We start from the raw sequence: 57,325 nt of genomic DNA, 5'->3' as shown, positions 1-57,325 counted from the left end.
CCGCCGACGCGCGACGCCGGCGGCGAACGTCAGAACAACTCTATGCCGTCATCCGCGGTCTCGACCGCTTCGACGCGGCGCGTGGCGACGATCGACGCAAGGCCAAGCGTTTGCAGGAATTCGCGGTGAACGTCCCGCTCGCGCTCCATCGTGTAGCGCGCGAAGAGATCATCGAGCATCGCCTGATCCTGCGCCTCCGGCTGCGGCCGCTGCGCGCCGGCGCTCGCGGTCTCGAGCCGCGCGGCAACCGCAGGCAAGGCCGCGGAGCTCTCGCCTAGCGAGCTCATCAGACCTTGCGCCGAATTCATCAGGCCCTCGAATTCCGCGCCTTCATCGACGAGCCGGCTCATCAGCTTGCCGAGCCGTTCGTTGCCGACCTCGACCTCGCGCAGCGCCTGGAGGATCTGCGGCTCGAACTTGGCGAGCTGCGCGGGATCGCCCCGGACGCGGAGCTCCTTCAGCTCGTTCGCAGAGCGCTCGATGCCGTCGAGCACGGGCCGCAGGCGCCCCGCGCCCGCCGAAACCTGGTCCGCGGTCGCCTTGAGCTCGTTGGCGATCACGACAAACGCGCTGCCGCGACTGCCCAGATGGCTTGCTTTCAGGCCAGCATTCATTCCGATCAGGGTGATGTCGACGGTCGCCTCGGTAAGTCCGGCGATGGCCTGGCGAAACTTTGCCAGCGTGTCCTCGACGATGGCGAGCGCCTCGTCGACCGAGCGGCCGGCGCTCTCGCAGGTGGCGATCAGGGTCGAGGCATGTGCCAGTGCCTGCTTGATGCGCGCTAGGAACGATGACGAGCCGCCATCCTCGCCGCCGAACAGCGTGCGGCCATGGCCGACGACATTGCCCGCATCGTGCAGGATGGCCGTGAGCGCGCGAACGATCTGGCCGATGTCGCCGCCAAATTCACGCTGGGCGTCCCTGAGCAGGGCCGCCTGCAACTGGCAGATCGCGCGCGCGCCGTCCTCGCTCGCACCCCGTTCGGGAACGAGGCCCGGCGCAGCTTCCGACACCTGGCCGAGGCCATGACAGACATGTTCGAGGCGCTGGCGCGTGCTGTCGCCGGCCTGCAAGGAAATGATCGCGCCGCCGACCGCCTCGGCGATCTTCCTGGTGCTGGTGCTCGCGAGGTCGGCGAGCTGGCTGCTGTCGCGGCGCTGGCCGCGCAATCCGGAATAGGCTGCGCCGAGCTCGGCGCTCTCCGACACCAATTGATTCCGGTAACGGCTCTCGAATTCCCTCTGCCGGCCGGACGCGGTCGCAACGGCTTCCGACAGGCGCTGCTGGTCCCGCGCGCAGCCCTCGATCGAACCTTGTACCGCCTTGCCGAGATCGTAGGCTTCCTGCGTGAAGGCGAGAAAGCCCTCGCGGTCGCCATCCAGCGAAGCCGCCTCGATCCGCGCGCTGCGCGCGATGATGGTGATCATCTGGATGTGCTTGAACAGCGGCTTGAGCAGCGCGGACGCCTCAGCCGTGCGCGTGCCGATGGTCGCAAGCAGCGCGCTCTCGGCCGGCAGCGCCTCTGCCAGCTCGCTGAGCCGTGCGGCGATCTCCTGTAGCGCGGTGGCGGCGCCCTCGATCTCGGCGCCGGAGAGTTCCTCCGAGAGCGTCGCAAGGCCCTGGTTCAGCTCCTTGAAGATGAGGTGGCCGCGACCGAGCTCGTGACCGACCCGCGCGAAAACGTCCTCGATCCGCGACGAGACATCCTCGATCGCGACGATCGCCTCGGGGAGCGTATTGGCCGGAATGGCGGACATCGCAATCAACCTGCCACCGCAACGTGTCCGGCCTGATACCAGAGCATGATCTCGCGCGGGATATGATGCAGCGAGACGACCTTCTCGACACCGCCATGCGCGATGGCTTCCTTGGGCATGCCGAACACCACGCAGCTCTCCTCGTCCTGCGCGCGCGTCGAGGCGCCGAGCTTGCGCATCTCCAGCATGCCGCGCGCGCCGTCGTCGCCCATGCCCGTCATGATCACGCCGAGCGCATTGGCGCCGGCATGCTGGGCCGCGGAGCGAAACAGCACATCGACCGAGGGGCGATGCCGCGACACCGGCGGGCCGTCCTTGATCGCGATCTGGTAGCGCAGGCCGATGCGCTGGAGCAGCATGTGACGGGCGCCCGGCGCGATATAGGCGCAGCCCGGCAACACCGGCTCGCCGTCCTCGGCTTCCTTGACGCGGACCTGGCAGACGCTGTCGAGACGCCTGGCAAAGGCCGCAGTGAACCCTGCCGGCATGTGCTGGACGATGACGATGGGAGGACAGTGCGGCGGCAGCATCTCGAGGACGTCGTTGAGCGCTTCGGTCCCGCCGGTCGATGCACCGATGCACACGATGCGCTCAGTCGTCGGCCGGACCTTGCCCTGCACCGGCGGCGGGATGATGGCGTCGGCGGTCAGCTTCCTCTCGATCATACGGCGCTCCGCCCGCGGACGCACCCGCGCGCGCGCTGCCGATTTCACGGCCTCGCGCAGCCGCGTCGAGCATTCGAGCAGCGCCTGCCGGGTGTCGATCTTCGGCTTCGGCACGATGTCGACCGCGCCCGCCTCGAACGCCTCGAACATCACGTTGGAACCTTCCTCGGTGAGCGAGGAGCAGATGATCACCGGGATCGGGCGCTGCGCCATGATCTTGCGCAGGAAGGTCATGCCGTCCATGCGCGGCATTTCCAGGTCGAGGATCATGACATCGGGGATTTCGTTCTGGAGGCGGCGCGCCGCCGCGAACGGATCGGAGGCCGCCCCCATCACCTCGATGTCAGGATCATCGTTGAGGATCGTTTGCAGGATTTGGCGCACCGACGCCGAATCGTCCACGATCAGTACGCGAACTTTCTCCCTCGGCATTCTGGTTGCGCTCCGGCTAGACCTTGAAAATGGTTGGCTGAACTTGCTTCAGACCCGGCACTGCACTGTGAATCATCGATTCCGAATGACCGACCAGAAGATAGCCGCCGGGCCGCAAATGGCTGCACAATTGCTCGATCACCTTGCGCTGGGTCTCGCGCTCGAAATAGATCAGGACGTTGCGGCAGAAGATGATGTCGACGTCCCGGTCGACGGGGTAGGACTTATCCATGAGGTTCATCCTCATGAAATGCGTCATGCGCCGCAATTCCGGCACCACCCGCACTTCGCCGCGCAACTTGTCCCGCGACGACAGGAAATAACGCTTCACGAAGGGCTCCGGCACCGGGGCGAGCACGTCGCGGGTGTAGATCGCGGACTTGGCAAGTCGCAGCACCGCGGTCGAGATGTCGGTCCCGAGGATGCGGTACTGAAACCGCGAGCCGTTCCGCGTCATGTCGTCCAGCACCATGGCGGTGGTGTAGGCTTCCATGCCGGTGGAGCTCGCCGAGCTCCAAATCTTCAGGTTCGCGTTCTTCCGCCCGTGCGACTTGAGCAGGGCCGGGATCGCGACGTCCCTCATGAAGGTGAAGTGCTGTGGCTCCCGGAAGAAGTCGGTCTTGTTGGTCGTCACCACATCGATGAGATGGGTCAGCTCGGTGTCGAAATGATCGGCCTCGAACAGGTTGTCGACATACTCGTTGAGGTCGGAGAAGTTCAGCGCGCGCACGCGCTTGTGCAGCCGCCCCTCCAGCATCAGCCGCTTGCCCTGCGGCAGCTTGATGCCGACCTGGCCCTCGATCAGTTCGGCGATGGTCCGGAAGTGGCGGTCGGACAGATGGACGACCGTATCCTGCACGGCGGGCATCATGGCTGAATGCCCCGATCCGCGATGGCCGCCTGCACTGAATGTCGGGCCGAACGGGCCATCTTGAATCCCACGCGTTTACACGATCACTGACGGCGGATCGGCCCACCGGTGAAGGATGGGCCGACCTCTTGACGGCTCTCAGCGCTGGAAGTCGGCGTCCCGATCGTCCTCGCCGTCGTTCATGTCGAAGGCGAAGCCGCCGCCACCGGCCGCCTTCATCGCGCGCGCCGGCCTCGCCTGCGGCTTCTTGGCCGGACGCTCGACGGCCGCCATTGTCGCCGCCTTGGCGCGGAGCTGGGTAACCGCCCGGTCGATCGGCGCCGCGGCCTGGCTGCGTCCCTGCTCGATGCGGAAATAGGCGATCGTCGACTGAAGCTGCTCGGCCTGCGAGGCGAGCTCCTCCGAGGTCGAGGAGACCTGTTCGGACGCGCTGGCGTTCTGCTGGCCGACCTTGTCGAGCTGCTGGATCGCCTGGTTGATCTGGGCCGAGCCGACGTCCTGCTCGCGGCAGGCGGCGGTGATTTCCTCGACGAGCTCTGCCGTCCTCTTGATATCAGGGACGAGCTTGGAGAGCATATTGCCGGCTTCCTGCGCGACCTTGACGGTTTCAGTCGAGAGTGTGCCGATCTCGGCGGCGGCCGCCTGGCTGCGTTCGGCGAGCTTGCGCACTTCGGACGCAACCACGGCAAAGCCCTTGCCGTGCTCGCCGGCGCGCGCAGCCTCGACCGCGGCGTTGAGCGCGAGCAGGTCGGTCTGGCGCGCGATCTCCTGCACGATCGTGATCTTCTCTGCGATGGTCTGCATCGCGTTGACGGCGCGGCCGACCGCGGCGCCGCTGGCCTCGGCATCCTTGGCGGACTGCGCGGCGATCTTCTCGGTCTGGTTCGCGTTGTCGGCGTTCTGCTTCACGTTCGAGGCCATCTCTTCCATCGAAGAAGAAGCTTCCTCGGCGGACGAGGCCTGCTCGGTCGCGCCCTGCGAGAGCTGCTCAGCGCTGGCGGAGAGCTCCTGGCTGCCGGCGGAGACGTTCTGCGCCGCGGTCAGGGCTTCCGACACGATCTGACGGAGCTTCTCCACCATGCGCTCGAGCGCGAGGCCGAGCGTATCCTTGTCCGACAGCGGTTTGGCCTCGACCATGAGATCGCCCTGCGCGATCTGGTTGGCGAGCGCCGCCGTCGCGTTGAGGTTGACCGTCATCGCGTTCAGCGACTTGATGAGATCTCCGATCTCGTCATTGCTGGAGGACTCGATCTTGTGGCTGAGATCGCCGATCGCCACCGCATCAGCGAGGCCCACCGCCTGCGCCAGCGCACGGCTGATGTTCAGCGCAATCCAGGTCGCCGCGACCGCGGCGATCAGCAGCGAGGCGATGACCAGGCTCATCAGCAGCATCTCGGCACGGGCGCCATCCTGCCTGGCCTGATCGGCCTGCTCGGCCATGTTCTTCTTGGTGTTCTTGATGTAGCCGTCGACCGCTTCCAACGCGTCCGCGACAACCTTTCGGCCGTCATGCATGGAGCGATCCAGCGCCTTCGGCTTGTCGTTCTTCGCAAGCTGGACTGTCTCGTCCTGATAGGCATTCAGCTTGGCGAAGGCGACGTTGAAAACCTCCATCAGCTTCTTGCCGCCTTCGCTGGCCGCTGCGTAGATCTCATCCTTGGACTTGGTGATCGCTTCGCGATTCTTGATCAGGTCGGCCCGGAACTGCTCATGGTCTGCGTCGGATGCCGCCAGGATCGAGTTCTTCTCCGCGCGCACTAGGAACAGAATGCCTTCCTTCAGCTCGGCGGCCTTCTCCATGCGGTTCGAACGCGCGACAAGGAGCTCGGTGCTGCTGACCATATCGGCCAGCTTCATGTAACCGACCGCACCGGCGATCATGGACAGCAGGATGACGACGCCGAAGGCGCTGGCAAGCTTGGCTTTGACGGTGAATCTCATATCAGTCTCGTTGGTTCGAATTGGGGTGCTTACGCTCGAGCACGCTTCACGCTTGCAAACTCAGGCGGCGCGAGAGGTATCGCGCCCTTCCGGGATCTCGTCGTTCGCCATCAGCTTGGCGAGATCGAAGATGACGACGAATTTCTCGCCCTTGCGACCGATGCCGGCGGCATAGTCGGACTGCCATTTGCCGCCAACCTCGGGGATGGGCTCGATTGCCTGCTCGTCGATGTCGGTGACCTCGAACACGCAATCGGCGACGAAGCCGACGCCGACCAGACGGTCCTTCATCGGCACGTCGAGGATGATGATGCGGGTCGCCTCAGTCGCCGCCACGGCCGGCAGGCCGAGCTTGGTCCGGAGGTCGACGATGGGATAGCCGGCCCCGCGCACGTCGATCATGCCGAGCAGGAAGTTCGGCGCATGCGGAAGCCGCGAGATCGGCCGCATGTCCAGGATTTCGCGGACATTGCGGATGCTGATGCCGAACGTCTCGCCGGCGAGCCCGAGCGTCAGATATTGCGAGGTTGCGGCCATGGTACGGTCCAGAGTCAGATGGTTTTCAAATTGCGGTCAGCGCTGGAATTCGGCGTCGCGGTCGTCTTCACCGTCATGCATGTCGAAGGCAAAGCCGCCGCCGCCGGCGACCTTCATCGCGCGCGCGGGCTTGCGCGCCGGTGCGGGCTTCTTGGCGCCGCGATCCGCTGCCGCCATGTGCGCGGCCTTGGCACGGAGCTGGGTGACGGCGCGATCGATCGGCGCGGGCGCAGCGCTCTCGCCGCGGCCGGCATGCTCGATGCGGAAGAACGAGATGGTGGACTGAAGCTGCTCGGCCTGCGAGGCGAGTTCTTCCGAGGTCGAGGACACCTGCTCGGAAGCACTGGCGTTCTGCTGCCCGACCTTGTCGAGCTGCTGGATCGCCTGGTTGATCTGGGCCGAGCCAACGTCCTGCTCGCGGCAGGCCGCCGTGATCTCCTGGACCAGCTCGGCGGTCTTCTTGATGTCGGGCACGAGCTTGGACAGCATGTCGCCGGCTTCCCGCGCGACCTTCACGGTTTCCGTCGACAGCGTACCGATGTCGGCCGCGGCCGCCTGGCTGCGTTCGGCGAGCTTGCGGACTTCGGACGCGACCACGGCAAAGCCCTTGCCGTGCTCACCGGCGCGCGCGGCCTCGACCGCGGCGTTGAGGGCAAGCAGGTCGGTCTGGCGCGCGATCTCCTGCACGATCGTGATCTTCTCGGCGATGGTTTGCATCGCGTTGACGGCACGCCCCACGGCGACGCCGCTGGCTTCCGCGTCCTTGGCCGACTGCGCCGCGATCTTCTCGGTCTGGTTGGCGTTGTCGGCATTCTGCTTTACGTTCGAGGCCATCTCTTCCATCGAGGACGAGGCTTCCTCGGCCGACGAGGCCTGTTCGGTCGCGCCCTGCGACAGCTGCTCGGCACTGGCCGAAAGCTCCTGGCTGCCGGCCGAGACGTTCTGCGCCGCGGTGAGTGCTTCGGCGACGATCTGCTTGAGCTTCTCGACCATGGAGTTCAGCGAGGTAACGAGATCGCCGATCTCGTCGTTGCTTGTGACCTTGATCGACTGGCTGAGATCGCCATCGGCAACCGCGCCGGCGAGCCCGACGGCGCGGCCGAGACCGCGGGAGATGCTCAAGGAAATCCAGATCGCGGCGATCAGGCCGATGACAAGCGAAGCCAGCACGGCCGAGATCAGCAGGAGCTGGGCCCGGTTGCCGTCCTCGTGAGCCTGGGCCGCCTGAGCGGCCATGTTCTTCTTGACGTTGGTGACGTAGACGTTGGCGGCTTCCATGGCCTCGGCGACCGCCTTGCGGACCTCGGTCATGGAGCGCTCGGCGGCTTTCGCCTTGTCGGTCCGGGCGGTCTTGAGGGCGTCGTCCTGAACGGCGTTCATCCGCGCATACGCGACGCCGAAATTCTCCATGAGTTTCTTGCCTTCGGGGGAAGCCGCGGCCTGGATCTCTTCCTTCAACTTCGAGAGCGTCTCGCGCTGCTTGGCGATTTCGGCGATAAAACGATCCGCCTCGCCTTCAGGCGCGAGAATGAGGTTCTTCTCGGCGCGAACCTGAAGCAGGATACCCTTCTCGATCTCCGCCGCACGGTCCATCCGGTTGGCACGCGACACCAGACTGTCGGCGGTGTCGATCATCTCGCTCAGTTTCACATAAGCGAGGCCGCCCGCAGCCATCGAGAGCAGCAGGACCACACCGAATGCGATGGCAAGCTTTGCCTTGACGGTAAATCTCATTTCCAGCCCCTACCCCAGTCTCGCCCGAGACCTCATTTCAATTCAGGATGCGTTCCATGTTGGGAACGATGACAAACTCTTCTCGCCACTTGGCGATGAAACGGATGAACTCCGGCTTCCAGTGCATGCCGACGCGCGGCGTCTGTTGTACGTCGGTCTGCGATATCTCGGTGACCTCGTAGACCTTGTCGGCAGTGACGCCGACCAGGACCGGCTCGCCGTCGAGCGTGAGCTCGATGACGACGATGCGCGTGTCGGCCGAATTGTCGAGCTGCGGCATGCCGAAGCGGATGCGCAGGTCCGCAAGCGGAATGACGTTGCCGCGCACGTTGATGACGCTCGGAACGAAGGCCCGCGCGCCCGCCACCTTGGTCACCGGCACGGGATCGATGATCTCGCGCACGAGGCCTGCGTCGAGCGCGAACTTCTCCTCGCCGAGGCCGATCATTACGACCTGCATCGCGTCGGCGTGATGCTCGCCCGTCAAACCATCGTTCATCAGGCCGCCTCGCTGATATGCTGTTTCTCGACCTTCGACTGCGCCAGCGTGACGAGCTGCGCTACATCGAGGATCAGCGCCGCCGTGCCGTCACCCAAAATCGTCGCGCCGGAGAAGATCGTGACGTCGGAGTGCAGCTTGGAGAGCGACTTGATCACGGTCTGGTGGTTGCCGATGATCTGGTCCGCGACAAGACCGACGTGCGTCTCACCGGTCGAGATGATGATCGTCTTCTGGTGCCGGTCGGGCGTACCCGACGCAGTCATGATTTCGCGCAGCCTGAGGAAGGGCACGAGATTGCCTCGCACGTTGAGGAAGTTGCGGCCGCGGGAGCGCTCGTCCTCGGCGGTCAGCTCGATGCATTCCTCCACGGCCGACAACGGAATGATGTAGCGGCCCTCGCCGACACGGATCAAAAGACCCTCGATGATCGCAAGCGTCAGCGGCAGGCGCAGCGTCACCGTGGTGCCCTGGCCCGGCCGGGTCGACAGATCGATCGTGCCGCGCATGTTCTCGATGGTGCGCTTGACGACGTCCATGCCGACGCCGCGGCCCGACAGCGCCGAGATGGTCTGCGCGGTCGAGAAGCCCGGGTGGAACAGGAACTGGTGGATCTCGTGATCGGTCAGCACGGCGCCGGAGGCGATCAGCCCCTGCTCTTCCGCTTTCGCGCGAATGCGCGCGGTGTTGAGGCCGCCGCCATTGTCCTTCACGGTGACGAGCACCTGCGCACCGGAATGAACGGCGGCGAGTTCGATCCGGCCCTGCTCCGTCTTGCCGTTGGCGGAGCGGGTCGCGGTGTCTTCGATGCCATGGTCGATGGCGTTGCGGATTAGGTGCACCAGCGGATCGGCCAGGCACTCGATCATGGTCTTGTCGAGTTCGGTATCCTCGCCCGTGGTGACGAATTCGACCGGCTTCGACAGGTCGCGCGACAAATCGTGCACCAGGCGGCGGAAGCGACCGAACAGCGAGCCGATCGGTACCATGCGCGCGCCCATCGTGGTGTCGCGCAGGGAGGAGGCGAGGCGCTCGATTTCCTCGGCGATCATCTTGATCGAGAGATCCGAGCCGGACGAGGCGAGCTGGGTCAGCCGCGCCTGGGCGATGACGAGCTCACCCACCCGGTCCATCAACTCGTCGAGACGCTCGGCCTGGACGCGGACGGTGGCGATGCCGCGATCGTCACGCTTGGCCTCGGGTTTCGGTTCAGACTTGGATTCAGGCTTGGCTTCCGGCTTCGGCTCCGCCTTTGCGACGGGCTGCGCGGCGACAGGCGCAACAACAGCCTCGACCGCCGGCACGGCCATTTCGGCCACAGGAGCCGGAGCCGGCTCCTCGTCGAGAAGCTGGAACAACGGCAGCGGCGCGGGCGCTTCGACCTGCTCAAGCGGCGAGAGCGTCAGCTTCATCTCGTCCTGGACGAACATGAAGACGTCGTCGATCGCGTCCCTGTCGCAGGCGGCGTGCAGCTTGACGTCCCACTTCAGATAGCAGTCTTCCGGCTCCATCTCGTCGAGGAACGGGATGCCATCGGTCACGGGCACGACGAAGCACGGGCCGAGCTTGCAGAGGTCTTCCAGCAGATCGAGCGGGTTCGAGCCGTTGCGCAGGATGTGGGATTCAAATTCCAGATACAGGTGCCAGCCGGTCTGCTTGCTTTCACTGGGAGCCAGCGGCGGTGCTTCTGCGATTTCGGCAACGGGAGCAGCAGGCCGGTCGGGAAACACGAAGCGCTTGAGGTCGTCGAGGATGGCCTCGCCGATGATGTCGTCGGTCGACTGCGGATCCTCGATCAGCGCGCGGATATAGTCCTTGGCCGCAAGCGCGACCGAGATCAGCTCCTGCGTCGGCTTGATCTCGCCCTTGCGGACGCGGTCGAACGCGGTCTCGAATTCGTGCGTAAAGGAGGCGACCTTGTCGAAGCCGAACATGGCGCCCGAGCCCTTGATCGTATGCAGGGCGCGGAAGGCGGAATCGACCAGCTCGCGGTCGTCGGGACGCTGGCCGAGATCGAGCAAGGCCCCTTCCAGGACCTCGAACAGCTCGCTGGCTTCCTGGCGAAAGACCTCTGTCGGGTCTATCGCGTTCATGCACGCACCAGCTTGCCGACCACGGCGAGCAGCTGCTCCGGCTTGAACGGCTTGGTAATCCAGCCGGTGGCGCCGGCGCTCTTGGCTTCCTGCTTCACCGTATCGTTGGATTCGGTGGTCAGGAACACGATGGGCATGCCGACCGCGCTCGGCAGCTTGCGCAGCGCCCGGATCAGCTCCAGCCCGTTCATGACGGGCATATTGAGGTCGGTGATGACGAGGTCGAGCTTGCCGGCCTGCGCCTTGGCGAGCCCTTGCGCGCCGTCGCCGGCCTCGATCACGTTGTGACCGGCCGGCTCGAGCACGACCTTGATCATCTGACGGATGCTGGGGGAATCGTCGACCGTGAGAATCGTGGCCATCAGGTGCCATCTTTCTTTTGCGGGAAGTGCTGATCGATCATCGCATCGCTGGCGAAGCCGGCGCGGCGAAGGGTGTTGCGCAGAGACTGGGAGAATGATGTGAGCACCACCGGGCGGCCCTGGGCCTCGCCCGTCCTGGCGGTCGACAGCAGAAGCTGGATCGAGGTTACGTCGGCCTTGTCGACGCTTGAGCAATCGATCTCGAGCCGGTCCTGCCGGCCGAAAGCTTCGCGGATCAGGTCATAGACGCTGCGGATCGCAGCGATGCTGCAATCTGCAGGCAGCCGTAGGGACCACTTCGGCTCAGTGACATCAGACGGCATTCGTCCCCCAGATTTCCTCGGGATTCGCTGCACGCATGACGCGAATCTCGCGCGACGACTATTCGCTTGGGAGAGTGTGCAAACCCCTAATGGGCATCACCGTACAACTACGGGTCACAAACCGAAGAACTTCGCGTATGCATGCAGGCGTGCATGGTTCGCTCAATTCGCATGCGCTGTGCGCAGTCTTCAGTCAGTTCGCCGCAGCCCGGGCGTTTGCTCCGCGTTAAATCGCAAAGACTATTCGTGGAGGTCACGCCTCGCATCCGAACGAGACCGGCCGCCGATGCTGACCCAAGCGCTTCTCGTTGATGACAGCCGCTCTGTCCTCAATTTCCTGAAACGTCATATCGAAGCCGAAGGCCTGGTCGAGGCCACGACTTTCCTCGATCCCGTCGAGGCGCTGGCTTGCGCACGCGAGCGCGTCTTCGACCTCGTGCTGGTCGACTACGAGATGCCGCATATGGACGGCATCGGCTTCATCCGCGCCTTCCGCGCCCTGCCCGGCTGCGCCGACATCCCGATCGCGATGATCACGTCGCGACAGACCGATGACGTCAAGATGGAAGCGCTGCAGGTTGGTGCAACCGATTTCTTACCGAAACAGCCACAGAGCGTCGAGATGACGGTGCGCCTGCGCAATTTGGTGCGCCTTGGTGCAGCCGTGCGCAAGCAGAACGACCGTGCCGCCGATCTGGCGAGCGCGGTCGCGGCCGCGACCCAGAAGCTCGGCGAGCGCGAGGAGGAGATCATCCTGCGGCTCGCGCTCGCGGTCGAATACCGCGACAACGATACCGGCGAGCACACGCTGCGGGTCGCCCGCTACAGCCGCATCATCGCCGAGCAGCTCGGCCTGCCGCCCCGGCTCTGCCGCGACATCTATCTGGCCGCGCCCCTGCACGACGTCGGCAAGGTCGCCATCCCCGACCATATCCTCCTCAAGCCCGGCAGGCTCACCGACGATGAGATGGCGGTGATCCGCACCCATGCGACGATCGGCGAAAAGATCCTGGCGGACTCCAGCTGCGAGCTGATCCAGCTCGGTGCGCAAATTGCCGCAGGCCATCACGAGCGCTGGGACGGCGCGGGCTATCCGAACGGCCTTCAGGCAAACGAGATCCCGGTCGCCGCACGCGTCGTCGCGGTCGCCGACGTCTTCGACGCCCTGACGACGCGCCGGCCATATAAAGAGCCGATGCCGCTCGACGTGGCGCGCGACTATCTGGTCGAGAACCAGGGCCGGCAGTTCGACCCGGCCTGCGTCGAGGCCTTCCTGTCGCGCTGGGACGAGGTCGTGGAAATCGCCGCCGGTCAACAGGCGACGCCGTATCAGAAGACCGAAGCGCATCTCGCGCCCATTATAGAGAGTGCGGCCGAGGACCAGTTGGCTGAGCCCGTCCCGGCCGCCTGACATGATCCATGCGGCCAACCGCTTGCCGCGGCTTCGCTTTTCTCCGGTCGCCGGTTTGAACCAGTTCCTGCTAGAGTGCACCAATAACCAAGAGTGATTCCGGTCACACTTACCTGGACGCGCCGGTGCTAAGCATCGAACCAGGACGGGGACCGGCGATTTATCGGTCGAATTGGATGAGAATTCCCATGAGAAGCCTGATCGGCGCTGGTGTCGGCGCGTTCTGTCTTGCGGCCCCCGCTTTGGCGGAGACCCCGGCCGCGATCGTCGAGGATGTCCAGGGCAAGGTCGACGGCATCGCGTTCATGGACTATGTCGCGCCCGGCAAGATCATCAAGCTCGGGCCCAAGGCCAGCATCACGCTCAGCTACCTCAAATCCTGCCAGCGCGAGACCATCAGCGAAGGCGTCGTCCTGGTCGGCGCCGAGCAGAGCACCGTGCAACTCGGCGAGGTCAAGCGCGAGAAGGTGCCCTGCGACACCAATGCGGCAAAACTGTCCGAGCGGGAGGCGAACCAGAGCGCCGCAACGACCTTCCGCACCATGCGATCGGACGCGAAGGGAGCGCCGCCGGCCAAGCTGCCGACGCTCTATGGCGTCGCCCCGCTGATACAGGCCAAGAGCGGCAGCACGCTGGTGATCGAACGCACCGACGGCAAGGAACCCACGATCAGCGTGCCGCTCAAGAGTGAGATCATGGTCGGCGGCAGGTTCTATGACTTTGCCAAGGCCGGGAAGACACTGACCCCGGGTGGCAGCTATCTCGCCATTCTCGGCGCCAAGCGTTACGCCTTCCAGGTCGATGCCAGCGCCACGTCATCGCCGACGCCGATCGTCGGCCGGCTGCTGCGGCTCGAATAGGCGGTCTGCGACGGGGCGATGCGGCGGATCGGGGGACGGGACATCGTTGCGGCGATCCTGATTGCGCTGGTTGCGGGCGCGGTCTTCACGTCTCCGCCGCTTCAGACGCTGCAAGGCCTGTCGCTCGACATCCTCACCGCGATGCGCTGGAAGCTCGTCGGCGATCGCCGCGATCCCGCCGATTCGCCGGTCGTCGTCGTGGCCATCGACGGCGAGACCTACGACACCCCACCCTTCAAGGGATCGCCGACGCAGACCTGGACACGCGAGATCGGCCGTGTGCTCACCGGCATCACCGACGGTGGCGCCAAGGTGATCGGCTTCGACGTCATCTTTCCAAGCTCGATCGAGCAGTCGGAAATCCCCTTCGGCGAGGTGCCGCTCGGCGCGCGCATGAGAGGGTTTGACCGGGATTACCTGATAGCGTTGCGGCAACTCTCCGACGGCGACAAGCTCGTGCTCGGCGAGATCCTCAGCAACGACCACCCGGAGAGGCCGTATCGTGCGCAACAATTGGCGGTGCGCACCAACATCCGCGCGCTCAATGTGCATACCGACGCGGACGATGTCATCCGGCGCATGCCACTCAGCTTCTCCATCGACGGCAAGCCGGCCCCCGCGATGGCAGTCGAGCTCGCCGCGCGCGCGCTCGGCGGAAAGCCCGCGATGGCGCCGTCCGGTGCGACCGAGCTGTCCGGCTATTCGGTCCCGAGCGCGGTGCCGAACACGCTGACGCTCAACTTCCGCGGAATGGGCCGCGACGTTCCGACCTATTCCTTCGCCGATCTGCGCGCCTGCGTCGAAAAAGGCGACCGCGATTTCTTCCGCCACGCCTTCGACGGTAAGGTCGTGCTACTCGGCACCGCCCTGAACTTCGAGGACCGCAAGCTCACCTCGATGCGCCTTGCGGGCGGATATGACGGGGCGCCGGCCGCGCGCTGTGCCCTGCCCGCCCCGGCAAGCACCGCACAGAAGAAGGCCCGGAGCGATATCGCAGGCGTGTTCGTGCATGCCACCGTCGTGCGAAACCTGATCGAGCGCGACGCGGTGACCGAGCTCGGCTTTCCCATGCGGACCGTTCTTACGATCGTGTTCGCGGCGATCATCGCCTGCGCGGCCGCCATGCTCGCACCGGGCGGCGCGATGATCGCCTGGCTCGGCCTCACTGCCGCTTACACAGCCGTTTCAGTCACCGCGTTCGTGCACGCGCTGGCACTGCCGCTGACCGAGCCTGCGCTCGCAAGTCTCGCCGCGCTCGCGATGATGATCGGCTACCGCTTCGTGCTGGCCGATCGCGACGAGCGCTTCCTGCGCCAGAGCTTTGCCTTCTATCTCGCGCCCGAAGTGATCAACACCATGGTTGCCTCCGGCAAGATGCCGGCGCTCGGCGGCGAGATGCGCAACGTCACCATGTTCTTCTCCGACCTCAGCGGCTTCTCCTCGATCGCAGAGACGATGACGCCGGGCGAGCTGGTGACCCTGATGAACGAATATCTCTCGGCCATGACCGACATCATCGAGAGCCATGGCGGCTATGTCGACAAATATATCGGCGATTCCATCGTCGCGATGTTCGGCGCGCCGGCCGACGATCCCGCCCACGCGCGCAACGCGGTTCACGCCGCGCTGAAGTGCCACGAGAAGCTCGCGGAATTGAACGCCAGCAATCCCGCCTTCGCAGGCCACGGCCTGTCGCACCGCATCGGGCTCAACAGCGGCGAAGCCGTGGTCGGCAATATCGGCTCGCGCCGCCGTTTCAACTACACCGTGATGAGCGACACCGTGAACGTCGCCTCGCGCCTCGAGGGCGCCAACAAATATTACGGCACCGCCATCATGGCCTCGGAAACGACGATGGCGCAGACCGGCGACACTTTCGCCTGGCGTGAGCTCGATGCGATCAGGGTGCTCGGCCGCGGCGAGGCCATCAAGGTGTTCGAGCCGCTGGCGGACAAGGGCGCAGAGAGCGCGGCGCAAACAAAGATGGCCGCGGCGTATGCGGAGGGGCTCGCCTCCTGGCGGGCGAGGGAGTTTGCGAAGGCGGCCGAGGCGTTCGACGGCGTCGCGAAGATCGACCCAGCGTCGGCGCTGTTCGCCAAGCGCGCGAAAGCCCTCGCCGCAAATCCACCATCGCCAGAGTGGACGCCGGTCAATACGCTGGAAGGAAAGTAGCGGTTGTTTACTCTTCGTCAGAAGGCTCAAGGAATGACGTTCGCGGCACGCAACCTGCTGAAGAGATCGAAAAAACTGTCGTCCGTCGCCTGATATTCAAGGAAACCGAGCTTACGGCTCTTGCTCATATCGGTGACGACTTCGATAGGTCGGCCCAAGTCGGCATCGGTGTGCCATGCCGACGAAAGGACGGAGAGGTCCCTTTCGACGAGATCATACTTGAGCGCGATATCAGCCCATATACGACCTGAATCGGCAAGCTGACGCTCAAGCGGCGAAATTTCCTCTGGAAAGGGCGCAGGCTGCAACCCGAACCAGCCGGCCAGTCGCGCCCACATCCAGCTCCATCGGAAGACATCGCCATTTACGACGTTGAATGCCTGGTCTCGCGCGACCGTCGTCGTCGCGGCCCATTCCAGGTGCCGCGCCAGCAATCTGGCATCCGTCATATCCGTCAGGCCGGTCCATTGCATCGCCGAGCCTGGAAAGAGAAATGGCCGCCCCGTTTCTCGACAGATCGTCGCGTAGACGGCAAGCGTCGTTCCCATGTTCATGGCGTTGCCTATCGCATAGCCGATGATCGTGTGCGGGCGGTGAATGCTCCAGCTGAAACCGCCGCGCCTGGCTGCATCGAATAGTTCGTCCTCCTGAGCGTAGTAGAAGTTCTCGACATCGAGCCGCGGTTGCTCCTCGCGGAATGGCGTTGCGGGCAGCCTGCCTTTACCGTAGGACTCGAACGGTCCCAGGTAATGCTTTAGCCCGGTGACCAACGCGACATGAGAAAGCGTATCTGCGCCGGAAAGTGCCCCCAGCACGTTGCGCACCATCGCAGCGTTAACGCGGATATTTTCCGCCTCGGTTGGCTGACGTAGCCATGTGGCGAGAAACACGTGAGTGGGACGAAGGCTCGCCAGGATGTCGCGAAGCGAGGCCGGATCCTGCAGATCGGCCGCGATGGGACGAACACCATCGAGGCCGCTTGGTGGGCGCCTTGCGAGCCCAAGCACCTGCCAGCCGCGATCGCTGAGATGGCGGGCGAGATTGCTGCCGACAATACCGCTGGCGCCGACCACAAGCGCTGTGTTCGTCATCGCTACGCCCTCCTGTTCGGTTGAGGAGGTAGGAACGATCGCACGAGGCAACAGAGCATTTCGGCGTCCGTCACCACTTATTGAAAGGGAACCGGCCTGACGGGCGAACTCGCCTCGTGCCGCGAGGAGAGCTCCCCTTTGGAGCGGCAACGTCAGCTGAGCGGTCACAAACCGTCGCTAAAACGGCAATCCCACGTAATTCTCCGCGAGCAGCCGCTGCGCCGTCTCGGACGAGAGCAGGTACTCGAGCTCCGTCTGCTGAAGCCGGTCCTCGTATTCGGAACGGTCGGGAAAACGATGCAGCAGCATCGTCATCCACCACGAAAAACGCTGCGCTTTCCATATCCGCGCAAGCGCCTTGGCGGAATAGCCCGCAAGGCCGGAATCGTCGCCGTGCTGATAATGCGCAAGCATGGCGTGGTAGAGATAGTAGATGTCGGACGCCGCGCTGTTGAGCCCGCGCGCGCCGGTCGGCGGCACGATGTGGGCGGCATCGCCGGCGAGGAACAGGCGGCCGTAGCTCATCGGCTCGGCGACAAAGCTGCGCAGGGGCGCGATGCTCTTCTCGATCGAGGGCCCGGTGATCAGGCGGCCGGCGACCTCGTCCGGCAGACGGCGCTTCAGCTCCGTCCAGAATGCATCGTCGCTCCAGTCCTCCACCTTGTCGGTCAACGGCACCTGGACGTAGTAGCGGCTCAGCACTTGTGAGCGCAGCGAGCAGAGCGCAAAGCCGCGTTCATGCTTCACATAGATCAGCTCTGGCGACACCGGTTTCGTGCGCGACAGCACGCCGAGCCAGCCGAACGGATAGACCTTCTCGTATTCGCGCAGCACGTGCTTCGGGATGGACTTGCGGCTGACGCCGTGAAAGCCGTCGGCGCCAACGACGTAATCGCAATCGATGCGGACGATCTCGTCGTTTGATCGATAGGTCACGTAGGGCCGGTCCGACGTCAGATCGTGTGGCGTCACGTCCTCGGCGTTGTGCACGACCTTGCCGCCGAGGCGATCGCGCGCCTCGTAGAGGTCGCGCGTCAGCTCGGTCTGGCCGTAGACCAGCACCGAATTGCCGCCGGAATGCTTGTGCAGGTCGATATGGGAGAGCACGCCGTCATGCGCGATCTCGAAACCGTTGTGGATCTCGCCCTCGCGATCCATCCGCTCGCCGCACTGCGCCTCGCGCATCAACCTGGCGAAGCCGTGCTCGAGCACGCCGGCACGGATGCGGGCGAGCACGTGGTCGCGGCTGTATTTCTCCAGCACGACCGTATCGATGCCCTTCAGATGCAGAAGCTGGGACAACAGCAGCCCGGACGGCCCGCCGCCGATGATGCAGACCTGAACTTTCATTTTTACGTCCTCCCGTCGCTGCGTTTTTTACAGATGCGGCGCCGCAAACCGATGGAGGGTTTTGTCTTTGTCTTGTACTATTCGAACATGAGAACCGCAGCCTCAGCCCCGGCAATCCGGGTCTACAACCTCTTCGGCGAGTCCGGCGATCTGCCCGACGTCGTGCATTGCGAGACGATCGCGTCGCGCTCGGTGCTGCACGACTGGACGCTGGCCGTGCACCGCCATGCCCGGCTGCACCAGGTGCTGCTGATCGAGCGCGGCGGCGGCGAGGCGACGCTCGACGGGCGCGTGGTGCCGCTCCGGCCGATGCAGGTCGTCAACGTGCCGGTCGGCCATGTCCACGGCTTCCGCTTCGAGCCCGATACCCAGGGCTGGGTGCTGACGATCGCGGCGGAAATTCTGGACGAGGCACTGCTTGCCTCGGAGGGACTGCGCGGCGCCCTGTCCCGATCGGCCGTGGTGCGCGGTACGCCGCAGATCCGCACCACCATGAAGCAGATCTTCGCCGAGCACGCCGCGCGCGATTTCGGCCGCGCGCACGTGCTGCGTGCACTGTCGGCGGCCATGATCGGGCTGGTGGCCCGCGCGCTCACCAGCGAGAGCGGCGGCAACGGTACGGCGGAAAGCGGGCTGTTCCGCCGCTTCGAGGCGCTGCTGGAACAGCATCATCTGGAACGCTGGAGCGTTGCGGACTATGCAGGCGCGCTGTCGATCACGCCGACCCATCTCAACCGGCTGACGCGGGCAGCGACCGGCGACACCGCCTCGCACCTGATCCTCAACCGGCTGATCCGCGAGGCGCGTCGCAACCTCGTCTACACCAATTTGCCGGTCTCGACGATCGCCTACGCGCTCGGCTTCGAGGATCCCGCCTATTTCAGCCGCGTCTATGCCGCAGCCACGGGCCTGTCGCCGCGCGCCTTTCGCGCCCAGCTCCATGGCGGCGAACCTTGAGGCCATCCCACGTCGATGATCCGGTCCTCGGGTGCGCGCAACAATCGAGACATCGACGTGCGGCGCGCATTTGCGGCCGGTCGTATCCGCGATCGCGCCGGGCTGTCGAGATCCGAACCGGCGCGCCACTTACCTTCGTATAGAGCATCCAACCCTTTGGATACGCGCCGTTTACCTCAGTACAATTGAGCGTGGCATGTGCGCGCCTTAACGTGACTGCATTCGGAATCCTGGCGCTGATAGCAGCAACCTCCCTTAACTGGCGCGGGACGGCCCCCCCTCCGGCCGTCTGCGCCGCCTTTTTCCGCGGGCCATCGGCGACTTCGGCGTTTTCCGGCCGGCACACAGCCCTGGCGGCTGAACCTGCCGGCTTCAATGCGGAACTGGGGATTAGTGCATAATGTCTTCGCTTGAGAAGATTGCGGTCTTCATCGATGGCCCCAATCTCTATGCCGCCACCAAGGCGCTCGGTTTCGATATCGACTACAGGCGCCTGCTCGGCGAATTTCACGGCCGAGGTACGCTGCTGCGAGCCTTCTACTACACGACCGTGAGCGAGGATCAGGAATACTCGTCAATCCGCCCATTGATCGATTGGCTCGACTATAACGGGTACACCGTCGTCACCAAGCTCGCCAAGGAGTTCGTTGACGCCACGACCGGCCGCCGCAAGATGAGGGGCAGCATGGATGTGGAACTCGCCGTGAATGCCATGGAACTCGCCGAGCACGTCAATCAGATCGTGCTGTTCTCGGGCGATGGGGATTTTCGTTCACTGGTGGAAGCCGTGCAACGCCGCGGCGTCCGCGTGACGGTCGTCTCCACGCTTGCGAGCCAGCCTCCCATGGTGGCCGACGAACTGCGCCGGCAGGCCGACGTCTTCATCGATCTGACGGAGCTGAAGCCAAGAGTGGGGCGCGCCCCGGCCGAGCGGCCGGGATCGCGCGAGATGCGCCCGCAACCACCGCAAGCCACCACGCGCGGATCGATCAATCGAGGCGACCAGGTGGAATGATCCTGCGGGACGACCGCCGGATCGTCAGACGTCGAAGAACACCGTCTCCTCCGCCCCCTGCAGATTGATCGTGAAGGAGTACACGACCTTGCCGGCGCGCTCACCGCGCGTGGCGATCAGCGTCGCGCGCCGCACCGGCGGCTCGACCAGGTTGAGCACGGGGTCGGCGGCGTTCGCGGCTTCTTCGTCGGAGAAATAGAGTCGCGTATTGAGACCGATGTTGATGCCGCGCGCGACGATCCAGATATTGACGTACGGCGCGCATCTGCGGCCTGCCTTGTCCGTGATCGCGCCCGGCTTGATGGTCTCGAACGTCACCAACCCGCTCTCGAAATCGGAGCCGGCGCGGCCCCAGCCGCGAAACTCCTCGTCCACCGCGCCGGCCGGGCGATCGGCTGGATGGTTATAGCGGCCGGTTGCGTTGGCCTGCCAGATTTCGAGCAGCACATCGCGCAGCGGCGTGCCGCTGCCGTCGAGCACCTTGCCCTCCAGCGTGATGCGCTCGCCTGGCGTGTTCGGCGTCACCAGCACGTTAGAAAAGTTCTTCTCAAAAATGTCGAAGCCGGCCATGGCCGGGATCAGGCCGATATGAACGTAGGGCCCGGCGGTCTGCGAGGCGGTTTCCTTGAGATAGTCGAGCGGCTGCGGCATTGGCTCAATTCCCCGCGGTGCGATTTTCGAAATAGGTGGAACGCTGGCCGCGCAGCACGATGTCGAAACGGTAGGCGAGCGAGTCGAACGGCGTCGAGGCGTTGAGGTCGAGCGGCGCCACGAGGCGGTCGAGCGCGTCCTTGTCCGGGATCGTCGTCAGGATCGGACAGACCGGGATCAGGGGATCGCCCTCGAAATACATCTGGGTGATCAGCCGCTGCGCAAAGCCCGAGCCGAACACCGAGAAGTGGATGTGGGCGGGACGCCAGCTGTTGACGAAGTTGCGCCAGGGATAGGGGCCCGGCTTCACGGTGCGGAAATAATAGTAGCCGGTGTCGTCGCTCAGCGCGCGGCCGCAGCCGCCGAAATTCGGATCGATCGGGGCGAGATAGGTGTCCTTCTTGTGCCGGTAGCGGCCGCCGGCATTGGCCTGCCAGAACTCGACCAGCGTGCTCGGCACGCCGCGGCCGGTCTCGTCCAGCACGCGGCCATGGACGATGATGCGCTCGCCGACGGGATCGCCGTCCTTGGCGTAGTTGCGGATCAGATCGTTGTCGAGCGGGCCGAGATCGTTGTGGCCGAACACCGGACCCGTGATCTCCGAGACCGAGTTCTCGATCGACAGCAGCGGCTGGCGCGGCGAGCGCAGCACCGAGGATTTGTAGCCGGGCGCATGCGCCGGCGGATGGATCGAATGGTCGCGCTGGAAGAAGCCGCCGTCGCGCGGCGTGAACGGCTCGGGTCGGTTGAGGCGGGGATCCTGCAAGGCTGGCGCCTGGACGTTCATCGGCGTTGTCTCTCCCTGTGGCGCCCGGGTCCGGGGGGGCGCGGCTTATCGGGAGATCATGGGACGATCTATTCTCAAGATAAATAGATCGATTATAATGAATTACATGAAGGAAATCGATCATTTGGCGCTCGACGGCCACGCCCTCGAACTGTTCCTTGCCGTGCTGGAGGAAGGTTCGGTCACGGCGGCAGCGACGCGGCTTGGTCTGACGCAATCGGCGGTCAGTCACGGGCTGAACAAGTTGCGGCGGATCGCGGGCGATCCGCTGTTTGCCAAATCCGGCCGCGGCATCGTCGCCACCGCCCATGCCCAGGCATTGGCTACGAAAGCGCGGGCGTTGATCGACGAGATGCGCAGCTTTGCCGGCGGCGTCACCTTCGAGCCGGCGCGCGCGCAGCTTTCGCTGACGATCGCCGCCAACGACTTCCAGCGCGATCTGCTGTTGCCGCGGTTCTTCGATCATGTCGCGGGACAGGTCAGGAGCCTGAACCTGCGCGTGATCCCCTCGCAGTCGCCGTCGCCCGCGATGCTGCGCGAAAACCGCTGCGATCTCCTGGTCACGCCGCTGCCGCCATCCGGCGTGGACATCGTGCAGAAGCGGCTGCTCAGCGACCATTACGTCTGCTACTTCGATCCCAAGGCGCGCACCGCGCCGGCCGGCCGCAGCGCCTATCTCGCGGCACGCCACATCACGGTGGTCTATACCGACAATGAGCGGCTCGACTTCGACCGCCGGCTGGCGGCGAACGGCTTTCTTCGTGACATCGCCATCTCCGTGCCGAGCTTTTCCGGCGTGCCGTCCTTCCTGCGCGGCTCGCAGATGCTGGCGAGCATGCCGAGCCTGCTCGCCTCCGGTGTGATGCGCGGTTTCGCGCATGTACCGATTCCGCTAGCGTCGCGGACAAAGACGCTGGCCGAGCTGCCGATGTTCATGGTCTGGCATCAGCGTTACCACAAAGATCCGGCCCATCGCTGGATCCGCGGCCAGCTCGAAACCGTGGCGGCAACGGCGGCCGGAGACTGAGCCTCGGTTACGGTTTCAGGGAAGTCTGCCCTTCGCCAAACCCACTGGTTGCGCGAGGGCCGCCACGCTAGAATTGTCCCATGACAGTGACCGATATTGCGAGCCGGACCTACAATCATAGCTGGCGGCTGGACCCCATCATCCGCAGCCTGCTGGATACCGACTTCTACAAGCTATTGATGTTGCAGATGATTCGGGAGGACTATCCGAATCAGCAGGTGACCTTCTCGGTCATCAATCGCTCGCGCCATGTGCGGCTGGCCGAGATCATCGACGAGGGCGAGCTGCGCGCCCAGCTCGACCACGCCCGCACCATCCGCTTCGCCAAGAAAGAGCTGATCTGGCTTGCCGGTAACACCTTCTACGGCAAGACCCACATGTTCTCGGCGGACTTCATCCGCTGGCTGGCCGAATTCCGGCTGCCCGAATACGAGCTGCGCAAGGTCGAGGGCCAGTACGAGCTGCATTTCCACGGCCCCTGGACCCACACCACGATGTGGGAAATTCCGGCGCTCGCCATCCTCAACGAGTTGCGGTCGCGTGCCGCGATGAAGGGCCGCGGCCGCTTCGAGCTCGACGTGCTCTATGCCCGCGCCAAGGCCAAGCTGTGGACCAAGGTCGAGCGGCTGCGCCAGCTCGAGAATTTGCGGCTCTCCGACTTCGGCACCCGCCGCCGCCACGGCTTCCTCTGGCAGCGCTGGTGCGTCGAGGCGGTGAAGGAAGGCCTGGGCCCGTCCTTCATCGGCACCTCCAACGTGCTGCTGGCGATGGACAATGATCTCGAAGCCATCGGCACCAATGCGCATGAGCTGCCGATGGTCGCGGCTGCGCTTGCCAAGGACGACGAGGAGTTGCGCTGGGCGCCCTATCGCATTCTCGACCAGTGGCGCCAGACCTATGGCGGCAATCTCCTGATCGCGCTGCCCGACGCCTTCGGCACCAAATCCTTCCTGCGCGATGCGCCGGAATGGGTCGCCGACTGGACCGGCTTCCGCCCCGACAGCGCGCCACCGATCCAGGCCGGCGAGGAGATCATCGCCTGGTGGGAAAAGAAGGGCCGCAACCCCAAGGACAAGCTGCTCGTCTTCTCCGATGCGATGGATGTCGGCTCGATCGAGGAGACCTATCACCACTTCTCCGGTCGCTCGCGGCTCTCTTTCGGCTGGGGCACCAACCTCACCAATGATTTCGTCGGCTGTCCGCCGGACGGCTCGTTCAATCTCGATCCCATCTCGCTGGTCTGCAAGGTGTCGTCGGTTGACGGCCACCCGGCCGTCAAGCTCTCGGACAATCCGGAGAAGGCGACCGGCATGCCCTCCGAGATCGAACGCTATTTGCGCGTGTTCGGCGACGCTGGCCGCGTGCGCAAGCCGGTGCTGGTCTAGCGCCGGACCAAACTCTCTCGATCAGGTAAACCGCGCAGGACGAATGCGAGGCATTGGTTCGCCACGACCGCATCGGTTCCGGTTCGTCGGCATTTGCAACGATCTGCGGGCATCCGCTTCACGACGCTTTCACCCTGCAGTGCAGTCGCCTGCGTCTTTGGGGTCGAGTTAAGCAACTTTCCCCTCTACTTGGCGTTGCAGGCGCGACGCTCCGGTGGGGTCGTTGATCGATTTGGGGAATGCAGGGTGTTTCGCAGAACAGCGACGTCGACGAAGGGGCGTAGTTTCCTTCACGTCATCAAACTTGTCTCGCCATTCGTGATGGTCGTCGTGCTCCAGGCAACGATCGCGGGATTCAGCCTCGAGGTGATGTCATCGGTCCGCGCCTATGTCGCGGGCGAAGCGATGTGGTCGCGGTCACAGAAGAACGCTGTCTATTTCCTCAATCTCTATCTGCATTCAGGCGAACCGGGCCAGTTCACCCACTACCAGGCGTCCCTTGCCGTTCCCATCGGCGATGAGTTCGCGCGCTGGGCCCTCGAGCGCGATCCGGTCGACGTCGAGGCCGCCCGCGTCGGGTTTCTGCAAGGCGGCAACCATCCCGATGACGTTCCGGGATTGATCTGGCTGTTCCGCTATTTCAACCGCGTCAGCTTCCTCCAGGAAGCGATTCACGAGTGGGCGGCCACCGATCCCATGCTGCTGGAGCTCAGCGTGTTCGGCGAGGTGATCCGGTCCGAGCTGGTGCACGGACCCATTGAGGACCGCGACCGCCTGCGGCTGCTGTCGTCGCGGCTCTCGGAGCTCAACACGCAGTTCACGGTGCATGCAAAGCGGTTCTCGACCGTCCTCGGCGAAGGCTCGCGCGCCATCAAGGTAACGCTGACGTGCATCAACATCGTGGCGGCCGCGACACTGATCCTGCTCCTGATCTGGCACACGCGGCGCTTGATGCTGCAACGACAGGCGTTCGAGGATGCGTTGCATGCCGAGAAGGAGCGCCTGGCATGGCAGGCATCGCACGACTGGTTGACCGGCCTGTCCAACCGCCGCGCCTTCGAGGCGCGCCTGCAAAGCATGCTGGACACCACCGCGGCGGGCTCGCTTGGCCTGATCCTGCTCGACCTCGACCAGTTCAAGAGCGTCAACGACACCTGCGGCCACCTCGCCGGCGACCGCCTGCTCTGCCAGGTCTCGCGCCTGCTGCAACAGGACCGGGGGCCGCATGATCTGGTGGCCCGGCTCGGCGGCGACGAATTCGGCTTGATCCTGCCGCAATGCTCGCCCTCGACCACCGTCGATATCGCCGAACGCCTGCGCAGATCGCTCGAGCTGTTCACCTTCGCCTGGGATGATCGTTGCTTTGCGGTGACCGCCAGCATCGGCGTCGCCTGTATCGCGGACGGCAACACCACGCTTGAGGACGCCATGCGGCGCGCGGATGCCGCCTGCTACCGCGCCAAGGAAAAGGGGCGCAACCGGGTACAGGTCGACAACGGCAGACCGGACGTCGTCGTCGTTGCAACCCGTCCGCGCGAGGCCGTCGCAGCGCGAGGTTGAGAGGCGCCGGCGCCCTCTCAACCCCGGCATCCGATTGCAGACATCGTCCAACGGCATCGCAGCGGCGCGGCTATGTGACGCCGCGGCCACATTGCTCCCGAAAAAACTGCGTCTTTCGCTTTCGGCCACACCGCCTTGCGCGCTGATCCACGATGGCCGGAACCTCCCCCGCTAAGCATGGCACCAGCCAACGTTGCGGCCCGAATCCCGCCCGGACCGTGCCGAAAGAGGAGTTTGCAGGTGCCCTGGAATGGTTTGTTGCCCCCGCCCCAGATCCGTCGCGCGAAGACGTGTCGGCGACATGCGTTTCTCTTGAGCACCGCGATCGGCGCCGTTGCCGCAGGTAGCACGCTGCCGTGGCTCGCGACGCCGGCAGAGGCGGCCTGTGTGGTGACTGGAAGCGGCGCGCAGGCAGCGCTTCAGTCGGGCGATTCAATCACCTGCACCGGAGCGGGCAACACCCAGGTCAAGACGGCGCCCGTGGTCAGCGGTGTCACCGTCAACATTGGCGACGGCACCGCGACCTCTCTGAATGACCCCACGTTTGCCAGCATTGTCTTCCAAGCGGCATCCAATAGCGCGATCAGGGTTTTCGACAACGCGTCGATCATGTCTACCACCAACGACGGCATCGACGTGACGGGCGGAAGCAACAATACCATAACGATCGATGCGGGGGCTGTGGTTGGGTCGACAGCCTTCCCGTCGGCGGGCCTCGCTCTGGCCAATTCGAGCAACAACGTCGTCAATATCTCCGGTACGGTTGGAAGCGTCGCTCTCGGAGCCATCGGGATCAGCATCGGCGCCGGAGCCGCGAGCAACCAGGTGAACATCCTGTCGAGCGGCTTTGTGAAGTCCGGCAACGTCGCCGCCATCGATCTCAGCGGCGCGGCCGACGGCAACGTCATCAACAACGCGGGCACGATTTCGAGCGCCTCGGGTACGGCCATCATCGGCTCGAACAATCAGGACACCGTCATCAACGTCGGCACGATCCAGACCAGCGCCAGCACGGCCGTCGATCTCAAGGACGGCAACGACGTCTTCGAGCTGCGTGCCGGATCGAACGTCATGGGATATGTCAAAGCCGGCAACGGAACGGACACGCTGCGCTTGGGCGGGACGGCAAACAATACGTTCGACCTCGCCACATTCGGCTTCTCCAGCCAATTCCAGGAATTCGAGGTGCTGGAAAAGACCGGGAGCTCCAGCTGGACGTTGACGGGCATCACGATGGACGCGACCGCCACCATGAACGTCCAGGCCGGCACTCTCATCGTCAACGGCATGATGGCCAACATCGCGACCACGGTCAGCGGCGGCACGCTCGGCGGCAGCGGCATGATCGGAAGTCTCAACGTGTTGTCGGGCGGCACGGTCGCACCCGGAAATCTCGGCCAACTCGCCGTCAACGGCAATGCGACGTTCAACACTGGCTCGACCTATGCGGTCTCCGTCAATGCCGCCGGACAGTCCGACAAGATTGCCGCCGTGACCGCGACGCTGAACGGCGGCACCGTCGCCGTCACCACGCTTGCGGGCGCCTACAATCCCTCGACGCAATACACGATCCTCAGCACGACGACTGGCGTCATCGGCAGCTTCTCGGGCGTCACTGTCAGCGGATACAATCCGCAGCTCTTCGCTTCCTCCCTCAGCTATGACGGGTTCAGCGTCTTCCTGACGCTCAACTACAACAACGCCGCATTCCTCTCCCTCGCCCAAACGCAAAACCAGAAGGCCGTGGCCGGCGCCTTGAGCGCGTTCGGTCCCAACCTGCCTTTCCTCTCCTCCTTCGCAGGCCAGAGCGACGCCCAACTCCGTTACAGTCTGGACCAGCTTTCGGGTGAAGCCGCCACCGGCGCCCAGCAGGGCGCCTTCCAGTTCACGAGCCAATTCCTCGGCCTCATGCTTGATCCGTTCGTAGGTGGACGCAGTGGCATGAGCACCGGCGACACGGCATTCGGCTTCAGCCCAGAACGCGCCGCGCTGCCGGACGATATCGCCCTCGCCTACAACAAGGTGCTGGGGACGCCGGCCGTGAAAGCGCCGACCTTTGCTGAGCGCTGGACGGCCTGGAGCACGGCGTTCGGCGGCACCAACCGCACCAGCGGCGACCCCGTCGTGATCGGCAGTCACGACCTCGGCGCGCGCGCCGGCGGCGTCGCGGCCGGCGCCGATTATCATTTCGGCCGCGATGCGCTGGTCGGTTTCGCACTGTCGGGCGGCGGCACCAAATGGGACCTCGCGCAGGCGATCGGCGGCGGCAAGAGCGATGCAATCCAGGCCGGCGTCTACACCGCCGTGCGTACGGGGCCGGCCTATTTCGCCGCCTCTCTCGCCGTGGCCAATCATTGGATGTCGACGGACCGGCTCGCTCCGTTCGGCAACCAGCTCACCGCCAAATTCGACGCGCAAACCGTCGGAGGCCGCATCGAGGGCGGCTATCGCTTCGCCACGCCGATTGGCGGCTTCACGCCATACGTGGCGGCGCAGGCGCAGGCTTTTCGCACACCGACCTATACCGAGGCCGATCTGGCCGGCAGCGGCTTTGGCCTGACCTATCAGGGACGCACGGCCTCCGACACACGGAGCGAGCTCGGCGCGCGCTTCGATCGCGCGACGCTGGTCACGCCGAACTCGGTCCTCACGTTGCGCGGCCGCGCGGCCTGGGCCCATGATTGGGTGAGCGACCCGGCGCTCGTCGCCGCATTCCAGGCGCTGCCCGGCGCGAGCTTCATCGTCAATGGCGCAACGCCGGCAAAGAACACCGCGCTCGCATCTGCCGGTGCCGAGCTGAAGTTTTCGAACGGCGTTGCCCTGTCGGCGAAGTTCGACGGCGAGTTCGCGGCGCGCAGCACCACTTATTCCGGCACCGCGAGCCTGCGATACGCGTGGTAGCCGCTTGGCTTCCTCAAGGCGACCGCGCGCCGACCGGCACGATCCCGAGGCCGGCGAGATGCGTATCGACGAATTGCTCGACCTGCTGGCGCAGCATCTGGGGCGGCACCGCCACCATGCGCTCCTCGAGGCCGAGCGAGATGATTCCGTGCACGGCGGAAAACAGCGTGCGCGACAGCAGCGCGATCCGCACGTCGTCCGCATCCGGTAGCAGCCGCACCAGGGGTGGATGCATCAACGCGAACGCGTCCATCACCATCTGAAGGATGTCGTCGGGATAAGGACGGTCGTCCTCCATCCGATGCTCGAACAACGAGCGCAGCAGGTTTGCGTGCTCGGCGAAAAATTCGAGATAGGTCGCGGCCAGCCCGTAGAGCTGGCGAACGGGATCTTCCCCCGGGACCTCGCCGAGCCGCACCGTGAGCGCCTGAACCGTCTCCCGATTGACCGTCAGGATCACCCCGTCGAAGTCGCCGAATTCGTTATAGACGCTGCCCACCGAGCAACCGGCGGCCTCCGCAACGTCACGAACTTTCAATGATCTCAGTCCCTTAGCTGAAATAATGCCGCGGGCGATCTCCAGGATCTGGAGCCTCCGCCGATTTTTTTTCTGGTCGCGTGGCGATTCTTTTTGAACATTGTTCATTTTCAAGCTACTCATGTGAACATTGTTCAAATTAACCCGGAGATCTGCAAAATGCAAACCCTCGCTGTTGATATCGTCTCCACCTTCATCGACGACGCCGCGGCTCTCGTGACCGGATTTGGCCGCGCCCTCCTTCGGTTCGCGATGGCGCCGATCGATCGCATCGCAAATGCCTGCGACATTGCCGGCGTGCTCACCGAGCGCCGCGCGACCTTCCGGATGTGGCGGGCGAGCCGCGCCCGTAGCCGTCACGCGGGCCGCCGGTTCAGCCTGCTCGGCCGCCTCTCGCCCTTTCGCCACCTCGCTCATCTCACGTGAGACGCGCGCTCCCGGGACGTTCCGGTCGGCTCGAATGCAAGACCCGGTTGCAAGGAAGGACTTACCATGTCCCGATATTCGCAGCCGATGTCGCGGCCTTTGGCGATGCGGTTCAACATTTCCTCATCGCCCGGCGCGGTATCCGGAAAAGCGCGGCCGGTCCGTCCGAACCACGGCTGCGACCAGATATTTGCGAACCTAACGAGACCATTTGGAGACCAACAGGATCGGAAGGGTCGAGGGGACAGAGCAGGCCGGCGACCGTCGTCATCGAGCCATCGTTCGTCCCGTAAGCTTCCGGTCGTGACGCCTCACCGACAACGTTACAATCTCAGGCTGCCTTCCCAAAACAGGACTTGTCATGATCAGGGAATTGATGTCGTCACGCCGCTTCGCGCCGCTGTTCTGGGCGCAATTTTTCTCGGCGCTCAATGACAACGTGCTCAAGAACGCACTCGTCATCATTCTGCTTTACAGTGCCGCAACCGGTCACGGCGACGCGCTGGTGACGGTCGCCGGCGCCGTCTTCATCTTCCCCTATTTCATCCTGTCGGGGCTCGGCGGCCAGCTCGCCGACAAATACGTCAAATCCGTCGTTGCTCGGCGGCTCAAATTCGCGGAGATCTTTGCGGCGGCCTTTGCCGCCGCCGGCTTCTTCCTGCACTCGGTGCCGCTGCTGTTCACGGCGCTCGCGCTGTTCGGCGTCATCGCCGCCCTGTTCGGTCCCGTGAAATACGCCATGCTGCCGGACCAGCTCGAGCTCGGAGAGCTCGCGACCGGCAACGCGCTGGTCGAAGGCGCCACCTTCATGGCCATCCTGCTCGGCACCGTCGCCGGCGGCCAGTTCGTGGCCGGCTCCGCGCATATGGGCTGGGTCGCATCGGCCGTGGTCGTGCTGGCCTTGCTGTCCTGGGCCTTCGCCTCCCGCATTCCGCAGACGACGCCGTCGGCACCCGACCTGCCTGTCGACGCCAATCCCTGGACCTCGACGCTCAGCCTGCTCAAGACGCTGCACGCCGACCACCGTCTGTGGGACGGCACCGTGATCGTCTCGTGGTTCTGGCTGGTCGGCGCCATCGTGCTGTCGCTGCTGCCTGCGCTGGTCAAGGACGTCGTCGGTGGCACCGAAGGCGTGGTGACGCTGTGCCTCGCGACGTTCGCGATCGGCATCGCCATCGGCTCGCTGTTCGCCGCCAGCCTGAGCCACGTTCGCCCGAACCTCGCGCTGGTGCCGATCGGCGCCATCATCATGGGCTTTGCCGGTCTCGATCTCGCCTGGGCCATCGCCGTGACCACCAAGGGGCAGGACATCGCCGCGGCCGACTTCGCGACCTCGTTCGCCGGGCTGCGCATGCTGATCGACTTCGTCGCCTTCGCGTTCGGCGGCGGCCTGTTCGTCGTTCCCTCCTTCGCTGCCGTGCAAGCCTGGTCGGCACCGTCCGAGCGCGCCCGCATCATCGCCGCCGGCAACGTGCTGCAAGCCGCCTTCATGGTAGCAGGCTCGCTGTTCGTCGCGCTGTTGCAGGCGGGCGGATTGCATGTCGGCTGGATCTTCTTCGGCCTCGGCGTCGCCAGCTTCGGCGCAGTGTGGTTCGTGCTGACCAAGTGGGGCAAGGAAGGCGTCCGCGATTTCGGCGGGCTGCTGTTCCGCGCGCTGTTCCGCACCGAGGTTCGCGGGCTCGAGAACCTGCCGCCTGCCGGCACACGCATGCTGATCGCACCCAACCATGTCAGCCTGATCGACGGCCCGCTGCTGCACGCCGTGCTGCCGATCGACGCGAGCTTCGCGGTCGATACCGGCATCTCCAAGGCCTGGTGGGCCAAGCCGTTCTTGCGCGTGGTCAAGCACTACACCATGGACCCGACCAAGCCGCTGGCCGCGCGCGACCTGATCAAGCTCGTCGCCGCCGGCGAGCCGGTGGTCATTTTCCCTGAGGGACGCATCACCGTCTCCGGCGCGCTGATGAAGGTCTATGACGGCACCGCGATGATCGCGGACAAGGCCGACGCGGTGGTCGTGCCCATTCGCATCGAGGGCGCGCAGCGGTCGCATCTCAGCTATCTCAACGGCAGCCAGATCAAGCGCTCCTGGTTTCCGCGGGTGACGGTCACGATCCTGCCGCCGGTCAAGCTTCCGGTCGATCCGGCGCTGAAGGGCAAGGCACGCCGCAATGCCGCGGGCGCCGCGCTCCAGGACGTGATGATCGACGCCATGGTCAAGAACGCCATGCTCGACCACACCCTGTTCGAAGCACTCGGACATGCCTATCGCGACCGCGATACCGGCAAGGTGATCATCGAGGACGCGCTCGGCACCAAGCTGACCTATCGCAAGCTGATCCTCGGCGCGCAGGTCTTGAGCCGCAAGCTCGAGGCCGGCACCACGGCCGGCGAGAATGTCGGTGTGTTGCTGCCGAATTCCGCGGGTGTCGCCGTCGTCTTCATGGCGCTGCAAAACATCGGCCGGGTCCCGGCGATGCTCAACTTCTCGGCCGGCCCGGTCAACGTCCTCGCCGCCATGAAGGCCGCGCAGGTCAAAACCGTGCTCACGTCAAAGGCCTTCATCGAGAAGGGCAAGCTCGACAAGCTGATGGCCGCGGTCTCCGCAGAGGCGCGCGTCGTCTATCTCGAGGATGTCCGCGCTTCGATCGGTACGGCCGACAAGATCAAGGGCCTGCTCGCAGGCACTGCGCCGCGCGTCGCCCGCCAGGCGAATGATCCGGCCGTCGTGCTGTTCACCTCGGGCTCGGAAGGCACGCCCAAGGGCGTGGTGCTGTCCCACCGCAATATCCTCGCCAACGCCGCGCAGGCGCTGGCCCGGGTCGATGCCAATGCCAATGACAAGGTGTTCAACGTGCTGCCGGTGTTCCACTCCTTCGGGCTCACCGGCGGAATGATGATGCCGCTGCTCGCGGGCATTCCGATCTACATGTACCCCTCGCCGCTGCACTACCGCATCGTGCCGGAGCTGATCTACCAGACCGGCGCCACGATCCTGTTCGGCACCGACACCTTCCTCACCGGCTATGCACGCTCGGCGCATGCCTACGACTTCCGCACCTTGCGCCTGGTGATCGCCGGCGCGGAGGCGGTGAAGGATCGCACACGTCAGGTGTTCATGGAGCGCTATGGCATCCGCATCCTGGAAGGCTACGGCGTCACCGAGACCGCGCCGGTGCTGGCGATGAACACGCCGATGGCCAACCGTCCCGGCACCGTCGGCCGCCTGTCACCGCTGATGGAAAGCCGCCTCGATCCGGTCCCCGGCATCGAGGAAGGTGGACGCCTGTCGGTGCGCGGGCCGAACGTGATGCTCGGTTACCTCAGGGCCGAAAACCCCGGCGTGCTCGAACCGCTCGCCGAGGGCTGGCACGACACCGGCGACATCGTGGCGATCGACGCGGCCGGCTTCATCACCATCAAGGGACGCGCCAAGCGCTTCGCCAAGATCGCAGGCGAAATGGTCTCGCTGTCGGCGGTCGAGAGCATCGCGACGGCGCTATGGCCGCAGGCCGCCTCGGTCGCCGTGTCGATCCCCGACCAGCGCAAGGGCGAGCGCATCGTGCTGCTGACGACGGAGAAGACCGCCGAGCGCAGCGCGATGCAGGGCCAGGCCAAGGCAATCGGCGCGTCCGAGCTGACCGTACCCGCGGCGATCATGGTGGTCGACAAGGTGCCGTTGCTCGGCACCGGCAAGACCGACTATGTCACGGCAACGACGATGGCCCGCGAGCAGGCGTCCTCGCCGGAGCGCGAGGTTGCGTGAGATCCAGCCCACGCCCGTCGCTCCGGCGGAAGCCCGGTGCGACGGCGTGGTCCTGCTTCACGGCATCGGCGTCGGTGCCTGGACGCTGAAGAGGCTGGATCGAGCGTTGCAGCGTCACGGCTTCGCCACGCTCAATCTCGGCTATCCCAGCCGCAAGAAGCCGCTCGAGGAGCTTGCGGAAGACATCCACGCGCCGGTCGCCGCGTTTGCAGAGCAATGCGACGGCGCTATCCACTTCGTCGCCCATTCCATGGGCGGGCTACTCGCCCGGGTTTACATCGCGAGATATCGTCCGGTGCGGCTCGGCCGTGTCGTGATGCTGGGCACGCCCAACGGCGGCAGCGAAGTCGCCGATCTCCTGAAGGACCTTTCGCTCTACCGCGCTGTTTTCGGTCCGGCCGGCTCGCAGCTTTCGACAGCCCAGCCCCCTGTGCTCGCCGCCCTGCCGTCGCCCGATTATGCGATCGGCGTCATCGCGGGATGCCGCACCATCGCGCCAATCGCCTCGGCCTTTGTCCTGCCGCGGCCCAATGACGGACGCGTTTCCGTCGAAAGCGCGAAATTGGTCGACATGGCCGACCACATCGTCGTCAAGGCATCGCACACCGGACTTCCACGAAATGCCGTCGCGATCGAGCAGACGATCGCGTTTCTGCACGAAGGCCGCTTCAATCCGATCACTTGAGCAGGAGATAGCGAACCGGGTTGTCGTCGCACTGCCCCGCGCCGCACTCCAGCACGGTGGACAAGAGATTGGCGGCGACCAGCAACGCAAAGATCGCGAAGACCGTGTTCGATGCCGCACCGTTCAAAGGCGCGTCCCCGTCTCGCTTGCCGGTCACATCCTTCAGGATGAAGACGAGCGCGACATAACAGACGATCCCGATCGCCGCGATCAGCGCCCAGGTGTAGAAATGCAGCCCGAACAGCGCCGAGCCGTATCCGGGATCGCCGGGCGCAAGATGCAGCGATACCTGCCGCATCGAGATGAAGCCGGTGACGAGGCTGGCCACGAGGATCATCGCGTAATGAGACCCGCGTTCGCCGAGGCGCAGGTTGAACAGGAACCCCATGCCGACCGCGATGAACCCGGCCCTTTGCAACAGGCAAAGCGGGCAAGGCAGCTCGCCGAGCGCAAGCTGATAGGCGAACGCCACCGTCAGGATCAACGAGATCCCGAGCAGCCCAAGCATGTTCAGGACCGCGCCGACCGGCCGTTGCTCGCTCAGCTCTGCAGGGCTCATCTCGACACCGTCAGAACGAGAATTTGAGCGGATCGGTCGCGTGGTGGAAGAACCATGCGACCGTAACCACGATTGTTGCGCTCCAGAGCGCATAGCTCAGTCCCGCACGCGAACGCCAGGCACTCGCGCAGCCCGCGAGCGCCAGCAGGAAAGGCAGAAACATGTACATGAGCGCGGCCTCCCTAAGCGATTCGCGCTGTGCGCGAACGGCCCAAGAAATACGTCAGCCGCGCATGCCTCTCAAGAGCCGGCTTCGCTGCGCCGCTCCTGCGCATAACGCACCAGCGCCGCGAAGCGATAGATGCCGTGCACGAACTTGCCATAGGGCATGGTGATGAACAGCGCGAACACTGCGCCGAGATGCAGGGCCAATAGCGGTCCCATGGCAGCGGTCTCGCGCAGGACAAGCAGCGTCATGCCGGTGAAGCCGGTCAGAAACAGCATGGCGATGAAGCCGACGTCCATGCCGTAGCGCTGCTCGTCGAGCAGTTCCGGTGCACGCCGCGTTTTCGCAACGAACAGGCCGATCGGACCGACGATGAGGCCGATGCCGCCGAGCGTACCGAGCACGACCGGCAGGTCCCACCAGGGATACGGCGCCTCGCGGGACAGGAGATAGTGATACAGCGTGGCCACCGAGGTCGCGGCGAAGCACAGCAGAAAACCGTAGAACGTCAGGTGGTGGAAAAGCTTGCGCCGGTCGGTCGGCTTGTCGTCCTCGTTGTAGCAGCCGACGCCACCGCCGTGGAGATAGCGCAGTTCGCCGGCATCGCGGATCGCCTGGAAAATCGAGCCGCCGTCGGCGCGACCGCCAATGGGGGCGCCGATGTCGCGCCAGAAGGCACGCACGCTCATGACCAGCGCGAGGATCGCGTAGAGGAAGGCGGCGCTGAACAATGCGGCCATCGCGTTGTGCGGCATCAGCTTGTAGAAGGCACCAGGGCCGGTGTGCACACCGAACAGCACACTGCGGTCGTTCAAGGCCGCGAAACCGAGGATGAAGGCGGCCATGCTGAGCGCGGCGATGACGCTGATGACGAGCCCGTTGCGGGCGAAGGCACCGGACAACGCCTGCGGCCACGCATAGGCCGCATAGGACTCGGCACGCGCGACCGCAAGCGTCTGCGGGACGTTGACGTTGAACTCGTGCGGCGGCGAGAACTGGCAATCGACGTAGCAGGCGCCGCAGGAATGGCAGAGGTTTGCGAGATAGTTGAGATCTCCGTCGGAGAAGGCGCGCCGCATCTCCATGGCGGGAAATACCGCGCAAAGACCCTCGCAGTAGCGGCAGGAATTACAGACCGTCATCAGACGGTCGGCTTCGTCCAGAATTCTAGTTCCGTGCATGTTTCGCCGCTTCCCGTCCCGCGATCCGCCCGAACACGCTGCCGATGGTCATGCCCATGCCGGCCGCATAGCCCTTGCCGAGCACGTTGCCGGCCATGATCTCGCCGGCCGCGAACATGTTGGCGGACGGCTTGCCGTCAGCCATCAGCATCCTCGCCTCCTTGTTCACGCGCGTGCCGAGATAGGTGAAGGTGATGCCGGGCCGCACCGGATAGGCGAGATAAGGCGGCGTCTCGATTTTGCGTGCCCAATGCGTCTTCGGCGGCGTGATACCTTCAGTCACGCAGTCGTCCAGAATGGTGTGATCGAAGGTGCCGGGCCGCACGGCCGCGTTGAACTCGGTGACGGTCTTCTCCAGCGCAGCCGGATCGAGCTCGAGCTTGCCGGCCAGCTCGGCGACGGTCTGCCCGGCGATCGGCGGGAACAGCGTCGGCATGAAGCTGGTGACGACGGTGGAATCGAAGATGATGTAGGCGATCTGGTCGGGCTGCGCCGCGACCAGCCGGCCCCAGATCGCATAGCGCTTCGGCCAGATGTCCTCACCCTCGTCGTAGAATCGCTGGGCATGCTTGTTGACGACGATGCCGAACACGACGGAGTCGTGGCGGGTGATGATGCCGCCGTCGAATTTCGGCGCACGGGCGTCGATTGCGACCGCATGGCACTGGGTGGGATCGCCGACCTCCTGCACGCCCTTGTCGAGCAGCATCTTCAGGATCGATCCGCGATTATAGGGCGTGCCGCGGATCAGGAAATTGTCCGCGGCTTCGCCCCAATATTGCTTCAGCCATTCGATGTTGGCCTCGAACCCGCCGGCAGCGGCGACCAGCGACGTCGCGCGGATCTCGGTCTCGCCCTTGATCGGCCGCTTGAGGCGCGCGGCGAGGAACATGCCGTCCTCGATCACGAGATCGGTGACCTCGGCGTCGTACTCGACATCGACGCCGAGCCGCTCGGCGGTCAGATAGAGCGCGTTCAGCATCGCGCGGCCGCCGCCGAGAAAGAAGGAGTTGGTACGGCCGAGGCTCAGCGTGCCGCCGAGCGAGGGTTGCCAGCGCACGCCCTGCTCCACGATCCAGTTCAGGATATCCTTGGACTCCCGGATCATGTGCCGGGCGAGCACCTCGTCGGTCTGGCCGCCCGTCACCAGCAGCAGATCTTGCCAGAATTCCTCTTCGGTGTAGGGACCGGTCAGGATCTCAGTCGCCGCATCATGGGCGCAGCGCATGTTGCGGGTGTGGCGGGTGTTGCCGCCGCGATAGAATTTTGGCGCGCCCTCCAGCACCAGCACCGAGGCACCGCCGCGGCGCGCCGAGATCGCCGCGCACAGTGCCGCATTGCCGCCGCCGATCACCAGCACGTCGTATTTGCTGCTCATCCCGTCTGCCCGATGCGACGAAGTTAGAGACATTCTGCCGCCGAGGACCCCGATCGACCCACGGCAGCCATTGCGTACGTTTGTATACAAAGATATACATCGGCGCTGCAAGTGCCATCTCTGCATGGGCAGGATGCGCCGTGAGGGAACATGGCCAGGCGCGTGGCAAAGTCAGGCGGATCGATCACACGCGGCGGCGGCGTGGCACTGGGCGAAGCCGTGTTCCGCTCGCTGTGCGAGGCGCTTCAGGCCGGCAGTTACCGCGCCGGCGACCGGCTGCGCGAGGAAGAGGTCGCGCAGCGGCTCAAGGTCAGCCGCACGCCGGTCCGGGAGGCGCTTGGCCGTCTCGCGGCCCGCGGCTTCGTCGAGCCCGCCGGCGGCCGCGGGCTGATCGTGCGCGACCTCGACATTTCCGAGGTGCTCGAGCTCTACGCTATGCGCGAGATCATGGAAGGTGCTGCAGCGCGCCTGGCCGCCGAGCACGCCTCAGCGCCCGAAGTCCACGCGCTCAGGGATATCGAGCAGGCCTTTATCGAGGCGTCGGCGTCAGACGCTGCCGAGATGGCGCGGCTCAACCGCGCCTTCCACGAAGCCATCTGCCGCGCCGCGCGCAACCGCTATCTCGACAACGCCTCGCGCGAATTGCAGGACTGGATCGCGCTGCTGGGCCCGACCACCTTCACGGTGACGGGCCGTCCCTCGACCAGCCACGGCGAGCACCAGGCCATCATCGACGCCATCGCCGCGCGCGACGGCGACAAAGCCGAGCAGCTTGCGAGGGCGCATATCCGCGAGGCATTGCGCTGCCGGCTCAAGTTGCTGCAGAAGCAGTAGCGCGCGGCGCTCACGCGACCACATCCGCGACGACCGCTTTCAGGACATCCCGCACGTCGCCCGGCTTCAGCCGAACCTGCAAGCCGCGCTGGCCGCCGTTGAGATAGACCTGATCATGCGCGAGCGCGGTCTGCTCGATCACGGTGCGCACAGGTTTGCGCTGCCCGAACGGGCTGATGCCACCGACCTTGTAGCCGGTGACGCGCTCGGCCTCGGGCGGCTTCATCATCTGCGCCGACTTGCCGCTCGCGGCAGCGGCGAGCTTTTTCATGGAGACTTCCTGGTCGGACGGGACGACGACGCAGATCGGCTTGCCGTCCACAAGCGCCATCAGCGTCTTCAGCACGCGCGCGGGGTCCTCACCAAGCGCAGCGGCGGCCTGCAGGCCGATGCTCTCGGCGTCGGGATCGTAGTCGTAGCTATGGACGGTGAAGGCGAGGCCGGCGGCCGTGAGCGCGCGCGTCGCGGGGGTGACTTTGGACATGCGCCAAGTTTACCACCGGAGCGAAGCCGTGGCGATGTCGGGTATATACCCGCCACACATTCGGTGTCGTCCCCCGCGAACGCGGGGACCCATAACCACAGGGAGAAGTTTGGCGGAGGCTCATGGTCCGGGATCGCGACCGTCCGCAATCGATGGATCACGCGGTATGGATCCCCGCGTTCGCGGGGACGACAGCGGTGGGTTGGCGAGACCGTGCTGCCAAACGGCGAATCGCCTACTCCGCCGCGTCCCGCATCTCCGCACGCTCGGCCCTGGCCGCGCAGAACTTGAACTCCGGGATCTTGCCGAAGGGATCAAGCGCCGGGTTGGTCAACAGGTTGGCCGCCGCCTCCGCGTAGCAGAACGGCATGAACACCATGTTCTCCGGCACGTCGCGATCGGAGCGGACCTTGACCTCGACTGCACCGCGGCGGGTCTCCAGCCGGATGAAATCGCCTGGCGCCAACTTCTTCCGGTGCATGTCCTTCGGCGACATGAACGCGACCGCTTCCGGCTCGATCTGGTCGAGCACCTGCGCGCGGCGGGTCATCGAGCCGGTGTGCCAATGCTCGAGCACGCGGCCGGTCGAGAGCACCATCGGATATTCGGCGTCGGGCAGCTCATCCGGCGGGATGACCTTGGCCGGCACGATCTTGCCGCGGCCGCTCGCGGTCGGGAAGCCCGTGGTGAAGATGATCTCGTTGCCGGGCTTGTTCGGATCGTCGGCCGGATAGGTCACGGCACCTTCGCGCACCAGCCGCTCCCAGCTGATGTTCTTGAGCGAGGGCATCAACTCCGCCATCTCGGTGTAGACGTCGCCGGGGCCGGAATAATTCCAGGGCAGGCCCATCCGCTTGCCGATCTCCTGGATGATCCAGAGATCCTGCCGCGCATCGCCCGGCGGCTTGATCACCTGGCGCGCGAGCTGCACGCGGCGATCGGTGTTGGTGAACGAGCCGTCCTTTTCGGCAAAGGCCGAGGCCGGCAGGATGACGTCGGCATGGAACGCGGTCTCGGTGACGAAGAGATCCTGCACGACGAGATGATCGAGCATGGCGAGCGCCTGGCGCGCATGCTGGAGATCGGGATCGGACATCGCGGGATTCTCGCCCTCGATATACATGCCCGTGATCTCGCCGGCATGGATCGCGTTCATGATCTCGACCACGGTCAGGCCGCGGACGGGATCGAGATCCTGCTGCCACAGTTTTTCGAAATTGCCGCGCAGATCGTCGCGGCTGACCGGCTGATAATCCGGCAGGAACATCGGAATCAGGCCGGCGTCGGAGGCGCCCTGCACGTTGTTCTGGCCGCGCAGCGGATGCAGGCCGGTGCCGGGACGGCCGACCTGGCCGGTGATCAGCGCCAGCGCAATCAGGCAGCGCGCATTGTCGGTGCCGTGGACGTGCTGGCTGATGCCCATGCCCCAGAAGATGATCGACGACTTTGCCCGCGCATAGGTGCGCGCAACCTCGCGCAGCGTTTGCGCCGGGATGCCGCAGATCGCCTCCATCTTCTCCGGCGTGAACTCCTTGATCTTCTCCTTGAGGTCCTCAAACCCTTCGGTGTAGCCGGCGATATACTGGTCGTCGGTCAGGCCTTCGGTGATGATCGTGTTGATCATCGCATTCAGCATGGCGACGTCCGAGCCCGGCTTGAATTGCAGATGCTTGGTCGCGTGGCGCGACAGCGTCTGCCGGCGCGGGTCCATCACGAACAGCTTGGCGCCATTCTGCTTGACCGCGTTCTTGATGAAGGTCGCGGCGACCGGATGGTTCACGGTCGGATTGGCGCCGATCACGATGATGACTTCGGCATCCATCGCAGCCGAGAACGGCGCCGACACCGCGCCCGAGCTCAGGCCTTCGAACAGCGCCGCGACCGACGAGGCGTGGCAGAGCCGCGTGCAGTGGTCGACATTGTTCGAGCCAAAGCCGGTGCGCACCAGCTTCTGGAACAGATAGGCCTCTTCATTCGAACCCTTGGCCGAGCCGAAGCCGGCCAGCGCCTTCACGCCCTTCTCATCGCGGATCTTGACGAGGCCCTTGGCCGCGATGTCGAGCGCTTCTTCCCAGCTCGCTTCGCGGAAATGCGTGAAGGGATTGGCCGGGTCGACCTGGTCGTTGGAATCCTTCTTCGCATTCGGCAGCCGCACCAGCGGCTTGGTCAGACGATGCGGGTGGTGGATGTAGTCGAAGCCGAAGCGGCCCTTGACGCAAAGACGATTGTGATTGGCCGGGCCGTCGCGGCCTTCCGCATAGATTACCTTGTCGTCCTTGACCTCGTAGGTCACCTGGCAGCCGACGCCGCAGAACGGGCAGAGCGAATCCACCTTCTTGTCGGCGTAGACGACACGGGTCTGCTTCTCATCCAGCATGACGGCCGGCATCAGCGCGCCGGTCGGGCAGGCCTGCACGCACTCGCCGCAGGCGACGCAGGTGGACTCGCCCATGGGATCGTCGAAGTCGAACACGATCTTCGAGCCATGGCTGCGATACGCCATGCCGATGACGTCGTTGACCTGGACCTCGCGGCAGGCGCGCACGCAGAGGCCGCACTGGATGCAGGCATCGAGATTGACGCGCATCGCCGGATGGCTGGCATCGGTCGCCCAGCGCTCGGCTGCGGGGAAGCGGCTCTCGGTGACGCCTGTGGTCTCGGCCCAGTGCCAGAACTTCGAATCCGGATCGTGCGAGGTCTCGCGCGCCGGCTGGTCGGCGACGAGCAGCTCCATCACCATCTTCTGCGCCGACACCGCGCGCGCGGATTCGGTCTTCACCTTCATGCCGACCGACGGGGTGCGCTTGCAGGACGCGGCGAGCACGCGCTCGCCCTCGATCTCGACCATGCAGGCGCGGCAATTGCCGTCGGGGCGGTAGTCGGGCGCCGGCGAATAGCACAGATGCGGAATCTCGCGGCCTTGGCGTTTTGCAACTTGCCAGATCGTCTCGCCGGGTTTGGCCTCGACCTGCTTGCCGTCGAGCTCGAACGTAATTTTGGTCATTCGGCCGCGTCCTTGAACTCGTCAGGGAAATATTTGATCACGGTAGACAGCGGATTCGATGCCGCCTGTCCGAGCCCGCAGATCGAGGCATCGCGCATCGCCTGGCTCAATTCTTCCAGAAGTGCGCGGTTCCAGACGGGCTTCTGCATCAGCTGCGCCGCCTTCTGGGTTCCGACACGGCACGGCGTGCACTGGCCGCAGCTCTCGTCCTCGAAGAACTTCATCAGGTTCAGCGCGGCCGCGCGCACGCTGTCCTTTTGCGACAGGATCACGATCGCGGCCGAGCCGATGAAGCAGCCGTATTTCTCCAGCGTGCCGAAATCGAGCGGGATGTCGTCCATGGACGCCGGCAGGATGCCGCCCGACGCGCCGCCCGGCAGGTACGCGTAGAACTGGTGCCCGTCGGCCATGCCGCCGCAATATTCGTCGATCAATTCGCGCACGGTGATGCCGGCGGGTGCCAGCTTCATGCCGGGCTTCTTGACGCGGCCCGAGACCGAGAAGCTGCGCAGGCCGTGACGCTCATGGCGGCCATTGCCCTTCCACCAGTCCGCGCCCTTCTCGACGATGTCGCGCACCCACCACAGCGTCTCGATGTTGTTGATCAACGTCGGCAGGCCGAACAGGCCGACCTGGAACGGATAAGGCGGCTTGTGCCGGGGCAATCCGCGCTTGCCCTCGATGCTTTCGAGCAGCGAGGATTCCTCGCCGCAGATATAGGCGCCGGCGCCGCGGCGCATGTGCAGCGTAGGACCGCCCGGCGGAAGCTTTGCGATCTCGCGCTCGAGGATCTCGCGCGATGCCGGATATTCGTCGCGCAGATAGATGTAGACGTCGGAGGCCTGCACGACATGCGCGCCGAGCAGCATGCCTTCGATGAAGCGATGCGGATCGCTTTCGAGATAGACGCGGTCCTTGAACGTGCCAGGCTCGCCCTCGTCGCCATTGATCGCCATCAGCCGCGGGCCGGGTTCGCCCAGCACCGCGCGCCATTTCCGGCCCGTGGGGAAGCCGGCGCCGCCGAGGCCGCGCAGCGAGGCGTCGTCGAGCGCCTTCAGCAGATCGTCCTTCGGCAATTCGCCCGAGCGCACGCGATTGAGCAGCTTGTAGCCGCCGCCGGCGACATAGGCGTCGTAGTCAACGTACTCAGGCAGATGCGCGTGGGTGTCGCCGCCCTTCGCCGCCGCCATCACATTGGCCACGGTCGCGTGATCGACGAAGTTGTGACCGACCTCAGCCGCCGGCGCGGTATCGCAGCGGCCGACGCAGGGCGCGCGCACGACGCGGATGCCCGGACCCGATGTGCTCTGCAGGTCGGCGAGCAGCTTCTCGCCGCCCAGCATCGCGCAAGTGAGAGAATCGCAAACGCGGATCGTCAGCGGCGCGATATCGGGCTCGCCCTCCTTCACCACGTCGAAATGCGCGTAGAAGGTCGCGGTCTCGAACACCTCGGCGAAGGCGAGCTTCATCTCGTCGGCGAGCGCGGCGAGATGCGCGGCCGAGATCTGGTGATATTTGTCCTGGATCAGGTGCAGATATTCGATCAGCAGATCGCGCCGCCGCGGCTTGTCGCCGAGCAGCTGCTCGATTTCGTGCGCGGCGGTGGGATCGACCTGCCGCCCCTTGGGCGTGGCCTTGGCTCGCTTCCGCCCCTCGCCCGGATGTTCGAACGGGCGGACCTCGTGCACGTCGTGACTCATCGATGCGTCTCGTATCTCTTCTTTAGAACGAGTCCAACTCTAGCCCCTGGCATACCAGATGCCAAGAGAATTCATGCGTTCCGATAAGCATTTAAGGGGCATGCAGCCGCCCAGCTTCATGCCCCTTCATCGACCCGATTTGTGGCGCGGCCTCACGTCTTGCTCATGCACTCTTCGATGTAGAACCAGCGGTCGTCGCCGGCGAGGCCCTTGGACTTCACGTCGGCGCGGCAAGCCTTGAGCTTCGGCTTGTTGGCCGCCCACTTGGCCTTCATGTCCTTCAGCTTCTGCATGGTGAGCTTGATCTTGCCCGGCTTGGCTTCGGTCGTTGCGGCAGGCGCCGCCGGCGGCGTCGTCTGCGCGGATGCGGCATGAAGGCCAGCGACAAGCAACACGGCCACAAGGCAAATTCGGGTGCGAAGCATTTCAATCCCCCTAAGTCCCACTCTTGATTAAGTCCGACTCTTGATGATGTCTAAAAGGCGAACGCCGCGGGACGCCGATGATCAGCATCCCGCGGCAGTCTCGACGGCGATCAGAAGATCTTGACCGCGCTCTCCAGTGTCTTCCAGACACCCCAAAGCAGGGGCACGCCGACGAAGGCCCAGAACAGCGCCGCCTTGACGTCAAGCCCGCCGAATCCGATGCCGTAGGAGCCGTGCGGCCCCGCGGCAGCGGCGCTGGCGCTCGCCGCTTGCAGCTTGGCGACGTCGGCGTCCTTCATGTGCCACTTCGAATCGACCGGCTTGATCAGGTAGTTGCAGATCAGGCCCGCGATCAGCATCGCGCACAGGATGTACATGGTCGTGTTGTAGAGCTGATCGCGCGGCACGCCCGCCGCGAGCTGGAACTCGCGGATGTAGTTCACCACGACGGGACCGATGATGCCCGCGGTGGACCACGCCGTCAGCAGCCGGCCGTGGATGGCGCCGACGAACTGGGTCCCGAACATGTCGGCAAGGTAGGCCGGCACGGTGGCGAACCCGCCGCCATACATCGACAGGATGATACCGAAGCCGAGCACGAACAGAAGCTTCGAGCCCATCGCCGCAAACGTCGGCGCGAGCGCGTAGAGCACGATGCCGAGGATGAAGAACGTGTAGTAGGTGTTCTTGCGCCCGATCTTGTCCGACAGCGATGCCCAGAAGAAGCGGCCGCCGATGTTGAACAGCGACAGCAATCCGGCGAAGCCCGCGGCGATCGCGGCGATCTGCGCCTTCTGCCCGGCGTCGAGCGCGTTGAAGCCGACTTCAGGCAGGCCGATCAGCTTGCCGGCGAAGATTTCCTGGAGCATCGGCGAGGCCATGCCGATCACGCCGATGCCGGCCGATACGTTCAGGCACAGCACCCACCAGATCAGCCAGAACTGCGGCGTCTTGTGCGCGTCGTTGAGATGGACGTTGCTCTTCGAGATCATCGCGTTGGCCTTGGACGGCGGAGTCCAGCCCTCGGGCTGCCAGCCGGGCGGCGGCAAGCGATAGCGGAACGCGCCGATCATCATGAACACGAAGTAGATGACGCCCATCGCGACGAAGGTCTCCCAGACGCCGACCGAGGTCGGGGTCTTGAAGTAGTTCATCAACAGGTTCGCCAGCGGCGCGCCGATCATTGCGCCGCCGCCGAAGCCCATGATGGCCATGCCGGTCGCCATGCCGCGGCGGTCCGGAAACCACTTCACCAGCGTCGACACCGGCGAGATATAGCCAAGGCCAAGACCGACGCCGCCGATCACGCCCGAGCCCAGCCACAACAGCCAGAGCTGATGGGTGTAGACCCCGATCGCACCGAGGAAGAGACCGCCGCACCAGCACAGCGCCGAGACGAAGCCGGCCTTGCGCGGGCCGACGCGCTCCAGCCAACCGCCCCAAACCGCGGCCGCGATACCGAGCAACACGAAGAACAGCGTGTACATCCACCCCATGCTGGCGACCTTCCAGTCGCAGCTGGTCGTGAACAACTCCTGAAACAGCGACATGTCTGCGCACGCCTTCGGCGCGGTCACTCCGATCGCGCGCGACAGCGGCAGCCAGAACACCGAGAAGCCGTAGGCCATGCCGATGCAGAGATGGATGCACAGCGCAGCCGGCGGCACCAGCCAGCGATTGAAGCCGGCGGTCGCGATGGTTCGCTCGCGATCCAGAAAACCTGCGCCGGCACCCGAAAGTGTTCCAGCGCTCTCGATTGTTGCCATGTAGTCCTCCCCTGCAGTTGCCCTTCTGAGCAAGCCTGCCGCTGCAATCCTGGTCCTCAGCCCGTTGCGGCGCAGCCAACGGTCCCTGCTGCTCCGCACAATCATTCGACGCGCGCCAGGATCGTCACGCGCGTCCGAGTCGTTACCCCCCCCCGAGCGGGGCTCTATGCCGATACACCGTGCAGGCTTCGTGAGCTTGGCCCGTTCATCCGCGTATCGCAGACAAGACTCAACCTCCGCGCCTGCACGGAGGTTGTCAATTGGGGCAGAAGCCACGATTGATGTCGATAGACAAAAGGTAGGTATCAGCAGAGTGACCGTGCACTACGAACGCAGCGCACCATTGGTTTTCTCTATCGATCCATTGATCTTTTCTATCAAGAACACGATGCGCGCCTCGTTGCGCTCGGTGATCTCCACCGTGTCGCCCGTCTCGCGGATCAGGTTCGGAATGTCAATCACCGACAAGGGGTCGGTGCAGTGCACTTCGAGCTGATCGCCCGGCTGTAACGGTTTGAGCGCCTTGCGCGTCTTCAGGGCAGGTAGCGGGCATTTCAACCCGGTGAGATCGAGCGTGGTTCTGGTCATGGGCGCAACATGGCGGGGTGAGGCGACGGCGTCAACGCGAGGCTCAGAGCAAATCCGCATAGGACAAGAAACCCACGCTCTGGCCCGGCTCGACGCGCGTGATATCGTCGCCGAGTTCGATGAGGCCATCGGTCTCGACCAGCGACGACAGCAGGCCTGCGCCTTCGCGCGGAAACTTGACCGCTTCCAACGCACCGTCCTCTCCGCGTCGCAACGAGCTGCGAACATATTCGCGGCGGCCGATCTTCTTCTTGTAAGTGAACGCAGCGCGCACCGGAATCGGCAACAGCGGCTCCGGCAGACTGCCCGCAAGCGCCAGCACCGTCGGCCGCACCACGTGGACGAAGGTGACGAAACTGGCGACGGGATTGCCGGGCAAGCCGATCAGCGGCGTACCGCCGATGATGCCCATCGCCACGGGACGGCCGGGCTTGATCGCCATCCGCCACAGCACCAGCGAGCCGATGCTCTCGACAGCCGCCTTGACGTGGTCCTCCTCGCCGGTCGAGACGCCGCCGGTGGTGAGGATCAGATCGTGGCCGCCTGCAACCTGCTTCAATCCATCCGCGAGCGCATTGCGTTCGTCGCGCAAGATGCCGAGGTCGGAGACCTCGCAGCCGAGCCGGCGCAGCATCGCCATCAGCATGAAGCGGTTGGAATCGAACAGCTGTGAGGCCGCGCGCGGCTCGCCGGGCGAAGCCAGCTCGTCACCGGTCGAGAACACGGCGACGCGGATGCGCCTGACGACGTCGAGCCGGGTCAGGCCGAATGCTGCAGCAAGCGCGACATGCTGCGGCCGCAGCCGCTGGCCGGCCCGCAGCGCGACGTGTCCTTGCGGAATGTCCTCGCCCGCCGGGCGGACATTGGCGCCGGGCTTCAGCCCCGGCGGCAGCACGATTCTGCCGGCCTCATCGAGGCGGACGTCTTCCTGCATGAAGACGGTCTCGGCGTCAGGCGGCATTGGCGCGCCCGTGAAGATGCGCGCAGTGTGGCCGGCCTTGATCGGCGCCTGCGCAAGGCCGCCGGCCTGGATGCGGCCGTCGAGCGGGAATGCCCGTTCCGCGCCTTCCGGAAGGTCGGCGTTGCGCACGGCGTAACCGTCGACGGCGGAGTTCGTGAAGGGCGGCAGCGGCAGGGGCGCCGCGATATCGCGCGCGAGCACGCGTCCGTCGGCGTCAACGAGTGCCACGGTCTCGATATCGGCGATCGCATTGACGCGCGTGGTGATCAGACCAACGGCCTCGTCGACCGACATCATCGGTCCGCCGAAGGCAAAGCAATCGTCCGACAGTTGCGCCATGGTGCCTCGTCAGCGTATCGCGGCGCTTTTTGCCACCGCTTCCTCGACCGGCATCGCCGCACGCAGCAGCAATGCCGCGGCAGCCTCGATATCATCGAGATGGACGGTCGGCAGGCGGGTTTCAATGGCGATGTCGGTCGCGATCCCGACAATCCCGGGATCATCGGGAAATAGCAGCGGCTTGCCGTTGGCGGCGCGATGCACCTCGATCTTGCGGTGCGGCTCGCGCTTGAAGCCCTCGACCACGACGAGATCGACGGCTGATAGCTTGCTCAGGAGCTCCGGCAGCCGCGGTTCCTCGGCGCCGCGCAACTCATGCATCAGGGCCCAGCGGTTCGACGACGCAACCAGCACCTCGGCCGCGCCGGCCTCGCGGTGGCGCCAGGAATCCTTGCCGGGCACGTCGACGTCGAACTGGTGATGGGCATGCTTGATGACGGAGACGCGCAGGCCTTGCGCGTTGAAATGCGGGATCAGCCGCGTCAACAGCGTGGTCTTGCCCGCACCGCTCCAGCCCGCAAGGCCGATGACTTTCATCGCAACTCGATCTCCGCCGGCCGTGTCATGCGGCCGGAACCGCCTTCTCCATCGTCGTGAGCATGCTTATATCGGCTTGACCCGAATGTCATGCTAACGTCGCGGCCATGATGAAGATCGACAAAGCCCCGGTGCCCCTGATCGTTCCGAACCCTGACGACCCGCGCCTGACGGAGCGCGTGACCGGCACCGACCAGACCGGCGCCAAGGTCGAGATCAAGGTGCCGATGGAACGGCCGCTGACGCTCTACCTGAATTCGCAGGAGATCGTCACCATGATGACGATCGGCGACTACCCGGAATATCTGGCGCTGGGCTATCTGCTCAACCAGAACATGCTGAAATATAATGACGAGGTCACCGAGGTCGAATACGACGACGACCTCCAGGTGGTGGTGGTGCGCACCTCACATCACACCAATTTCGAAGCCAAGCTGAAGAAGCGCACCCAGACCTCGGGCTGCGCGCAGGGCACCGCGTTCGGCGACCTGCTGGAGGCGGTCGAGAGCGTCGCGTTGCCGCAGGCTGAGCTGCGCACCTCCTGGCTCTATCAGATGACGCAGACCATCAACACCATGCCCTCGCTCTATCTGGAGGCCGGCGCGATCCATGGCTGCGTGCTGTGCAGGGAGGGCGAGCCGCTCTGCTACACCGAGGACGTCGGCCGTCACAACGCGGTCGACAAGATCGCGGGCTGGATGTACCGCCACGGCGTCGATGCCTCCGACAAGATCCTCTACACCACGGGACGGCTCACCTCGGAAATGGTGATCAAGACCGTGCGCATGGGCATTCCGATCCTGGTGTCGCGCTCCGGCTTCACCGCCTGGGGTGTCGATCTCGCACGCCAGGTCGGACTGACGCTGGTCGGCCGCACGCGCGGAAAGCGCTTCATCGTGCTCGCGGGCGAAGAGCGCATCGTCTACGACCAGGACCTCGCTTATGTCGAGGAGGAATCGGCCAAGCACAAGCGCAAGGGTGAAAGTGGTGACGACTGAAATTCCGCTGACGCAATGCGTGCTGCTCGCAGGCGGCCTCGCACGGCGCATGGGCGGCGGCGACAAGCCAATGCGGACCATCGGCGGCCGCACCATCCTTGAGCGCGTGATCGCGCGATTGACGCCGCAATGCAGCGGATTGATCCTCAACGCGAATGGCGATCCCGCACGCTTCGCGGCGTTCGGTCTGCCCGTTGTCGCCGATGACGTACCCGGCTTTCCCGGTCCGCTCGCCGGCATCCTTGCCGCGCTCGACTGGACGGCGGCGAACCGGCCTGACATCGAATGGGTGCTCAGCGCAGCAGGCGATTGCCCGTTCCTGCCACGCGATCTCGTCGCGCGCCTGCACGAGGCGCGGACGCGGGAGAACGCCCAGCTCGCGGTCGCCGCATCAGGCGACCAGTCGCATCCGGTGATCGGTCTGTGGCGCGTCGCCTTGCGCGACGAGCTGCGTCACGCGCTGGTCGTCGAGGACCTCCGCAAGATCGACCGCTGGACCGCGCGCTATCCGCTGGCAACGGTGACATGGCCGGCCGAGCCGCTCGATCCGTTCTTCAACGCCAACACGGTCGAGGACATCGCCGAAGCCGAACGGCTGGCCGCGCTGGATGCGGCCTCCTGACAAGAAGCGTCGGCGCAAGTGCGAGCAGACGGTTCAAGCCGCCAGCGGCACTTGCCAGGCGTCGTAGCCGTAGACCCAGCTCGTATCGGTGCGCTCCTTGAGCCAGATGTTGGCGCGCGAGGTCTCCTGCACCCGCGTCGTGCGCACCTTGCGGGTCGCCTCGAAGCGGCGGAACGCATTGGCGACGCCGTCGCGGCCGACACCGTCGAGGCAGCGCGACAGCACGGCGGCGTCCTCGATTGCCATCGCCGCGCCTTGCGCCATGTAGGGCGTCATCGGATGGCAGGCATCGCCGAGCAGCGTCACCTTGCCATCGGCCCAGTGCTCCAGCGCGTCGCGGTCCATGATCGCCCATTTGTGCACGTCGGGACAGGCGGCGAGCACCTGAGTGACCTGCGGATGAAAGCCTTCGAATGATGCGCGCAGATCGCGCACGTCTCCCTTCGCCGACCAGGACTCGATGCGGAAGTCCGGCTCGGGCTGGCTGGTGACGAGATAGACCTCGCTGCGATCAGGCTTAACGTAATAGATCACGATGTGGCGGTCCTCGCCCCACCATTTGGTGCAGTCGTCGATCCCTGCGCCGCCGAGCAGCGCGGCGGGATAGGTGGTGCGGTAGGCGATGCGGCCGGTGAATTTGGCCGGCGCGGTGTCGAACAGGAGATCGCGGACCGTCGAATGGACGCCGTCCGCGCCGACCACGGCATCGGCGATGGCACGCGTGCCATCGGCAAAGCTCAGCCGGACACCATCGCCGGTCTCATCGAGGCCAACGAGCTTGTGATTGAGCCGCACAAATTCGTTCGGCACCACGCTCGCCAGCGCCGCATGGAGATCGCCGCGATGGGCCAGCAGATAGGGCGCGCCGAACTTCTCTTCCGCGCTCTCGCCAAAAATCATGTCGAACTTGATGTCGCCGCTCTTCCAGTCGCGGTTGTTCCAGGAGCGTGGATAGAACGAGTGCTCGCGCATCCGCGCCTCCAGCCCCAGTTCGCGCAACACCTTCATCGCGTTGCAGCCGATCTGGATGCCGGCGCCGATGCGGGCGAACTGGGACGCCTGCTCGTAGACCATCACATCGATGCCGACGCGCCGAAGCGCCGCGGCCGTCGCAAGCCCGCCCATGCCGGCACCGACGATCGCGACCGAAAGCGGCCTTGCCATCGCGTCCCCCACCCTGCCGCGCGGCTTGAACGCCGCGTCGTCGTCGCCTCTACGCAGGCCGGAAGCCCGCCCGCTCCAGCGCGGTACGCGCCTCATCCGAGCCGAGTGCGTCGAGAAAGGCCTGCACCGCCGGCCGCTGCTTGCGCGCCGTCACCAGCGCGAAATCATAATGCTCTTCCGCGAGCGGAATGAAACCGAGACCGACCGCATGGGCGACCGGCGCAATGGTCATGCCCCAGTCGGCGCGGTGCTGCGCGACAGCCGCAGCCACGGCATTGTGCGAGCGCGGCTGGTTCCAGTAACCTTCCGGGCGCGCACCGCCGAGCAGGCGGTCGATCAGGATGCGCGTGCCGGCGCCCTGGTTGCGGTTGACCATGATGCAGGCAGGGTCCGCGAGCGCGGCGGCAACGGCCTCCTTCGCACCGAGCCCCTCAAAACGCTTGTCACCACTCCGGAACACGATGCCCTGCATCCGCCGCCAGCCCGGCAGGAGCTCAAGCCCCTCAACGAGGTAAGGCGTGTTGTAGGTCTCGCTCTTGTCGTCGAACAGATGGATCGGCGCGAGATCGCATTCGCCCCGCTTCGCCCCCGCGAGTCCGCCGAGGCTGCCGACCGCGATCGAGCGCACGGTCAGCCCCGCATGCGCGAGCTGTGCGGTGACGAGATCGAGGCCGGTGCAATGGCTGCCGACGATGACGAGATCGGGCACCCGCACATGCGGCGTGAACAGCGTCACCTCGGCGTCGGTCCCTGCCGGCATCTGGTCGGCAAGCGCGTCGATGCGCAGAAAACCGTCGGCCTGGGCGAACGACGTGATCGCACCCGACCCCTTGCCGGAGGGATAGGCGATCAGGCCGTCCTTGCCGCCGACCAGCGAGACCATGACGAACTCGGTGCGGCCGAGCTCGGAGACGATGCGCACCGGCACGGTCGCCCTCACCTTGGCATCGGAGCGTGGCGGCAGCCCGGCCATCCTGCGCAGTGCCGGCACGATCATGTCGTGGAAGGTGAACATCGCCGAGGTCGGAAACCCCGGCAGGATCACCACCGGCTTGCCGTCGCACACCGCAAGGCACAGCGGCTTGCCGGGCTTGAGCGCGACGCCGTGCGCGATGATGCCGGGCTGGCCGAGCCGGCCGATGATGCGATGGGACACGTCGCCCGCGCCTTTCGAGGTGCCACCCGACAGCACCAGCATGTCGGCATCCGCCAGCGCGCGGCGCATGGCGGCTTCGAGTTTTGCCTCATCGTCGGGAATGGCGCCGAGGAACACCGCCTCGCCGCCATTCTCGTCGATCGCGGCGGCGACGATGGCGCCGTTGGTGTCGTAGATCGCAGCCGGCGCGAGCGCCTCGCCGGGCTGAACCAATTCGTCACCGGTGGAGATCACGGCAACACGCGGCTTGCGCGCGACAGTCACCTCGGCAATGCCGCAAGCCGCCAGCATGCCGATCTCACGCGAGCCGATCATCGTGCCGGCGCGCAGCAGCGCCTCGCCGCGCGCGATGTCGGAGCCTGCGTAGGACACAAACTGTCCCGGCGAGACGGCTCGCCGGACGTCGATCGCATCGGATCCGGCGGGCTGGGTATGCTCGACCATGACGACGGCGTCGGCGCCGCGCGGTAGCGGCCCGCCGGTTGCGATCGGCGTTGCGGTTCCCGTCGCCACCTGCAGCTTCGGCGCGGTGCCGCAGTGAATGGTCTCGCCGTTCAGCGCAAGGCGAACGGGCGCGCCTTCGCCGGCCGCGGCGAGATCGGCCGAGCGCACGGCAAAGCCGTCAACGTTGGAACGGTCGAACGGCGGAACGTCGAGGGGCGCCGTGATGTCTTCGGCGAGCGCCGCGCCGAGCGCATCGGCAAGCTTGCGCGCCTCGCTCGGGACCGCGCGCGGGAACAACGCGGCTTCAAAGCGCGCCAGCGCGTCCTCGCGCGAGAGGATCTTGAGGAACTGCTCCTGTTCGAGCGCGCTGCGGTCTTGCGATTGCGGGATCATCGTCATGCCAAACCCATATCATTCCCGCATCAGATAGGCATCGACCGGCGTTCCTGCCGCAAATCCCTCGTGGCTGGCGGGAACGAGCAGCCATGCATCGGCCCGGGCAATGGCCTGAAGCGGCCATTCTCCCACCGCAAGCGGGAGCCACCCATGATGTTCCTCAGCCAGCAGAGCGACTTCGGCGATGCCCACACTGGATGCGATTTTTCGCGCGAGCGGCAAGGTCATGCGTCGGCGCAGCTGCCGCGCCGACAGCCGATCGACGAGCGGCAGCACGAGCGCGAACCAGGCGGCAAGCGCATGATCGGGCGAGCCGGGCAAGGCGACGACGGGAACCTGTCCGAGCCGCCCGACCGCGGCGGTGCGTCCGGGCTGGAGCGCGAGGCCGTGGGCGAGCACGTCACCATGCCGGGCCAGCGCGCTGACCGCGGCATCCCGGCGGCCGGCGCCGCTGCCGCCGACCGTCGCGACGATATCGCAAGTGAGATCGCCGAGCGCTTCCGCGATCGATGCCGCATCTCGCGCGGCAGCTTCGCGCGCTTGCACCTGCAGCCCTGCCGCGCGCGCGATCTCGGCAATCATGTGTGCCGTCACGGCCGCACCCGGCACGTTGACGATGCACAGCCGCGGCCGCCGTACGCTCAGCTTTTCAACACCGGCGGTGCGCGCGAGCAGCAGTGTGGCAGGATGGATCAAATGCCCTTCCGCCACGGCGGGCGCCCGCCCGGCGATGTCGCTTCCGGCGCGCCTGACGCCCTGTCCGGGCACGCCCTCCGCCAGCACCTGGGCGAGTGGACCCGACACCTCAACTGCGTCGGCATCGAGCACACAATCACATCCCGGCGGCATCGCGTCGCCGGCGTCGACCCAAACGGGCGCTGTTGTCAGAGGCAGCGGCGAATAGGCGGACGCGCCGACAATATCGTTGGCGCAGAGCGCCCAGCCATCCGCAGCCGCGATGTCGCGCGTCGGAAAGGCCGCAAGCAGCGGCGTCCCCGCCGCGATGCAGCCGGCGGCCTCCGTCAGGGGCAACTCGATCGTCGCGATCGGATCAACGCCTCGCAGCAACGCGGAGAGCGCAGTGTCGAGCGGCGTCAGCGATGGCGGCAGGCGCTGGGTCATGCGCCATGATGGACCATGCATCGCCCGGTTTGGCAACCGCTGGCGATGCGAAGGTCAGCCGCCGGATTTGGCCGCATTGGGGAAGAACAGCTGCTGTCCGTCGACCTTGTAGCCGGCGATCGCCGCCTGCCCCTCCGGCGAAATCAGCCAGTCGATGAAGGTCTGCCCCAGCTCCTTCTTCACGTCCGGAAACTTTTCCGGGTTCACCAGCATCGCGCCGTACTGATTGAGCAGCCGCTTGTCGCCTTCGACGACGATGTCGAGATCGCCGCGATCCTTGAAGGCGATCCAGCTGCCGCGGTCGGACAGCACATAGGCGTTCGCCGTGCGCGCCGCGTCGAGGGCTGCGTCCATCCCTTGCTTGACTTCGCGATACCATGCGCCCTTGGCAGCGGAGATATCGATGCCGGCGACGATCCAGAGCGCGAGCTCCGCGCCATGGGTGCCCGAGCGATCGCCGCGCGTCACGAACGGCGCGCCCTTGGCCTCGATCGCCTTCAGCGCGGTGGCGATGTCCTTGCCTTTCACGGCGGCGGGATCGCTCTTCGGTCCGATCAGCACATAGTCGTTGTACATCACGTCAAAACGCTTCACGCCAAAACCGTCGGCGACGAACTTCTCCTCCTGCGGCCGTGCGTGCATCAGCACGACGTCGACTTCGCCCCTGCGCGCGCCGTCGAGCACTTCATCGGCACGCCGCGCGATCACCGTCACCTCGATGCCGGTCTTCTCGCGGAAGATCGGCAGCAGATGATCGAGCAGGCCGGACTCCTGTGTCGCCGTGGTCGAGGCCAGCACGATCGCGCGGTCCTCCGCAAATGACGCCGCCACGCCCGCGGCGAGGCCGCAGAGAAGCGCAAGTGCAGCGGACAGGCGGCGGACGACCATGATCGGGTTCCCATTGGCTATGACGCGATCATGATGATGATCGATTGCGCCACACTCGTGACGCGTTTGCGCGTCGCGCTCCCCACTCGGGACATTTCGGCAATGCGGCTCGCGCGGTGCGCCCATTGCAATTGCGAGCGCGACGGCCGCAAGGCCCGCGCCACGCGGGTGCTTCAGGATCGTTCACCAAAGCAGAAATCGCGCGTGAGGATGTGTTGCAAAGCAGCGAGATGATCGGGCATGGTCCCGGCGGACGTAAATTGAAATGCAGAATTCCACCTGCGTCGAACGCCAAAAAGAAGCAAGAATTTGCATAGGAATGCAGGATGGAATTCCTGACGACCAGCGAAGCCGCCGAATACCTTCGGCTCGGCGAACGCAAGCTCTACGAACTCGTCACCACCGGCGCGATTCCCTGCACCAAGGTGACCGGGAAGTGGCTCTTCCCGCGGCACGAGCTCGACCTCTGGGTCCTGTCGGGACTGGCGCGTCCGGCCGGCATGCTGACTGCGGAGCCGCCGCCGGTCGTTGGCGGCAGCCAGGACGAGCTTTTGGACTGGAGCCTGCGTGAATCCGGCTCGGGCCTGGGATCGATGAGCGAGGGCAGCGCGCGCGGGCTCGAGCGCTTGCAACGCGACGAGGTGATGGCCGCGGCAGTGCACTTCCACAGCCTGGAGGCCGACGGCAATCTTGCCTCCGACGCCAGTGCGACGACGCTGCGTGACGCGCCTGACCTGCATGATGCGGTGCTGGTCGCATTCGTGCGCCGCGAGCAGGGTCTCGTGCTGCCGCCGGGCAATCCGAAACGGCTGCGCGGCCTCTCCGACGTGCTTGCGCTCGGCGTCAGGATGGCGATGCGACAACAGGGCACAGGCGCGCAGATGCTGCTCGACGTGCTGTTGAAGCGCGCCGGCGCCTCGACGCGCGATCTGCGCCGGGTCGAGACGCCGGCCCTCACCGGGCCAGATCTCGCCGAGATCGTCCGCGCGGGACAGGCCGATTGCGGAATCGCGACGCGTGCTGCGGCGCGCTCGGCCGGGCTCGATTTCGTGCCGCTGGTCTGGGAGAATTTTGATCTCGCAATGCGGCAACGCAGCTATTTCCGCCCGCCGATGCAAGCCCTGATCCGGTTCCTCAGCGAAAGGCGGTTGCGGCAGCGCGCCGAGGAACTGACCGGCTACGATCCCTCGCCGGCGGGACAGATCCGCTTCGCGGCCTGACGTTGACGCCCGCCCCCAAATAGTTGCAAAAGAAACCAATTCAGCCGGGCCATACCCGGGCAACACCGGCCAACGAGCCGGATCAGGGGAGGACAAGCGTGAATCCAACGAGATTTGGACTGCCGGTCGCGGCCGGCTTTGCAGCGACGTTCTTGGCGGCGGCGCTGCTGCCGGGTGCGGCGTCGGCGCAGGTTTCCGACGACATCGTCAAGATCGGCGTGCTCACCGACATGAACGGCCCCGCCTCCGCGCCGACCGGCCAGGGATCAGTGACGGCGGCGCAGATGGCGATCGACGATTTCGGCGGCAAGGTGCTCGGCAAGCCGATCAGCATCGTGATCGGCGACCACCAGCTCAAGGCCGATATCGGCGGCGGCATCGCGCGGCGCTGGTACGATGTCGACCAGGTCGACCTGATCGTCGACGTGCCGGTCTCCGCGGTCGGGCTCGCGGTGCAGAACGTCGCCAACGAGAAGAAGCGGCTATTCATCACCCACTCCACCGGCACCGCGGATTTCCACGGCAAGTTCTGCTCGCCCTACGCGATCCAGTGGGTGTTCGACACCCGCGCGCTCGCCGTCGGCACTGCGGATGCGGTGGTCAAGCGCGGCGGCGACAGCTGGTTCTTCATCACCGACGACTACGCCTTCGGCCATTCGCTGGAGCGCGACGCCTCTAGCGTCGTCACCGCCAATGGCGGCAAGGTGCTGGGCTCGGTGCGGCCGCCGCTGGCAACCCCCGACCTCTCCTCCTTCGTGCTGCAGGCGCAGGCCTCCAAGGCCAAGATCATCGGCATTGCCGCAGGTCCCCCGAACAACATGAACGAGATCAAGACCGGCTCGGAGTTCGGCGTGTTCAAGGGCGGCCAGCAGATGGCGGCGCTGCTGGCGCTAATCACCGACATCCACGGCCTCGGCCTGCAGGCCGCCCAAGGGCTGTTGCTGACCACGTCGTTCTATTGGGACATGGACGACAAGACCCGCGAATGGTCGAAGCGCTATTTCGCCAAGATGAACAAGATGCCGTCGATGTGGCAGGCCGGCGTCTATTCGAGCGTGATGCACTATCTCAACGCCATCAAGGAGACCGGCACCGACGATCCGCTCAAGGTCGCGGCCAAGATGCGGGAAAAGCCGATCGAGGATTTCTTCGCCCGCAACGGCAAACTGCGCGAGGACAATCTGATGGTGCACGACCTCTGGCTGGTGCAGGTGAAGACGCCGGAGGAGAGCAAATATCCGTGGGACTATTACAAGATCCTCACGACCATCTCGGGCGAGAAGGCGTTTGGCCCACCGGACCCGGCGTGTCCGCTGGTGAAGAAGTAGGTTTGGCGAGTATGAGGCCGCGATGACGGTGCACCCTCTCCCCTTGCGGGAGAGGGTGGCTCGCCGCATGGCGGCGAGACGGGTGAGGGGTATCTCTCCTCGAGTCGTCTTTCAGCTTCGAGTTCGCGGATAGATACCCCTCATCCGGCGCTACGCGCCACCTTCTCCCGCAAGGGGCCTGTTGCGTAATTCGTCAATTGTGATTCCCTAGGGCAAAGCCTTGGAGGGTAGCGATGGCGGTCAAGCGGACGGGACAGCCGAGCTTTGTG

Annotated in this window: 47 protein-coding genes; 16 read left to right on the top strand and 31 right to left on the bottom strand. The window is 65.3% G+C overall.

Annotated elements, in window-relative coordinates; translation table 11 throughout:
* Positions 1-29: 29 nt before the first annotated feature.
* From ABIB95_RS39000 to ABIB95_RS38955, 10 genes are all read right to left on the bottom strand, one after another.
* Entirely contained in the window at positions 30-1,757 is a 1,728-nt protein-coding gene (locus tag ABIB95_RS39000) for a chemotaxis protein (RefSeq protein WP_354247856.1), read from the bottom strand.
* Positions 1,758-1,762: 5 nt separating this feature from the next.
* A complete protein-coding gene (locus ABIB95_RS38995; protein ID WP_063985238.1) occupies positions 1,763-2,854 on the bottom strand; it encodes a protein-glutamate methylesterase/protein-glutamine glutaminase in 1,092 nt (363 codons plus the stop codon).
* A gap of 16 nt (positions 2,855-2,870) precedes the next feature.
* Positions 2,871-3,725 carry a CheR family methyltransferase gene (locus ABIB95_RS38990; protein WP_071916273.1) on the bottom strand — a complete coding sequence of 285 codons (855 nt, stop codon included), beginning with the start codon at positions 3,723-3,725 and terminating at the stop codon, positions 2,871-2,873.
* 138 nt (positions 3,726-3,863) lie between these two features.
* The gene (locus ABIB95_RS38985) at positions 3,864-5,666 is read right to left on the bottom strand and encodes a methyl-accepting chemotaxis protein (RefSeq protein ID WP_354247853.1); all 1,803 of its coding nucleotides are present in this window, start codon (positions 5,664-5,666) and stop codon (positions 3,864-3,866) included.
* Between the two features lie 60 nt (positions 5,667-5,726).
* On the bottom strand, positions 5,727-6,203 hold the full coding sequence (locus tag ABIB95_RS38980; RefSeq protein ID WP_212486833.1) for a chemotaxis protein CheW: 477 nt from the start codon (positions 6,201-6,203) through the stop codon (positions 5,727-5,729).
* A gap of 36 nt (positions 6,204-6,239) precedes the next feature.
* Positions 6,240-7,937: a methyl-accepting chemotaxis protein gene (locus ABIB95_RS38975; protein WP_354247849.1), complete on the bottom strand. Its 1,698-nt coding sequence runs from the start codon at positions 7,935-7,937 to the stop codon at positions 6,240-6,242.
* 37 nt (positions 7,938-7,974) lie between these two features.
* Entirely contained in the window at positions 7,975-8,436 is a 462-nt protein-coding gene (locus ABIB95_RS38970; RefSeq protein ID WP_166350025.1) for a chemotaxis protein CheW, read from the bottom strand.
* Positions 8,436-10,529, bottom strand: coding sequence for a chemotaxis protein CheA (locus ABIB95_RS38965; RefSeq protein WP_354247846.1), 2,094 nt, complete (start codon positions 10,527-10,529; stop codon positions 8,436-8,438). Before ABIB95_RS38965 ends, ABIB95_RS38970 begins: the two co-directional genes overlap by 1 nt.
* On the bottom strand, positions 10,526-10,891 hold the full coding sequence (locus ABIB95_RS38960; RefSeq protein WP_008142319.1) for a response regulator: 366 nt from the start codon (positions 10,889-10,891) through the stop codon (positions 10,526-10,528). Before ABIB95_RS38960 ends, ABIB95_RS38965 begins: the two co-directional genes overlap by 4 nt.
* Positions 10,891-11,214 (bottom strand): STAS domain-containing protein, encoded by a 324-nt coding sequence (locus tag ABIB95_RS38955; RefSeq protein WP_014497542.1) that lies wholly within the window; start codon positions 11,212-11,214, stop codon positions 10,891-10,893. Before ABIB95_RS38955 ends, ABIB95_RS38960 begins: the two co-directional genes overlap by 1 nt.
* Before the next feature lie 286 nt (positions 11,215-11,500).
* Here ABIB95_RS38955 and ABIB95_RS38950 point away from each other — a divergent pair, with 286 nt between their 5' ends.
* The 3 genes from ABIB95_RS38950 to ABIB95_RS38940 all read left to right on the top strand — a co-directional run bounded on the left by ABIB95_RS38950 (position 11,501) and on the right by ABIB95_RS38940 (position 15,657).
* The gene (locus ABIB95_RS38950) at positions 11,501-12,625 is read left to right on the top strand and encodes a response regulator (protein WP_259258850.1); all 1,125 of its coding nucleotides are present in this window, start codon (positions 11,501-11,503) and stop codon (positions 12,623-12,625) included.
* A gap of 188 nt (positions 12,626-12,813) precedes the next feature.
* Positions 12,814-13,485, top strand: a complete 672-nt coding sequence (locus ABIB95_RS38945; RefSeq protein WP_354247843.1) for a hypothetical protein — start codon at positions 12,814-12,816, stop codon at positions 13,483-13,485.
* 18 nt (positions 13,486-13,503) lie between these two features.
* Entirely contained in the window at positions 13,504-15,657 is a 2,154-nt protein-coding gene (locus ABIB95_RS38940) for a CHASE2 domain-containing protein (protein ID WP_354247840.1), read from the top strand.
* Positions 15,658-15,683: 26 nt separating this feature from the next.
* On the opposite strand, the gene ABIB95_RS38935 is transcribed toward ABIB95_RS38940, so the two are convergent.
* Positions 15,684-16,748: an SDR family oxidoreductase gene (locus tag ABIB95_RS38935; protein ID WP_063985249.1), complete on the bottom strand. Its 1,065-nt coding sequence runs from the start codon at positions 16,746-16,748 to the stop codon at positions 15,684-15,686.
* Between the two features lie 177 nt (positions 16,749-16,925).
* The gene (pobA, locus tag ABIB95_RS38930) at positions 16,926-18,098 is read right to left on the bottom strand and encodes a 4-hydroxybenzoate 3-monooxygenase (RefSeq protein WP_354247837.1); all 1,173 of its coding nucleotides are present in this window, start codon (positions 18,096-18,098) and stop codon (positions 16,926-16,928) included.
* 51 nt (positions 18,099-18,149) lie between these two features.
* Between pobA and ABIB95_RS38925 the strand changes: the two genes are divergently transcribed.
* Together ABIB95_RS38925 and ABIB95_RS38920 are read left to right on the top strand one after the other, a co-directional pair.
* Positions 18,150-19,055, top strand: a complete 906-nt coding sequence (locus tag ABIB95_RS38925; protein ID WP_354247834.1) for a helix-turn-helix domain-containing protein — start codon at positions 18,150-18,152, stop codon at positions 19,053-19,055.
* A 400-nt stretch (positions 19,056-19,455) separates the two neighbouring features.
* Complete coding sequence (locus tag ABIB95_RS38920) at positions 19,456-20,070, top strand: LabA-like NYN domain-containing protein (protein ID WP_166350011.1); 615 nt, start codon at positions 19,456-19,458, stop codon at positions 20,068-20,070.
* 24 nt (positions 20,071-20,094) lie between these two features.
* Here the strand turns inward: ABIB95_RS38920 and pcaG are convergent, their stop codons facing one another.
* Both pcaG and pcaH read right to left on the bottom strand, forming a co-directional pair.
* A complete protein-coding gene (pcaG, locus tag ABIB95_RS38915) occupies positions 20,095-20,721 on the bottom strand; it encodes a protocatechuate 3,4-dioxygenase subunit alpha (RefSeq protein ID WP_354098616.1) in 627 nt (208 codons plus the stop codon).
* 4 nt (positions 20,722-20,725) lie between these two features.
* A complete protein-coding gene (pcaH, locus tag ABIB95_RS38910; RefSeq protein WP_354247830.1) occupies positions 20,726-21,508 on the bottom strand; it encodes a protocatechuate 3,4-dioxygenase subunit beta in 783 nt (260 codons plus the stop codon).
* A gap of 97 nt (positions 21,509-21,605) precedes the next feature.
* Here pcaH and ABIB95_RS38905 point away from each other — a divergent pair, with 97 nt between their 5' ends.
* The 4 genes from ABIB95_RS38905 (at position 21,606) to ABIB95_RS38890 (ending at position 28,381) form a co-directional block, all read left to right on the top strand.
* Entirely contained in the window at positions 21,606-22,535 is a 930-nt protein-coding gene (locus ABIB95_RS38905; protein WP_354247827.1) for a LysR family transcriptional regulator, read from the top strand.
* Between the two features lie 80 nt (positions 22,536-22,615).
* Positions 22,616-23,920, top strand: a complete 1,305-nt coding sequence (gene pncB, locus ABIB95_RS38900) for a nicotinate phosphoribosyltransferase (RefSeq protein WP_028159033.1) — start codon at positions 22,616-22,618, stop codon at positions 23,918-23,920.
* A 246-nt stretch (positions 23,921-24,166) separates the two neighbouring features.
* On the top strand, positions 24,167-25,480 hold the full coding sequence (locus tag ABIB95_RS38895) for a GGDEF domain-containing protein (protein WP_354247824.1): 1,314 nt from the start codon (positions 24,167-24,169) through the stop codon (positions 25,478-25,480).
* 312 nt (positions 25,481-25,792) lie between these two features.
* Positions 25,793-28,381 carry an autotransporter outer membrane beta-barrel domain-containing protein gene (locus ABIB95_RS38890; RefSeq protein WP_354247821.1) on the top strand — a complete coding sequence of 863 codons (2,589 nt, stop codon included), beginning with the start codon at positions 25,793-25,795 and terminating at the stop codon, positions 28,379-28,381.
* A gap of 13 nt (positions 28,382-28,394) precedes the next feature.
* Here the strand turns inward: ABIB95_RS38890 and ABIB95_RS38885 are convergent, their stop codons facing one another.
* The gene (locus ABIB95_RS38885) at positions 28,395-29,027 is read right to left on the bottom strand and encodes a TetR/AcrR family transcriptional regulator (RefSeq protein ID WP_354248003.1); all 633 of its coding nucleotides are present in this window, start codon (positions 29,025-29,027) and stop codon (positions 28,395-28,397) included.
* A 679-nt stretch (positions 29,028-29,706) separates the two neighbouring features.
* On the opposite strand from ABIB95_RS38885, the gene ABIB95_RS38875 reads away from it, so the two are divergent.
* Positions 29,707-33,111 (top strand): acyl-[ACP]--phospholipid O-acyltransferase, encoded by a 3,405-nt coding sequence (locus ABIB95_RS38875; protein ID WP_354247815.1) that lies wholly within the window; start codon positions 29,707-29,709, stop codon positions 33,109-33,111.
* The gene (locus ABIB95_RS38870; RefSeq protein ID WP_354247812.1) at positions 33,104-33,796 is read left to right on the top strand and encodes an alpha/beta hydrolase; all 693 of its coding nucleotides are present in this window, start codon (positions 33,104-33,106) and stop codon (positions 33,794-33,796) included. The genes ABIB95_RS38875 and ABIB95_RS38870 overlap by 8 nt, the downstream gene beginning before the upstream one ends.
* Here ABIB95_RS38870 and ABIB95_RS38865 read toward each other — a convergent pair.
* The 4 genes from ABIB95_RS38865 to tcuA all read right to left on the bottom strand — a co-directional run bounded on the left by ABIB95_RS38865 (position 33,789) and on the right by tcuA (position 37,080).
* Positions 33,789-34,355: a disulfide bond formation protein B gene (locus ABIB95_RS38865; RefSeq protein ID WP_354247809.1), complete on the bottom strand. Its 567-nt coding sequence runs from the start codon at positions 34,353-34,355 to the stop codon at positions 33,789-33,791. The two genes, ABIB95_RS38870 and ABIB95_RS38865, sit on opposite strands and share 8 nt — an antisense overlap.
* Before the next feature lie 10 nt (positions 34,356-34,365).
* A complete protein-coding gene (locus ABIB95_RS38860; protein ID WP_187387802.1) occupies positions 34,366-34,524 on the bottom strand; it encodes a DUF5993 family protein in 159 nt (52 codons plus the stop codon).
* Between the two features lie 71 nt (positions 34,525-34,595).
* A complete protein-coding gene (gene tcuB, locus ABIB95_RS38855) occupies positions 34,596-35,702 on the bottom strand; it encodes a tricarballylate utilization 4Fe-4S protein TcuB (protein ID WP_354247806.1) in 1,107 nt (368 codons plus the stop codon).
* Positions 35,689-37,080 (bottom strand): FAD-dependent tricarballylate dehydrogenase TcuA, encoded by a 1,392-nt coding sequence (gene tcuA / locus ABIB95_RS38850; RefSeq protein WP_354247803.1) that lies wholly within the window; start codon positions 37,078-37,080, stop codon positions 35,689-35,691. Before tcuA ends, tcuB begins: the two co-directional genes overlap by 14 nt.
* Positions 37,081-37,230: 150 nt before the next feature.
* Here tcuA and ABIB95_RS38845 point away from each other — a divergent pair, with 150 nt between their 5' ends.
* Positions 37,231-37,914, top strand: coding sequence for a GntR family transcriptional regulator (locus ABIB95_RS38845; RefSeq protein WP_354247800.1), 684 nt, complete (start codon positions 37,231-37,233; stop codon positions 37,912-37,914).
* A 10-nt stretch (positions 37,915-37,924) separates the two neighbouring features.
* On the opposite strand, the gene ybaK is transcribed toward ABIB95_RS38845, so the two are convergent.
* The 8 genes from ybaK to mobB form a co-directional block, all read right to left on the bottom strand.
* The gene (ybaK, locus tag ABIB95_RS38840) at positions 37,925-38,398 is read right to left on the bottom strand and encodes a Cys-tRNA(Pro) deacylase (RefSeq protein ID WP_354181214.1); all 474 of its coding nucleotides are present in this window, start codon (positions 38,396-38,398) and stop codon (positions 37,925-37,927) included.
* A gap of 235 nt (positions 38,399-38,633) precedes the next feature.
* On the bottom strand, positions 38,634-41,402 hold the full coding sequence (gene fdhF, locus ABIB95_RS38835) for a formate dehydrogenase subunit alpha (protein ID WP_354247798.1): 2,769 nt from the start codon (positions 41,400-41,402) through the stop codon (positions 38,634-38,636).
* On the bottom strand, positions 41,399-43,102 hold the full coding sequence (locus ABIB95_RS38830) for an NADH-ubiquinone oxidoreductase-F iron-sulfur binding region domain-containing protein (protein WP_354247795.1): 1,704 nt from the start codon (positions 43,100-43,102) through the stop codon (positions 41,399-41,401). The genes fdhF and ABIB95_RS38830 overlap by 4 nt, the downstream gene beginning before the upstream one ends.
* A gap of 152 nt (positions 43,103-43,254) precedes the next feature.
* Positions 43,255-43,527 carry a hypothetical protein gene (locus ABIB95_RS38825; RefSeq protein ID WP_063985265.1) on the bottom strand — a complete coding sequence of 91 codons (273 nt, stop codon included), beginning with the start codon at positions 43,525-43,527 and terminating at the stop codon, positions 43,255-43,257.
* A 110-nt stretch (positions 43,528-43,637) separates the two neighbouring features.
* Entirely contained in the window at positions 43,638-45,293 is a 1,656-nt protein-coding gene (locus ABIB95_RS38820) for an OFA family MFS transporter (protein ID WP_354247792.1), read from the bottom strand.
* Between the two features lie 324 nt (positions 45,294-45,617).
* Complete coding sequence (locus ABIB95_RS38815) at positions 45,618-45,881, bottom strand: sulfurtransferase TusA family protein (protein WP_014497569.1); 264 nt, start codon at positions 45,879-45,881, stop codon at positions 45,618-45,620.
* A 43-nt stretch (positions 45,882-45,924) separates the two neighbouring features.
* Complete coding sequence (locus ABIB95_RS38810; RefSeq protein ID WP_354247789.1) at positions 45,925-47,181, bottom strand: molybdopterin molybdotransferase MoeA; 1,257 nt, start codon at positions 47,179-47,181, stop codon at positions 45,925-45,927.
* Positions 47,182-47,190: 9 nt separating this feature from the next.
* Positions 47,191-47,718: a molybdopterin-guanine dinucleotide biosynthesis protein B gene (mobB, locus tag ABIB95_RS38805; RefSeq protein WP_354247787.1), complete on the bottom strand. Its 528-nt coding sequence runs from the start codon at positions 47,716-47,718 to the stop codon at positions 47,191-47,193.
* Positions 47,719-47,825: 107 nt separating this feature from the next.
* On the opposite strand from mobB, the gene fdhD reads away from it, so the two are divergent.
* Positions 47,826-48,716, top strand: coding sequence for a formate dehydrogenase accessory sulfurtransferase FdhD (fdhD, locus tag ABIB95_RS38800; RefSeq protein WP_354247784.1), 891 nt, complete (start codon positions 47,826-47,828; stop codon positions 48,714-48,716).
* On the top strand, positions 48,661-49,338 hold the full coding sequence (gene mobA / locus ABIB95_RS38795; protein ID WP_354247781.1) for a molybdenum cofactor guanylyltransferase MobA: 678 nt from the start codon (positions 48,661-48,663) through the stop codon (positions 49,336-49,338). The genes fdhD and mobA overlap by 56 nt, the downstream gene beginning before the upstream one ends.
* Before the next feature lie 33 nt (positions 49,339-49,371).
* Here the strand turns inward: mobA and ABIB95_RS38790 are convergent, their stop codons facing one another.
* Genes ABIB95_RS38790 through ABIB95_RS38775 form a run of 4 tightly spaced genes read right to left on the bottom strand, consistent with a single transcriptional unit; the run spans position 49,372 to position 54,508 of the window.
* The gene (locus ABIB95_RS38790) at positions 49,372-50,502 is read right to left on the bottom strand and encodes an FAD-dependent monooxygenase (protein ID WP_354247778.1); all 1,131 of its coding nucleotides are present in this window, start codon (positions 50,500-50,502) and stop codon (positions 49,372-49,374) included.
* 49 nt (positions 50,503-50,551) lie between these two features.
* Positions 50,552-52,501 (bottom strand): molybdopterin biosynthesis protein, encoded by a 1,950-nt coding sequence (locus ABIB95_RS38785; RefSeq protein WP_354247775.1) that lies wholly within the window; start codon positions 52,499-52,501, stop codon positions 50,552-50,554.
* Positions 52,502-52,513: 12 nt separating this feature from the next.
* Positions 52,514-53,620, bottom strand: a complete 1,107-nt coding sequence (locus tag ABIB95_RS38780) for a molybdopterin-binding protein (protein ID WP_354247772.1) — start codon at positions 53,618-53,620, stop codon at positions 52,514-52,516.
* Positions 53,621-53,674: 54 nt separating this feature from the next.
* The gene (locus ABIB95_RS38775; protein WP_354247769.1) at positions 53,675-54,508 is read right to left on the bottom strand and encodes an ABC transporter substrate-binding protein; all 834 of its coding nucleotides are present in this window, start codon (positions 54,506-54,508) and stop codon (positions 53,675-53,677) included.
* Between the two features lie 326 nt (positions 54,509-54,834).
* On the opposite strand from ABIB95_RS38775, the gene ABIB95_RS38770 reads away from it, so the two are divergent.
* Positions 54,835-55,728, top strand: coding sequence for a substrate-binding domain-containing protein (locus ABIB95_RS38770; protein ID WP_354247766.1), 894 nt, complete (start codon positions 54,835-54,837; stop codon positions 55,726-55,728).
* A 98-nt stretch (positions 55,729-55,826) separates the two neighbouring features.
* Positions 55,827-57,056, top strand: coding sequence for an ABC transporter substrate-binding protein (locus tag ABIB95_RS38765; RefSeq protein ID WP_354247763.1), 1,230 nt, complete (start codon positions 55,827-55,829; stop codon positions 57,054-57,056).
* The last annotated feature ends 269 nt before the right edge of the window (positions 57,057-57,325 follow it).

This window comes from Bradyrhizobium sp. LA2.1 (assembly GCF_040547725.1).
Taxonomy (GTDB): domain Bacteria; phylum Pseudomonadota; class Alphaproteobacteria; order Rhizobiales; family Xanthobacteraceae; genus Bradyrhizobium; species Bradyrhizobium barranii.
This window is presented reverse-complemented; position numbering and strand designations above follow the sequence as displayed.

Bases quoted from the DNA above. Each gene is read 5' to 3' on its own strand.
- ABIB95_RS38935 (WP_063985249.1), bottom strand. From the start codon at position 16,748: ATGACGAACACAGCGCTTGTGGTCGGCGCCAGCGGTATTGTCGGCAGC.
- ABIB95_RS38790 (WP_354247778.1), bottom strand. From the start codon at position 50,502: ATGGCAAGGCCGCTTTCGGTCGCGATCGTCGGTGCCGGCATGGGCGGG.
- ABIB95_RS38770 (WP_354247766.1), top strand. From the start codon at position 54,835: ATGGAATTCCTGACGACCAGCGAAGCCGCCGAATACCTTCGGCTCGGC.
- ABIB95_RS38955 (WP_014497542.1), bottom strand. From the start codon at position 11,214: ATGCCGTCTGATGTCACTGAGCCGAAGTGGTCCCTACGGCTGCCTGCA.
- ABIB95_RS38860 (WP_187387802.1), bottom strand. From the start codon at position 34,524: ATGTACATGTTTCTGCCTTTCCTGCTGGCGCTCGCGGGCTGCGCGAGT.
- ABIB95_RS38990 (WP_071916273.1), bottom strand. From the start codon at position 3,725: ATGATGCCCGCCGTGCAGGATACGGTCGTCCATCTGTCCGACCGCCAC.
- ABIB95_RS38945 (WP_354247843.1), top strand. From the start codon at position 12,814: ATGAGAAGCCTGATCGGCGCTGGTGTCGGCGCGTTCTGTCTTGCGGCC.
- mobB (WP_354247787.1), bottom strand. From the start codon at position 47,718: ATGAAAGTCATCGGCCTTGCGGGCTGGAGCGGTGCGGGCAAGACCACG.
- ABIB95_RS38810 (WP_354247789.1), bottom strand. From the start codon at position 47,181: ATGGCGCAACTGTCGGACGATTGCTTTGCCTTCGGCGGACCGATGATG.
- ABIB95_RS38780 (WP_354247772.1), bottom strand. From the start codon at position 53,620: ATGACCCAGCGCCTGCCGCCATCGCTGACGCCGCTCGACACTGCGCTC.
- pobA (WP_354247837.1), bottom strand. From the start codon at position 18,098: ATGAAAGTTCAGGTCTGCATCATCGGCGGCGGGCCGTCCGGGCTGCTG.
- ABIB95_RS38950 (WP_259258850.1), top strand. From the start codon at position 11,501: ATGCTGACCCAAGCGCTTCTCGTTGATGACAGCCGCTCTGTCCTCAAT.
- ABIB95_RS38825 (WP_063985265.1), bottom strand. From the start codon at position 43,527: ATGCTTCGCACCCGAATTTGCCTTGTGGCCGTGTTGCTTGTCGCTGGC.
- ABIB95_RS38925 (WP_354247834.1), top strand. From the start codon at position 18,150: ATGGAGGGTTTTGTCTTTGTCTTGTACTATTCGAACATGAGAACCGCA.
- tcuB (WP_354247806.1), bottom strand. From the start codon at position 35,702: ATGCACGGAACTAGAATTCTGGACGAAGCCGACCGTCTGATGACGGTC.
- ABIB95_RS38975 (WP_354247849.1), bottom strand. From the start codon at position 7,937: ATGAGATTTACCGTCAAGGCAAAGCTTGCCATCGCATTCGGTGTGGTC.
- fdhF (WP_354247798.1), bottom strand. From the start codon at position 41,402: ATGACCAAAATTACGTTCGAGCTCGACGGCAAGCAGGTCGAGGCCAAA.
- ABIB95_RS38785 (WP_354247775.1), bottom strand. From the start codon at position 52,501: ATGACGATGATCCCGCAATCGCAAGACCGCAGCGCGCTCGAACAGGAG.
- mobA (WP_354247781.1), top strand. From the start codon at position 48,661: ATGTCGAGGAGGAATCGGCCAAGCACAAGCGCAAGGGTGAAAGTGGTG.
- pncB (WP_028159033.1), top strand. From the start codon at position 22,616: ATGACAGTGACCGATATTGCGAGCCGGACCTACAATCATAGCTGGCGG.
- ABIB95_RS38875 (WP_354247815.1), top strand. From the start codon at position 29,707: ATGATCAGGGAATTGATGTCGTCACGCCGCTTCGCGCCGCTGTTCTGG.
- ABIB95_RS38865 (WP_354247809.1), bottom strand. From the start codon at position 34,355: ATGAGCCCTGCAGAGCTGAGCGAGCAACGGCCGGTCGGCGCGGTCCTG.
- fdhD (WP_354247784.1), top strand. From the start codon at position 47,826: ATGATGAAGATCGACAAAGCCCCGGTGCCCCTGATCGTTCCGAACCCT.
- pcaG (WP_354098616.1), bottom strand. From the start codon at position 20,721: ATGCCGCAGCCGCTCGACTATCTCAAGGAAACCGCCTCGCAGACCGCC.
- tcuA (WP_354247803.1), bottom strand. From the start codon at position 37,080: ATGAGCAGCAAATACGACGTGCTGGTGATCGGCGGCGGCAATGCGGCA.
- ABIB95_RS38940 (WP_354247840.1), top strand. From the start codon at position 13,504: ATGCGGCGGATCGGGGGACGGGACATCGTTGCGGCGATCCTGATTGCG.
- ABIB95_RS38820 (WP_354247792.1), bottom strand. From the start codon at position 45,293: ATGGCAACAATCGAGAGCGCTGGAACACTTTCGGGTGCCGGCGCAGGT.
- ABIB95_RS38905 (WP_354247827.1), top strand. From the start codon at position 21,606: ATGAATTACATGAAGGAAATCGATCATTTGGCGCTCGACGGCCACGCC.
- ABIB95_RS38985 (WP_354247853.1), bottom strand. From the start codon at position 5,666: ATGAGATTCACCGTCAAAGCCAAGCTTGCCAGCGCCTTCGGCGTCGTC.
- ABIB95_RS38885 (WP_354248003.1), bottom strand. From the start codon at position 29,027: ATGAACAATGTTCAAAAAGAATCGCCACGCGACCAGAAAAAAAATCGG.
- ABIB95_RS38995 (WP_063985238.1), bottom strand. From the start codon at position 2,854: ATGCCGAGGGAGAAAGTTCGCGTACTGATCGTGGACGATTCGGCGTCG.
- ABIB95_RS38920 (WP_166350011.1), top strand. From the start codon at position 19,456: ATGTCTTCGCTTGAGAAGATTGCGGTCTTCATCGATGGCCCCAATCTC.
- ABIB95_RS38965 (WP_354247846.1), bottom strand. From the start codon at position 10,529: ATGAACGCGATAGACCCGACAGAGGTCTTTCGCCAGGAAGCCAGCGAG.
- ABIB95_RS39000 (WP_354247856.1), bottom strand. From the start codon at position 1,757: ATGTCCGCCATTCCGGCCAATACGCTCCCCGAGGCGATCGTCGCGATC.
- ABIB95_RS38970 (WP_166350025.1), bottom strand. From the start codon at position 8,436: ATGAACGATGGTTTGACGGGCGAGCATCACGCCGACGCGATGCAGGTC.
- ABIB95_RS38960 (WP_008142319.1), bottom strand. From the start codon at position 10,891: ATGGCCACGATTCTCACGGTCGACGATTCCCCCAGCATCCGTCAGATG.
- pcaH (WP_354247830.1), bottom strand. From the start codon at position 21,508: ATGAACGTCCAGGCGCCAGCCTTGCAGGATCCCCGCCTCAACCGACCC.
- ABIB95_RS38830 (WP_354247795.1), bottom strand. From the start codon at position 43,102: ATGAGTCACGACGTGCACGAGGTCCGCCCGTTCGAACATCCGGGCGAG.
- ABIB95_RS38980 (WP_212486833.1), bottom strand. From the start codon at position 6,203: ATGGCCGCAACCTCGCAATATCTGACGCTCGGGCTCGCCGGCGAGACG.
- ABIB95_RS38815 (WP_014497569.1), bottom strand. From the start codon at position 45,881: ATGACCAGAACCACGCTCGATCTCACCGGGTTGAAATGCCCGCTACCT.
- ABIB95_RS38845 (WP_354247800.1), top strand. From the start codon at position 37,231: ATGGCCAGGCGCGTGGCAAAGTCAGGCGGATCGATCACACGCGGCGGC.
- ybaK (WP_354181214.1), bottom strand. From the start codon at position 38,398: ATGTCCAAAGTCACCCCCGCGACGCGCGCGCTCACGGCCGCCGGCCTC.
- ABIB95_RS38775 (WP_354247769.1), bottom strand. From the start codon at position 54,508: ATGGTCGTCCGCCGCCTGTCCGCTGCACTTGCGCTTCTCTGCGGCCTC.